Annotated in this window: 53 protein-coding genes (1 of these 53 cut by a window edge); 23 read left to right on the forward strand and 30 right to left on the reverse strand. The window is 64.5% G+C overall.

The features are described from left to right. Positions 1-434: 434 nt before the first annotated feature. From BMI89_RS11950 to BMI89_RS11960, 3 genes are all read right to left on the reverse strand, one after another. Positions 435-965, reverse strand: coding sequence for a flavin reductase family protein (locus BMI89_RS11950; protein WP_078571094.1), 531 nt, complete (start codon positions 963-965; stop codon positions 435-437). 2 nt (positions 966-967) lie between these two features. Beyond that, the gene (gene fdxA / locus BMI89_RS11955; protein WP_078523452.1) at positions 968-1,306 is read right to left on the reverse strand and encodes a ferredoxin FdxA; all 339 of its coding nucleotides are present in this window, start codon (positions 1,304-1,306) and stop codon (positions 968-970) included. 62 nt (positions 1,307-1,368) lie between these two features. Beyond that, the gene (locus tag BMI89_RS11960) at positions 1,369-1,971 is read right to left on the reverse strand and encodes a superoxide dismutase (protein ID WP_078571095.1); all 603 of its coding nucleotides are present in this window, start codon (positions 1,969-1,971) and stop codon (positions 1,369-1,371) included. Between the two features lie 87 nt (positions 1,972-2,058). Between BMI89_RS11960 and BMI89_RS11965 the strand changes: the two genes are divergently transcribed. Continuing rightward, a complete protein-coding gene (locus tag BMI89_RS11965) occupies positions 2,059-2,739 on the forward strand; it encodes a metalloregulator ArsR/SmtB family transcription factor (RefSeq protein WP_246832025.1) in 681 nt (226 codons plus the stop codon). After that, positions 2,736-3,800 carry a UDP-N-acetylmuramate dehydrogenase gene (gene murB, locus BMI89_RS11970; protein ID WP_078571097.1) on the forward strand — a complete coding sequence of 355 codons (1,065 nt, stop codon included), beginning with the start codon at positions 2,736-2,738 and terminating at the stop codon, positions 3,798-3,800. Before BMI89_RS11965 ends, murB begins: the two co-directional genes overlap by 4 nt. A gap of 73 nt (positions 3,801-3,873) precedes the next feature. Here the strand turns inward: murB and BMI89_RS11975 are convergent, their stop codons facing one another. Further along, on the reverse strand, positions 3,874-4,896 hold the full coding sequence (locus BMI89_RS11975; protein ID WP_078549663.1) for a LacI family DNA-binding transcriptional regulator: 1,023 nt from the start codon (positions 4,894-4,896) through the stop codon (positions 3,874-3,876). A gap of 172 nt (positions 4,897-5,068) precedes the next feature. Here BMI89_RS11975 and iolG point away from each other — a divergent pair, with 172 nt between their 5' ends. The 11 genes from iolG to BMI89_RS12030 all read left to right on the forward strand — a co-directional run bounded on the left by iolG (position 5,069) and on the right by BMI89_RS12030 (position 18,520). After that, on the forward strand, positions 5,069-6,064 hold the full coding sequence (gene iolG, locus BMI89_RS11980) for an inositol 2-dehydrogenase (RefSeq protein ID WP_078571098.1): 996 nt from the start codon (positions 5,069-5,071) through the stop codon (positions 6,062-6,064). A gap of 144 nt (positions 6,065-6,208) precedes the next feature. Continuing rightward, complete coding sequence (locus tag BMI89_RS11985; RefSeq protein WP_078571099.1) at positions 6,209-7,135, forward strand: sugar ABC transporter substrate-binding protein; 927 nt, start codon at positions 6,209-6,211, stop codon at positions 7,133-7,135. Positions 7,136-7,264: 129 nt separating this feature from the next. Continuing rightward, the gene (locus BMI89_RS11990) at positions 7,265-8,368 is read left to right on the forward strand and encodes an ABC transporter permease (RefSeq protein ID WP_078571309.1); all 1,104 of its coding nucleotides are present in this window, start codon (positions 7,265-7,267) and stop codon (positions 8,366-8,368) included. A 1-nt stretch (position 8,369) separates the two neighbouring features. Further along, a complete protein-coding gene (locus BMI89_RS11995) occupies positions 8,370-9,191 on the forward strand; it encodes an ATP-binding cassette domain-containing protein (protein ID WP_078571100.1) in 822 nt (273 codons plus the stop codon). A 64-nt stretch (positions 9,192-9,255) separates the two neighbouring features. Next, a complete protein-coding gene (locus BMI89_RS12000; RefSeq protein WP_078571101.1) occupies positions 9,256-10,380 on the forward strand; it encodes a Gfo/Idh/MocA family oxidoreductase in 1,125 nt (374 codons plus the stop codon). After that, positions 10,377-12,296: a 5-dehydro-2-deoxygluconokinase gene (gene iolC, locus BMI89_RS12005; RefSeq protein ID WP_078571102.1), complete on the forward strand. Its 1,920-nt coding sequence runs from the start codon at positions 10,377-10,379 to the stop codon at positions 12,294-12,296. The genes BMI89_RS12000 and iolC overlap by 4 nt, the downstream gene beginning before the upstream one ends. A 96-nt stretch (positions 12,297-12,392) precedes the next feature. Further along, the gene (iolD, locus tag BMI89_RS12010; RefSeq protein WP_078571103.1) at positions 12,393-14,249 is read left to right on the forward strand and encodes a 3D-(3,5/4)-trihydroxycyclohexane-1,2-dione acylhydrolase (decyclizing); all 1,857 of its coding nucleotides are present in this window, start codon (positions 12,393-12,395) and stop codon (positions 14,247-14,249) included. Between the two features lie 11 nt (positions 14,250-14,260). Continuing rightward, on the forward strand, positions 14,261-15,166 hold the full coding sequence (gene iolE / locus BMI89_RS12015; protein ID WP_078571104.1) for a myo-inosose-2 dehydratase: 906 nt from the start codon (positions 14,261-14,263) through the stop codon (positions 15,164-15,166). A gap of 77 nt (positions 15,167-15,243) precedes the next feature. Continuing rightward, positions 15,244-16,050 carry a 5-deoxy-glucuronate isomerase gene (gene iolB / locus BMI89_RS12020; protein WP_078571105.1) on the forward strand — a complete coding sequence of 269 codons (807 nt, stop codon included), beginning with the start codon at positions 15,244-15,246 and terminating at the stop codon, positions 16,048-16,050. Positions 16,051-16,072: 22 nt separating this feature from the next. Further along, a complete protein-coding gene (locus BMI89_RS12025; protein WP_078571311.1) occupies positions 16,073-16,852 on the forward strand; it encodes a TIM barrel protein in 780 nt (259 codons plus the stop codon). Between the two features lie 312 nt (positions 16,853-17,164). Beyond that, positions 17,165-18,520 (forward strand): MFS transporter, encoded by a 1,356-nt coding sequence (locus BMI89_RS12030; protein WP_078571106.1) that lies wholly within the window; start codon positions 17,165-17,167, stop codon positions 18,518-18,520. A 92-nt stretch (positions 18,521-18,612) separates the two neighbouring features. Here BMI89_RS12030 and BMI89_RS12035 read toward each other — a convergent pair whose 3' ends face one another. From BMI89_RS12035 to BMI89_RS12075, 8 genes are all read right to left on the reverse strand, one after another. Next, entirely contained in the window at positions 18,613-19,266 is a 654-nt protein-coding gene (locus BMI89_RS12035) for a hypothetical protein (protein WP_078571107.1), read from the reverse strand. A 1,173-nt stretch (positions 19,267-20,439) separates the two neighbouring features. Further along, positions 20,440-21,273: an ABC transporter permease subunit gene (locus BMI89_RS12045; protein ID WP_078571109.1), complete on the reverse strand. Its 834-nt coding sequence runs from the start codon at positions 21,271-21,273 to the stop codon at positions 20,440-20,442. 22 nt (positions 21,274-21,295) lie between these two features. Further along, positions 21,296-22,198, reverse strand: coding sequence for an ABC transporter permease (locus tag BMI89_RS12050; RefSeq protein ID WP_158522149.1), 903 nt, complete (start codon positions 22,196-22,198; stop codon positions 21,296-21,298). 103 nt (positions 22,199-22,301) lie between these two features. Further along, a complete protein-coding gene (locus BMI89_RS12055) occupies positions 22,302-23,510 on the reverse strand; it encodes a hypothetical protein (protein WP_078571110.1) in 1,209 nt (402 codons plus the stop codon). Between the two features lie 82 nt (positions 23,511-23,592). Next, a complete protein-coding gene (locus tag BMI89_RS12060; RefSeq protein WP_078542421.1) occupies positions 23,593-24,678 on the reverse strand; it encodes an ABC transporter ATP-binding protein in 1,086 nt (361 codons plus the stop codon). A gap of 22 nt (positions 24,679-24,700) precedes the next feature. Then, positions 24,701-26,176 carry a TCP-1/cpn60 chaperonin family protein gene (locus tag BMI89_RS12065; RefSeq protein WP_078571111.1) on the reverse strand — a complete coding sequence of 492 codons (1,476 nt, stop codon included), beginning with the start codon at positions 26,174-26,176 and terminating at the stop codon, positions 24,701-24,703. Next, positions 26,173-26,907 (reverse strand): 5-oxoprolinase subunit PxpA, encoded by a 735-nt coding sequence (pxpA, locus tag BMI89_RS12070; protein ID WP_078571112.1) that lies wholly within the window; start codon positions 26,905-26,907, stop codon positions 26,173-26,175. The genes BMI89_RS12065 and pxpA overlap by 4 nt, the downstream gene beginning before the upstream one ends. A gap of 327 nt (positions 26,908-27,234) precedes the next feature. Beyond that, on the reverse strand, positions 27,235-27,897 hold the full coding sequence (locus BMI89_RS12075) for a GntR family transcriptional regulator (RefSeq protein WP_143593903.1): 663 nt from the start codon (positions 27,895-27,897) through the stop codon (positions 27,235-27,237). 170 nt (positions 27,898-28,067) lie between these two features. Here BMI89_RS12075 and BMI89_RS12080 point away from each other — a divergent pair, with 170 nt between their 5' ends. Genes BMI89_RS12080 through BMI89_RS12105 form a run of 6 tightly spaced genes read left to right on the forward strand, consistent with a single transcriptional unit; the run spans position 28,068 to position 33,968 of the window. Further along, positions 28,068-28,934: an allophanate hydrolase subunit 1 gene (locus BMI89_RS12080; protein WP_158522147.1), complete on the forward strand. Its 867-nt coding sequence runs from the start codon at positions 28,068-28,070 to the stop codon at positions 28,932-28,934. Then, a complete protein-coding gene (locus BMI89_RS12085; protein WP_078571115.1) occupies positions 28,931-29,905 on the forward strand; it encodes a biotin-dependent carboxyltransferase family protein in 975 nt (324 codons plus the stop codon). The genes BMI89_RS12080 and BMI89_RS12085 overlap by 4 nt, the downstream gene beginning before the upstream one ends. Next, complete coding sequence (locus BMI89_RS12090; RefSeq protein ID WP_168176805.1) at positions 29,898-30,980, forward strand: phosphotransferase; 1,083 nt, start codon at positions 29,898-29,900, stop codon at positions 30,978-30,980. The genes BMI89_RS12085 and BMI89_RS12090 overlap by 8 nt, the downstream gene beginning before the upstream one ends. A gap of 4 nt (positions 30,981-30,984) precedes the next feature. Further along, positions 30,985-32,310: an aminotransferase class III-fold pyridoxal phosphate-dependent enzyme gene (locus BMI89_RS12095; RefSeq protein WP_078571117.1), complete on the forward strand. Its 1,326-nt coding sequence runs from the start codon at positions 30,985-30,987 to the stop codon at positions 32,308-32,310. A gap of 24 nt (positions 32,311-32,334) precedes the next feature. Beyond that, the gene (locus BMI89_RS12100; RefSeq protein WP_246831758.1) at positions 32,335-32,583 is read left to right on the forward strand and encodes a biotin/lipoyl-containing protein; all 249 of its coding nucleotides are present in this window, start codon (positions 32,335-32,337) and stop codon (positions 32,581-32,583) included. Further along, positions 32,580-33,968 (forward strand): acetyl-CoA carboxylase biotin carboxylase subunit, encoded by a 1,389-nt coding sequence (locus tag BMI89_RS12105; RefSeq protein WP_078571118.1) that lies wholly within the window; start codon positions 32,580-32,582, stop codon positions 33,966-33,968. Before BMI89_RS12100 ends, BMI89_RS12105 begins: the two co-directional genes overlap by 4 nt. 499 nt (positions 33,969-34,467) lie before the next feature. On the opposite strand, the gene BMI89_RS12110 is transcribed toward BMI89_RS12105, so the two are convergent. From BMI89_RS12110 to BMI89_RS12160, 11 genes are all read right to left on the reverse strand, one after another. Next, positions 34,468-35,256 (reverse strand): outer membrane beta-barrel protein, encoded by a 789-nt coding sequence (locus tag BMI89_RS12110; RefSeq protein ID WP_078571119.1) that lies wholly within the window; start codon positions 35,254-35,256, stop codon positions 34,468-34,470. A 148-nt stretch (positions 35,257-35,404) separates the two neighbouring features. After that, the gene (locus BMI89_RS12115; protein WP_078571120.1) at positions 35,405-36,232 is read right to left on the reverse strand and encodes a hypothetical protein; all 828 of its coding nucleotides are present in this window, start codon (positions 36,230-36,232) and stop codon (positions 35,405-35,407) included. Positions 36,233-36,318: 86 nt separating this feature from the next. After that, complete coding sequence (locus BMI89_RS12120) at positions 36,319-37,074, reverse strand: hypothetical protein (RefSeq protein ID WP_143593904.1); 756 nt, start codon at positions 37,072-37,074, stop codon at positions 36,319-36,321. Between the two features lie 391 nt (positions 37,075-37,465). Beyond that, positions 37,466-38,128 carry an NnrU family protein gene (locus tag BMI89_RS12125; RefSeq protein ID WP_078571122.1) on the reverse strand — a complete coding sequence of 221 codons (663 nt, stop codon included), beginning with the start codon at positions 38,126-38,128 and terminating at the stop codon, positions 37,466-37,468. After that, positions 38,125-39,324 carry an NnrS family protein gene (locus tag BMI89_RS12130; RefSeq protein ID WP_078571123.1) on the reverse strand — a complete coding sequence of 400 codons (1,200 nt, stop codon included), beginning with the start codon at positions 39,322-39,324 and terminating at the stop codon, positions 38,125-38,127. The genes BMI89_RS12125 and BMI89_RS12130 overlap by 4 nt, the downstream gene beginning before the upstream one ends. Before the next feature lie 12 nt (positions 39,325-39,336). After that, positions 39,337-39,561, reverse strand: coding sequence for an NnrT protein (locus tag BMI89_RS12135; RefSeq protein WP_078571124.1), 225 nt, complete (start codon positions 39,559-39,561; stop codon positions 39,337-39,339). Beyond that, entirely contained in the window at positions 39,558-39,731 is a 174-nt protein-coding gene (locus BMI89_RS12140) for a protein NnrT (protein ID WP_078571125.1), read from the reverse strand. The genes BMI89_RS12135 and BMI89_RS12140 overlap by 4 nt, the downstream gene beginning before the upstream one ends. A 1-nt stretch (position 39,732) precedes the next feature. Then, complete coding sequence (locus tag BMI89_RS12145) at positions 39,733-41,634, reverse strand: VWA domain-containing protein (protein ID WP_078571126.1); 1,902 nt, start codon at positions 41,632-41,634, stop codon at positions 39,733-39,735. A 10-nt stretch (positions 41,635-41,644) separates the two neighbouring features. Continuing rightward, positions 41,645-42,442 carry a CbbQ/NirQ/NorQ/GpvN family protein gene (locus BMI89_RS12150; RefSeq protein ID WP_078571127.1) on the reverse strand — a complete coding sequence of 266 codons (798 nt, stop codon included), beginning with the start codon at positions 42,440-42,442 and terminating at the stop codon, positions 41,645-41,647. Between the two features lie 2 nt (positions 42,443-42,444). Then, the gene (locus tag BMI89_RS12155; protein ID WP_078549583.1) at positions 42,445-43,794 is read right to left on the reverse strand and encodes a cbb3-type cytochrome c oxidase subunit I; all 1,350 of its coding nucleotides are present in this window, start codon (positions 43,792-43,794) and stop codon (positions 42,445-42,447) included. Positions 43,795-43,806: 12 nt separating this feature from the next. After that, complete coding sequence (locus tag BMI89_RS12160) at positions 43,807-44,259, reverse strand: cytochrome c (protein ID WP_078571128.1); 453 nt, start codon at positions 44,257-44,259, stop codon at positions 43,807-43,809. A gap of 125 nt (positions 44,260-44,384) precedes the next feature. Between BMI89_RS12160 and BMI89_RS12165 the strand changes: the two genes are divergently transcribed. After that, positions 44,385-44,627, forward strand: a complete 243-nt coding sequence (locus BMI89_RS12165) for a DUF1858 domain-containing protein (protein WP_078571129.1) — start codon at positions 44,385-44,387, stop codon at positions 44,625-44,627. Here the strand turns inward: BMI89_RS12165 and BMI89_RS12170 are convergent. Next, positions 44,593-45,300 (reverse strand): Crp/Fnr family transcriptional regulator, encoded by a 708-nt coding sequence (locus tag BMI89_RS12170; RefSeq protein WP_078571313.1) that lies wholly within the window; start codon positions 45,298-45,300, stop codon positions 44,593-44,595. The two genes, BMI89_RS12165 and BMI89_RS12170, sit on opposite strands and share 35 nt — an antisense overlap. Before the next feature lie 210 nt (positions 45,301-45,510). Between BMI89_RS12170 and BMI89_RS12175 the strand changes: the two genes are divergently transcribed. From BMI89_RS12175 to BMI89_RS12185, 3 genes are read left to right on the forward strand one after another with little or no spacing between them, the layout of a single operon-like run. Further along, positions 45,511-45,939, forward strand: a complete 429-nt coding sequence (locus BMI89_RS12175) for a pseudoazurin (RefSeq protein ID WP_078571130.1) — start codon at positions 45,511-45,513, stop codon at positions 45,937-45,939. A 59-nt stretch (positions 45,940-45,998) separates the two neighbouring features. Next, complete coding sequence (gene nirK / locus BMI89_RS12180; protein WP_078571131.1) at positions 45,999-47,222, forward strand: copper-containing nitrite reductase; 1,224 nt, start codon at positions 45,999-46,001, stop codon at positions 47,220-47,222. Positions 47,223-47,238: 16 nt separating this feature from the next. Next, positions 47,239-47,988, forward strand: a complete 750-nt coding sequence (locus tag BMI89_RS12185; protein WP_078571132.1) for an SUMF1/EgtB/PvdO family nonheme iron enzyme — start codon at positions 47,239-47,241, stop codon at positions 47,986-47,988. A 390-nt stretch (positions 47,989-48,378) separates the two neighbouring features. On the opposite strand, the gene gyrB is transcribed toward BMI89_RS12185, so the two are convergent. The 6 genes from gyrB to dnaA all read right to left on the reverse strand — a co-directional run. After that, the gene (gene gyrB / locus BMI89_RS12190) at positions 48,379-50,829 is read right to left on the reverse strand and encodes a DNA topoisomerase (ATP-hydrolyzing) subunit B (protein WP_078571133.1); all 2,451 of its coding nucleotides are present in this window, start codon (positions 50,827-50,829) and stop codon (positions 48,379-48,381) included. Between the two features lie 81 nt (positions 50,830-50,910). Next, on the reverse strand, positions 50,911-51,531 hold the full coding sequence (locus BMI89_RS12195; protein ID WP_078571134.1) for a LysE family translocator: 621 nt from the start codon (positions 51,529-51,531) through the stop codon (positions 50,911-50,913). Next, positions 51,528-51,956 carry a VOC family protein gene (locus BMI89_RS12200; RefSeq protein ID WP_078571135.1) on the reverse strand — a complete coding sequence of 143 codons (429 nt, stop codon included), beginning with the start codon at positions 51,954-51,956 and terminating at the stop codon, positions 51,528-51,530. Before BMI89_RS12200 ends, BMI89_RS12195 begins: the two co-directional genes overlap by 4 nt. Next, complete coding sequence (recF, locus tag BMI89_RS12205; protein WP_078571136.1) at positions 51,953-53,011, reverse strand: DNA replication/repair protein RecF; 1,059 nt, start codon at positions 53,009-53,011, stop codon at positions 51,953-51,955. Before recF ends, BMI89_RS12200 begins: the two co-directional genes overlap by 4 nt. 52 nt (positions 53,012-53,063) lie before the next feature. Then, positions 53,064-54,182 carry a DNA polymerase III subunit beta gene (gene dnaN / locus BMI89_RS12210; protein WP_078521612.1) on the reverse strand — a complete coding sequence of 373 codons (1,119 nt, stop codon included), beginning with the start codon at positions 54,180-54,182 and terminating at the stop codon, positions 53,064-53,066. A 114-nt stretch (positions 54,183-54,296) separates the two neighbouring features. Further along, positions 54,297-55,378, reverse strand: partial view of a chromosomal replication initiator protein DnaA gene (dnaA, locus tag BMI89_RS12215; protein ID WP_078571315.1) — the 3' portion only. 310 nt of this gene lie beyond the right edge of the window; 1,082 of the gene's 1,392 nt are visible here — the last part of the coding sequence; its start codon lies off the right edge, out of view; it ends in the stop codon at positions 54,297-54,299.

A 55,378-nucleotide genomic window follows, 5' to 3' on the forward strand; every position in this document is an offset into this window, starting at 1 on the left:
CGGGATGGAGCAGCCCGGTAGCTCGTCAGGCTCATAACCTGAAGGTCGTAGGTTCAAATCCTACTCCCGCAACCAAATCTTCTAAACCAGACCAAACGCTTAGCCTCGCTCCCCGCGAGGCTTTTTGCGTTGCGACAAACACCGTGGAAGCAATGTCGAAGCTGATCTTGATCTTGTCCCGTTCCTTCAAGCGGAACACGACGAAGCCCCCTCAGAAAGGGTCGAGATCAAAATTCCCCGAAACGGAGTTAACAAGCCCATCGATCCCTGTTCGGATGTCGACTGGTTGCGTTGCTAGGTAGATCTTGAACCGGCGAGCGTATTGGAAGGCTTGTGCGCCGCGAACCATTCCGGCACGCCGGTGATGTAGCGGAACGAGGCACGATAGCCCCGGCGCACGTTAATCCGCTCTGACCTCGGGGCTGTCGAAGCCGTCACAGCGGGGTGACGGTATTGAACTGACGGTCGTGCCAGACCAGTGGCTTGGCGTTTGCGGAGAGGTCGATCTTCCGCGGGCGCCCGACGAACAGAACGTGATCGGTCGTCTCGATCTCTCCGACGAGGGCGCAGTCCATCGTGGCCACGGCACCGTGCAGGCGCGGGTGGCCGGAGGGCCAGGTGTCCCATGCGCCGTGCTCGAACCGCTTCTCCGGCGCGACCTTGCCGGCAAAGGCATTGGCGACGGCCTGTTGGTCCGCCTGTAACATGGCGAAGGAAAACCCACCCTGCGCGCGGATCAGCGATGTCAGGCGGGCGCCGGAGTCGATGGAGACCAGCAGCGACGGCGGATCGACCGCCAGCGAGAGCGCTGCGGTGACGGTGCGCCCCACGCGGTCGCCGTCCTGCGCGGCGCTCACAACGCAAACGGTTGCGGCCAGCGCAGACATCGCCTCGCGGAACGCAGCTTGCGTGTCCAGCCCGGCGTCGATCATCGCATAGGAAGCCTGTGAGAGTTCAGTGCTCATGACTATCCTTTTTGCCCCGGCTCGGGCGAGAAATGCGTTTGCAGCTTGTTCGGCACGCCATCCATCTCGTCGGCATTCGCGGGCGGGGTGCCCATCGCGACGATGACAGGCCAGACCTCTGCATATTTACGGTTGAAGTCGACCCAGCCTTCGCCGTCAGGATCGGTGTCGGGGCGGATCGCGTCGGCGGGGCACTCGGGTTCGCAGACGCCGCAGTCGATGCATTCATCGGGATGGATCACGAGAGCATTTTCGCCCTCATAGAAGCAATCGACCGGACAGACCTCGACGCAATCCATGTATTTGCAGGCGATGCAGTTTTCGGTGACGACGTATGTCATGGGGAGGGGCTCATGAGCTTGGAAGAGGCCGTGCGCAGGTGGTGCGCACGGCGCTCGGTGCATCAGGCGAGGTTCGACGCCGCGAACTCGTAATTTGCGAGATTGTCGAGGAAGTTCGTCACGTAGTCCGGCCGACGGTTGCGGAAGTCGACGTAGTAGCTGTGTTCCCAGACATCGAGGCCCAGCAGCGCCGTGCCCTCGCCGGTGGCGAGCGGGTTCACCCCGTTGGGCGTCTTGGTCACGCCGAGGCTTCCGTCCGGCTTCTGGATCAACCAGGCCCAGCCCGAACCGAATTGCCCGGTTGCTGCGGCCTTGAACGCCGCTTTGAAATCGTCGACAGAACCGAAATCGGCGATCAGTCGCGACTCGAGTGCGCCGGGGATGCCGCCACCCTGCGGCGAAAGGGCGTTCCAGAAATGGATGTGGTTCCAGTGCTGTCCCGCCTGGTTGAAGATGCCGTCGCGTGCGGGATCGCCGTAAGTGGCGACGACGATCTCCTCCAGAGTCTTGCCCTGAAGGTCGGCGGTCTTCTCGACGAAGCCGTTGAGCGCCGTCACATAGGCCTGATGGTGCTTGTCGTGGTGTAGTCCGAGCGTTTCCTGGCTCATGCCGCGGTCAGCAAGCGCGGAATGGGAAAAGTTCAGTGCGGGAAGTTCGAAAGCCATGTCAGGTCTCCTGCGGGGGGTGGTTGCGCCGCAGCCTGCGGCGGGTTAATTAATCAAGTAAGTGCTTTGAAAAAGATTGAGGCGAATATGTCAAGCGATAGCTTGGAAAAAGACGCGATGGAAGATTCAGGCTGGTCGCCGCGCTCCGCCTCTGAGCGCATCCTGATGGCGTTGAAGATGCACGGGGCGCTGACCTCGGCGCAGGTCGGGGCCCGCCTCGGCACCACCGGGGAGGCCGCGCGGCAGCAACTGCTGAAACTCGCCGAGGACGGGCTGGTCGCAGATGAACGTCGCGCCTCCGGGCGTGGGCGACCTGCGGTTTTTTGGCATCTGAGCGAAAAGGGGCAGGCTCGGTTTCCGGACACGCATGCTGCGCTGACCGTGGAAATTCTGCGCAGCATTTCCGGTGTTCTGGGGGAGGAGGCGCTCGAGCGCATCATCGAGGCCCGAGAGGCGACGACGCAGGCGCTCTACGAGGCGGAAATGACGGGCTGTGGCGATCTGGCTGCACGGGTCGAGAAGCTGGCCGAGCTGCGCAACGCCGAAGGCTACATGGCATCTGCCGAGCGTGATGGGGACGGCACCCTTCTCCTTGTCGAGAACCATTGTCCGATCTGCGCCGCGGCGACTTTCTGTCAGGGCTTCTGTCGGGCCGAACAGGCGGTGTTCAAGGCTGTGCTGGGCGAGGATGTCTCGGTCGAGCGGGTTGAACATATCGTCGAGGGCGGTCGCCGCTGCACCTATGTCATCCGCGACGCCGTGACATGAGCGCAGGTCGGCCGACCGGCGTTCCGCGCGCTGACCGGGCCCCTGCGTGGAGGTCTTCCACCGCGCAGTCGCCGACACCGCTGAAGGCAGCGTTCGACCTGAGTCGCCGCAACACGCTGGGCTTGCGGTCGTGTGCCCGGTTCGGCGGGGTGCTGCGCACAGAAGCCGAGATCATCGCCGCCGCGCAATATGCCGGGCACCTCGGTCTGCCGTTTTACCTGCTGGGCGGCGGGAGCAACTGCGTGCTGGCCGAAGAGATCGACGGCGTGGTTGGGATCAACGGATTGCTTGGTCGCAGCGTGACGCGTGCTTCCGATGGTGTGCGCGTCACGGCAAAGGCGGGTGAGAACTGGGATGCCCTGGTGCGCTGGACGGTGGAGCAGGGTATCGGCGGCCTCGAGAACCTTGCCGGAATACCGGGCACCGTCGGCGCGGCCCCAGTCCAGAACATCGGCGCCTATGGAGTGGAGCTGAAGGATCTGGTCGAGAGCGTCGACATTATCGACACGGAGACATGGACCGCTCGACGCCTTTCGGCGCGCGACTGCGGCTTCGCCTATCGGCACAGCCGTTTCAAGGAGAGGCCGGGCGTTGAGCTCGTCACCGGGGTCACGCTTCGGCTGCCCACGGATTGGCAGCCGAACCTTGGCTATGCCGGTCTGGCCGACCTGCCCGGCCCGCTCAGCCCGGACGGGATCATGAAAGCCGTTCTGGCCCAACGTGCGGCGAAGATCCCGGACTGGAGGGACATCGGCAATGTCGGGTCTTTCTTTCACAACCCGATCGTCTCGGTCGCGACCGCGCGACGCTTGGCGGACGTCCTGGGGCATCCGGTGCCGGGCGGCGTAAAACTCTCGGCGGCGAGGCTTCTCGATCTCTGCGGCCTGAAGGGGGTCCGCAGGGGCGGTGCCGGATTCTCTGAAGCGCACGCGCTGATCCTCGTGAACCTCGGCGGCGCGACGGTCGAGCACGTCATCGCGCTTGCCGATCACGCCCGAGAGACGGTCCGCGCGCGCTTCGGTGTCTCTCTCGTACAGGAACCGGCACTGATCGGGCGCTGAGCCGACATGCGTGCGTCGCACCGCGAATGATCAGCCCTCTATCCCCGTCGACCGATGCGCTTGCCCTCTGGCGTCAGGCGCTTGCGCGGGGGACGAGCTTGCCCTTGAACGCGCGGTCGAAGTCACGGTCTTCACTGCTTTCGAGCACTTCGACCAGATATTCGGCCATCTCCGTCAGCGGCTGGCGATAGGTGGTCAATGCGTAATTCGGGCTCTGGCATTGCGGCACGTCGTCGAAGCCCGTCACCGCGATATCCTCGGGAATGCGCAGGCCGAGCTTGTGCCGGATCACGTCGATCGCGCCGATGGCGAGCGCGTCGTTCTCGCAGACGAGGATGTCCGGCATCTCATCGCGCGGGCGATCCGTGAGAATCCGGGTCACGACCTGCTCGGCGAGGATCGGGTCATAGGCGGGCACTTCGGCGAATTCGGGGATGGTCCCGAAACGCCGCTCCCAGCAGCCTAGGAAGGTTTCCTTGCGCAGCAGATGCGCGGAATAGGTGCGCGGACCCGCGAGGAAGAGCGGGCGGCGATAGCCCTGTTCCGCAACATAGGCGGCGATCTCCTGCATCGCGGCAGCGTCGTCCACCGCGATCGAGATCGTGTCGGGATGGCGCGAGGTGCGCGCGAAGATAATCAGCTTGTGGAAACGTCGGGCGTGCAGAGCGGTCTCGAGAACCTCATCGTCGAACTGAATCCCGATCAGGATCGCGGCATCGACGCGGCGCTGGCTGGCGTTGAGGATCGCATGGCCCGCATCGTCGCGGTCGAGCGTGTTCACCAGAAGCGTATCCCAGCCATGCTTGCGCAGGATGCGCGTCAGCCGCTCCATCATCACCAGCTTATGCGGGTTGGCGAAGTCATCGACCAGCAGCGCGACGAGGTTCGAGCGATCCGAGGCCAATGCGGCTGCGCGCAGATCGGGCACGTAGCCGAGCTTGCTCGCCGCTTCCATCACCTTGGTCCGGGTCTTGGGCGAAATCGACGCGTCCTTCTTGAAGGCCCGGTTGACCGTCCAGCGCGAGACACCGGCAGCTTCGGCGACATCATCGGCGGTGATGTTGTTTTCGAAATTCGGTCTGCGCACGTCGCTCATCGGGTTCTCCTCAAAAGCTGACCTATCAGCTTTCTTGCCAGCATACACACAGAAAAGAGCGGCAGCGGAGTCCCATTTGCACGCGCGTGCAAAAAATTCTTGCACGCGCGTGCAAAACGGATGATGTTAGCGCCAGTCATCGGTCGAATCGGATCGGTTCTGGGAGGAATGCATGTTGAAAGTCGGGTTGCTGGGCGCCGGCCGTATCGGTCAGGTGCATGCGGTAAATATTGCCGGACATCCGGGCAGCACGCTCGTCGCGGTCTCGGATGTGAACGCGGAGGCGGCGCAGGCGCTCGCCGCGAAATACAACGCGAAAGCGGCAAGTTCCGAGGAGATCATCGCCAATCCCGACATCGACGCGGTGCTGATCGCCACCTCGACAGACACCCATTCGGATCTGATCGAGAAGGCGACGGCAGCAGGCAAGGCCGTGCTGTGCGAAAAGCCGGTCGATCTATCGCTTGAACGGGCGAAAGCCTGCCTCGCGGCGGTTTCGAAAACCGGCCAGCCTGTGATGATCGGCTTCAACCGTCGGTTCGACCCGAATTTCGGCGCGCTGCGCTCTGCCGCCCACGCCGGAGAGATCGGCAAAGCCGAGCTGCTTTCGGTCACGTCTTTCGATCCTGCGCCGCCGCCGGTTTCCTACATCAAGGTCTCGGGCGGGCTGTTCCGCGATATGATGATCCATGATTTCGACATGGCGAATTTCATCATGGACAGTGCGCCGGTCAGCGTTCGCGCGGTTGGCTCCTCCATCGTTGATCCGGCGATCGGGGAGGCGGGCGACGTGGATACGGCCGTGGTCACGCTGACCTATGCCGACGGGCGCATTGCGGTCATCAAGAACTCGCGCCGGGCTGTCTACGGCTACGATCAGCGCGTCGAATTGCTGGGCTCGGAGGGGCTGCTGACCGCGGCCAACATGCTGGAGAACACGGTCTCCAAGTCGACCGTGGCCGGCGTCTCTTCGGCCAAGCCGACCTATTTCTTCCTCGAACGTTACATGCCCGCCTACGCGGCGGAATGGGACGCCTTCGTCACCGCTCTGGCAGAGGGGCACCCAATGCCTGTGACGCTCGAGGATGGCGTGGCCGCGCTCGCGATGGCCGAGGCCGCAACGAAATCCGCCAAGATGGGGGAAGCCGTCGACCTGGCGACGCTCTGAGGCGCTGCCTCGGAGTGGACAGAAATCGCAGGCGCGAGGAGGTGCCTGTGGTTCAAAGGCCGAAGGGATCGGCCGGGCCGCATCAGACGCGACATGGAGGAGCGCGGTGCGGTAACAAACAGAAAGTGAATCTGGGAGGATCACATGAAACAGTTTCTGCGTGCTGCAGTTGCGGCCACCGCTGTGGCTTTCGCTGCACCGGCATTCGCGACGGATATCGTCGTGGTCTCGCACGGGCAGGCCAATGACCCGTTCTGGTCGGTGGTGAAGAACGGCGTCGAGCAGGCGGCGAAGGATACCGGCGTGAACGTCGAATACCGCTCGCCCGAGACCTTCGACATGGTCGCGATGAGCCAGCTGATCGACGCCGCCGTGAACCAGGAGCCTGACGGGCTCGTCGTCTCGATCCCCGATGCGGACGCGCTCGGCCCGTCCATCAAGCGCGCGGTCGAAGCGGGCATTCCGGTGATCTCGATGAACTCGGGTTCGGACGTGTCGAAGTCGCTCGGCGCTCTGCTGCATGTCGGTCAGGACGAGGAAGACGCGGGCAAGCGCGCGGGTGAGAAGCTCAAGGAAATGGGCGGCACAAAGGCGATCTGCGTCAACCAGGAAGTCGGTAACGTCTCGCTCGACCTGCGCTGCAAAGGCTTCGCGGAAGGCTTCGGCGAGTCGACCGTTCTGCCGACCACCAACGACCCGACCGATATCGAGGCCAAGGTGCGTGCGGCGCTGGATTCCGATCCCGATGTCGACACGGTGATGGCGCTCGGTGCGGCGACTGCGGGTGAACCCTCGGTGGCGGCTGTGAAAGCGCTCGGCAAGGGCGGCGGCCAGATCAAGGTGGCGAGCTTCGACATGTCGCCTGGTTTCCTGAAGGCGGTGGAAGATGGTGACGCGGCCTTCGCGATCGACCAGCAGCAGTATCTCCAAGGCTATCTGCCGGTCTCGTTCCTCGCACTCAATGCGAAATACGGCCTGATCCCCGCCTCGAACGTCTCTTCGGGTCCGAACCTGATCACCAAGGACAAGGCCGCCCAGGTGGTCGACCTGTCGGCCAAGGGCATCCGCTGATCCACATCGGATGACATGAACCAGGCGATGCGCGCGCCGACCCTGCAAACGCGCGCGCATCCCACTGGCGCCTGCACGGGCCGTGCTCGGTTCGCCGCGCCATCGACCAGCATTTTCAGGGAGGGCAAAATGCCAGCCGACACCACGGTTACCGACGAGCGCGTCCGCGAGGAGACAGTTCTCGCGCGCTTGATGAAGCGGCCCGAACTGGGCGCGATCGCCGGGCTCATTCTCGTGACGATCTTCTTTCTCTTCACCGCCAATGCGTCGATGTTCACCCTTTCGGGGATCATGAACTTCCTGACGCCCGCGGCCCAGCTCGGCATTCTCGCCATCGGCGCGTCGCTTCTGATGATCGGGGGAGAGTTCGACCTTTCGATCGGCTCGATGGTGGCCTTCGCGGGGATGATCTTCGGCGCGCTCGTCGTCAATCTCGGCCTGCCGCTGATCGTGGCCATTCCCGGCACGCTGATCTTCGCTGGCATGATGGGCGTGGTGAACGGGCAGCTGGTGATCCGCACGGGCCTGCCCTCCTTCATCGTCACGCTGGCTTTCCTGTTCATTCTGCGTGGCCTGTCGCTCGTCGGGCTGAAATATCTGACCGGCGGCTCGACCCAGCTGCGCGGCGTGCGCGATGCGGTGGGCGATGACTGGCTGGCGCCGTTCTTCTCGGGCGATGCGTTCACGGGGCTCTTCGCGAAGCTCGCCGAATGGGGCTGGATCGACACGTTCAAGTCGGGCGCGCCGAAAGTGCCGGGCGTGCCGGTCGAGATCCTGTGGTTCATCGGTATCGCGCTGTTTGCCACCTGGATCCTGCTGCGCACCCCTGCCGGCAACTGGATCTTCGCTGCGGGCGGCGACAAGAACGCGGCCTCCAATTCGGGCGTGCCGGTCAACCGGGTGAAGACGACGCTCTTCATCGTGACCGCCTGTTGCGCCGCGCTTGTTGCCATAATGACCGTGATCGACGCGGGCTCCACCGATGCGCGTCGCGGCTTCCAGAAAGAATTCGAGGCGATCATCGCCGCGGTGATCGGGGGCTCGCTGCTGACCGGCGGTTACGGCTCGGCGATCGGCGCCTTCTTCGGTTCGATCATCTTCGGCATGGTCGTGATCGGCCTGACCTACACCTCGAACGATCAGGACTGGTTCCAGGTCTTCCTGGGCGGGATGCTGCTGCTCGCCGTGATCTTCAACAACGTGATCCGCAAGCGCGTGACGGGGGAACGCTGATATGGAAATTGAGACCGCATTCCACCACGGCGCCGTCGCTGATGACGCCAAACCCCTCCTCGAGATGCGCGGCATCAAGAAGCACTTCGGCAACGTGATCGCGCTGGCCGGTGTCAGCTTCGATATCCGCCCCGGCGAGTGTCACTGCCTTCTCGGCGATAACGGCGCGGGCAAATCGACCTTCATCAAGACGATGTCGGGCGTGCACAAGCCGACCGAGGGCGAGATCTTGTTCGAGGACAAGCCGATGAACTTCTCGAGCCCGCGCGATGCGATGGAGGCCGGGATTGCCACGGTGTTTCAGGACCTCGCGATGATCCCCCTGATGAGCGTGACGCGCAATTTCTTCATGGGGCGCGAACCCACGAAGGGATCGGGCCCGTTCAAGCGTTTCGACGTTAAGCAAGCCAATGAGGTCTGCGTCGAAGAAATGCGCAATATGGGCATCAACCTGCGCGGCCCCGATCAGGCGGTGGGCACGCTTTCGGGCGGCGAACGGCAGACCGTTGCCATCGCCCGCGCGGTCTATTTCGGCGCGAAGGTTCTGATCCTCGACGAGCCGACCTCGGCGCTTGGCGTGCGCCAGACCTCGAACGTGCTCGCCACGATCGACAAGGTGCGCAAGCAGGGCGTGGGTGTCGTGTTCATCAGCCATAACGTGCGCCATGCGATGGCGGTGGGCGACCGCTTCACCGTGCTCAATCGCGGCAAGACGCTGGGCACCGCAACCCGGGGCGAGATCACGCCGAACGAGTTGCAGGACCTGATGGCCGGTGGCCAGGAGATGGCACAGCTCGAAGGCTCGCTCGGCGGCACGATCTGACAAGCGGCAGGGGCGTCGCGCGTCCCTGTTACGGACAAGAATGACTTCAGCAACCGAGGGTGACATGGCGCTTCCGATGCCCGAAACTCCGCTTGGCGTGGCCCTGATCGGGACCGGCTTCATGGGCAAATGTCACGCCATGGCGTGGCGCAACCTCGCGACCGTCTTCGGCGGCGCGCATCCCCGGTTGGAGATCCTCTGCGATACACCGGCGGACAAGGCCCGCGCCTTTGCCACGCAGTTCGGCTTCGCACGCGCCAGCGATGACTGGCAGGCGACTTGCGCCGATCCGGCGGTCAATGTGGTCTCGATCACTGCGCCCAACGGGTTGCACCGCCCGATGGCCGAGACCGCCCTGCGTGCGGGCAAGCATGTCTGGCTGGAAAAGCCGATGGCGCTGACGCTGGAAGATGCGCGGGTGATGGCCGGGCTCGCAGCGGAGCATCCCGGGCAGGTCACGATCCTCGGTTACAACTACCTTCGGTCGCCCGCTTTCCAGATGGCGCGCAAGCTGATCTCGGACGGTGCGATCGGCACGCCCCGCGCCTTCCGGGGCGTCTATGACGAAGACTATTCCGCCGACCCGCGCCTCCCGTGGTCATGGCGGATGACGCGCGAGGCTGGCGGTCTGGGCGCTTTGGGCGATCTGGGCTGCCACCTCGTCTCGCAGATGGTGGCGCTGATGGGGCCGGTGGAGGAACTGACCGCGATGACGCAGATCGCGATCCCCGAGCGCACCTCCTCCGAAGGCCCCAAGCCGGTCGAGAACGAGGATAGCGCGTTGGCTCTGATCCGGTTCGCGAGCGGCGCGCAGGGCTCCTTTGCCACGTCGCGGGTGGCGCGCGGACGTAAGTGTCGCCTGCAATGGGAAATCCATGGCTCGGACGGCACCTTGGTCTTCGATCAGGAGAACATGAACGAGCTGTGGCTGCATCGCGCCGGAGAGGCGGGGTTCACCCGTCACCTGACCGGTCCGGAGCAGCCCGATTTCGCCGCCTTCTGCCCCGCGCCGGGGCATAATTTCGGCTTCAACGAACAGAAAGTGATCGAGGCGCGTGACCTCTGCGCAGTCATCGCGGGCGAACCCAATCGGGGCCCCGATTTCGCCGCGGGTCTGGAGATTGAGACGGTGATCCACGCGATGGCACGCTCCAACGGTGCCCCGATCCGGATCGGAGACATGACATGAAAAACCTCGACGTGATCACGATTGGCCGGGCGGGCGTGGATTTGTATGGGGCGCAGATTGGCGGGCGTCTGGAGGATATGGGTTCGTTCGAGAAGTATATCGGCGGCTCTCCGACGAACATCGCCTGCGGCACGGCGCGGCTGGGGCTGAAGTCGGGCCTCATCACGCGGGTCGGCGACGAGCATATGGGCCGCTTCATCCGCGAGCAGCTTCTGCGCGAAGGTGTCGATGTGACCGGCGTTGCGACCGATCCGGAGCGGCTGACCGCGTTGGTGATCCTCGGCATTCGCGACGAGGAGCAATTCCCGCTGATCTTCTACCGCGAGAACTGCGCGGATATGGCGCTGAGCGAGGAGGATATCGACGAGGCGCTGATCGCGCGGACGCGGAGCGTGCTCGCGACCGGCACGCATCTGTCGCATCCGCGCACGCGGGCGGCGGTTCTGAAGGCGTTGGAACTGGCCCGCAAGCACGGGGCCAAGACCGCGCTCGACATCGACTACCGCCCGAACCTCTGGGGCGTCGCGGGCCATGGCGAGGGCGAGAGCCGCTTCGTCGAGAGCGCCGAGGTCACGTCGAGCCTGATGGCCACGCTGCACCATTTCGACCTGATCGTGGGCACGGAAGAGGAATTCCACATCGCGGGCGGCAGCACCTCCACGATCGAAGCGTTGCGTGCGGTGCGCAAGGTCTCCGATGCCACGCTGGTCTGCAAACGCGGGGCCGCCGGCGCGGTGGCTTTCGAGGGCGATATTCCGGACAGCCTCGATAACGGCCAGACCGGCCCGGGCTTCCCGATCGAGGTGTTCAACGTGCTGGGCGCGGGGGACGGGTTCTTCTCGGGTCTGATGAAGGGCTGGCTCGATGGCGAGAGCTGGCCGAAGGCGCTGGAATACGCCAATGCCTGCGGGGCCTTCGCGGTCTCGCGCCATGGCTGCACGCCGGCGTATCCCTCGCTGACCGAGCTGGAATTCTTCCTCAAGCGCGGCGTCAAACAACCCGATCTGCGCAACGATCCCGAGCTGGAGCAGATCCACTGGTCGACTAACCGCCATACGCGCTCGTTGCCCGATTGGCCGGATTACCGGGTCTTCGCCTTCGATCACCGGATGCAGCTCGAAGAGATGCCGGGCTACACGCTCAAGAAGGGTGGGGCCTTCAAGGAGCTGTGCCTGTCGGCGGCAACCCAGGTGCAGGACGGGCGGCCGGGCTATGGCATTCTGTGCGATGACCGGATCGGGCGCGCGGCGCTGCATGCGGCCTCCGGCTCGGGCCTCTGGATCGGGCGGCCCTGCGAATGGCCGGGCTCGCGCCCGCTGGAGCTGGAGCCGGAACTGGGCCCCGATTGCGGCGGTCTGACCCAATGGGCGCGCGAGGAGGTGGTGAAGGTCCTGTGCTTCTGCCACCCCGACGACGATGCCGAGACGCGGGCCAATCAGGAGGCTACCGTCAAGCGCCTCTTTGCCGCGGCGCGCAGGAACGGGCTGGAATTCCTGCTCGAGATCATTCCGTCCAAGGTGGGACCGGTCGATCCCGACACCACCGCGACCCTGATCCGGCAATTCTACGAGATCGGCGTCTACCCGGATTGGTGGAAGCTGGAACCGATGGCGGACGCGGCCGGATGGGCCAAGGCCGTGGCCGCCATCGAGGAATTCGACAAGCACACCCGCGGTATCGTGGTGCTGGGCTTGGATGCGCCCGAGGCGGAACTGGCGGCGAGCTTCGAGGTCGCGGCCAGTTTCGATCTGGTCAAGGGCTTCGCCGTGGGCCGGACGATCTTCGGCGACGTGGCGCGGGCCTGGATGGCCGATGAGTTGGCCGATGCCGAGGCCGTGGCCGAGATGGCGCGGCGCTACACGAGACTTTGCGGGGTCTGGGACGGGGCGCGGGCGAAGGCGGCCAAGGCCGCTTGAGATGTAAGCGGGGAGGGGGCGCTGCCCCCGCTCCCTGACGGGAGCCCCCCGGGATATTTGGGCCAAGAGGAAGTGGCCCCAGAGAGGAAGAGAGAGATGAGCGAGACGATCCGGCTGACCGCCGCGCAGGCGATGGTGAAGTGGCTCTCGGTGCAGATGACCGAGGATGGCGAGCGGTTCATCGAAGGGATGTGGGCGATCTTCGGGCATGGCAACGTGGCCGGGATCGGCGAGGCGTTGCATGCCTACAAGGACGTCTTCCCGACCTGGCGCGGGCAGAACGAGCAGACGATGGGTCATGCGGCGATCGCCTATGCCAAGGGCAAGAAGCGCACGCGCGCCCATGCGGTGACCAGCTCGATCGGGCCGGGCTCGACGAACCTCGTAACGGCCGCCGCGCTGGCGCATGTGAACCGGCTGCCGGTGCTGATCGTGGCAGGCGACGTGTTCGCCACGCGCCGTCCCGATCCGGTGCTGCAGCAGGTCGAGGATTTCGACGACGGCACCGTCAGTGCCAATGACTGCTTCCGGCCGGTCTCGCGCTATTACGACCGGATTTCGCGGCCTGAGCATATCCTGAGCGCGCTGCCGCGGGCGCTGCGGGTGATGACCGATCCGGCCAATTGCGGCCCCGCCGTTCTGGCCTTCTGTCAGGACACGCAGGCCGAGGCCTATGATTACCCGGTGGAGTTCTTCGAGCCCCGCGTGTGGCGCATTCGCCGTCCGGCGCCGGATGCGGGGGAATTGGCGCGTGTGGCTGAGATGGTGAAGGGGGCCAAGCGCCCGGTGATCATCGCAGGCGGCGGTGTGGTCTATAGCCAGGCCGAGGACGCGCTGGCCGAGTTCGCGTCGAAGCATCAGATTCCGGTGGCGGAGACGCAGGCGGGCAAGTCGAGCCTCGCGCAGAGCCATCCGATGAGCTTCGGGGCCTCGGGCGTCGATGGATCGGCGGCGGCCAACACCGCCTCGCAGAACGCCGATCTGGTGATCGGGGTGGGCACGCGGTTCCAGGATTTCACCACCGGCTCGCGGACGCTGTTCGGGGCCGGGGCGCAGCTCGTCTCGATCAATATCCACGGCTATGACGCGGCCAAGCACGGGGCGGAATGCCTCGTGGCCGATGCCAAGGTCGCGCTGGAGCAGCTGAGCGCGGCGCTTGGCGATTATCGGGCCGAGGCGCCCGATGCCGATGCCCGAGAGGACTGGCTGCGCGCGGTCGACGCCTATTGCGCGCGTCCCGAGGATCAGGCGGCGCTGCCGACCGACGGACAGGTGATCGGCGCGGTGCAACGCGCCACCGCTGAGGACGCGGTCGCGATGTGCGCGGCTGGCACGATGCCCGGCGCGCTGAAGCTTTTGTGGAAGCCCTCTCAGGGGGGCTATCACATGGAATACGGCTATTCCTGCATGGGCTACGAGGTGGCGGGGGCGATGGGCCTCAAGCTCGCGCGGCCCGAGCGCGATGTGCTCTGCTTCGTGGGTGACGGCTCCTACATGATGGCGAATTCGGAGCTCGCGACGGCGGTGATGCGCCGCGTGCCCTTCACGGTGATCCTGACCGACAACCGCGGCTATGGCTGTATCAACCGGTTGCAGACGATGGGCTGCGGCGGCGAGCCCTTCAACAACATGTATGTCGATTGCAATGTCGCAGCGCAGCCGGAGATCGACTACGTCGCGCATGCCGCGGCGATGGGCGCGCATGCGGTGAAGGCGGCCAATACCGACCAGCTGGAAGCGGAAGTGAAAGCCGCGCGCGAGCGCGACATCCCGACGGTGATCGTAATCGACACGGTGGCCAAGGACTTCCCCGGAACCGGGCTGAAGACCAGCGCTGGCGAACACGGTTTCTTCTGGGACGTCGCGGTGCCCGAAGTCTCGGACCGCCAAAAGCAGCGCGACCGCTTCGAGGAATACCTGACCCAGATTGCAAACGCGCGGCTGGTGAATTGAGGAGGAGAGAGATGATCCGTTTCGGCACGAACCCGATTGCCTGGGCCAATGACGACGACCATTCCCTGGGCGCGCATATCCCGACCGAGCAGATCCTGCGCGAGGCCGCCGAGATTGGCTTCGACGGGATCGAGAATGGCCATCGCTGGCCGCAGGATGATCCCGAAGCGCTCAAGCAGCTGCTGGGCGGCTACGGGTTGGCTTTCGTCTCCGGGTGGTATTCGCTGAACCTTCTGACGCAATCGGTTGAAGATGAGAAAGTGGCGATCCAGCAGCATCTCGACAAGCTCAAGCATAATGGCTGCACCGTCTGTATTGCCTGTGAGACGTCGAACTCGGTGCAGGGGCAGGACGTGCCGCTGTCGGAGAAGCCGGTGTTGAGAGAGGCCGAGATGGCCGCGTTCGGGGCGAAGATCGAGGAGCTGGCGGCGTTCACGGCCGGGCAGGGCATCGATCTCGTCTATCACCACCACATGGGCACCGTCGTCGAGACGCCTGTCGAGATCGACGCGTTCATGGCGGCGACGGGGCCTGCGACGAAGCTGCTGTTCGATGCTGGGCATTGCTATTTCGGCGGCGACGGGGTCGATCCCGCGCCGATGCTGCGCAAATACGTCGACCGCGTGCGCCATTTCCACGCCAAGAACGTTCGCCCCGAGGTGATGCGGCAGGTGCGCGACACCGGCATGAGTTTTATGGACGGGGTGCGCGCAGGTGTCTTCACCGTGCCGGGTGATCCCGAGGGCGGCGTGGAGTTCGGACCGCTCCTGCGGATTCTGAAAGAGGCGGGCTATGACGGCTGGATCGTGATCGAGGCCGAGCAGGATCCCGACCAGCGCAACCCGTTTGAGTATCAGTCCTTGGGGCTGAAGACGTTGAAAGGCGCGGCTGCCGAGGTGGGGTTGATCGCGGGTTGAGACCGGGAGGGGGCTCTGCCCCCGCTCCCTGACGGGAGCCCCCCCGGGATATTTTGAGCAGTTGGAAGGAGAAAGACATGGCGGATCTGTTGCGCAAACCCTTTGGGGCCCACGGCAAGGTGCACGAGATTACCCCGCAATCGGCGGGCTGGCGCTATGTCGGGTTCTCGCTCTACCGGCTGCGCGCGGGCGAGAGCGCGGCGGAGGCCACCGGTCCGAACGAGGCGATCCTCGTGATGGTCGAGGGCAAGGCCACGATCAGGGCCGCCGGGCAGGACTGGGGTGTCTTGGGCGAGCGGATGGATGTCTTCGAAAAGACGCCTCCGCATTGCCTCTATGTGCCCAACGATCAGGACTGGGAGGCCGTGGCCGAGACCGATTGCACGATCGCGGTCTGTCTCGCGCCCGGCAGGGGCGGCCACAAGGCGCGCCGTATCGGGCCCGACGGGATCAGCCTGACCGAGCGCGGCACGGGCACCAACACGCGCTACATCAACAATATCGCGATGGAGGTGGAGGATTACTGCGACAGCCTTCTGGTGACCGAGGTCTTCACGCCTGCGGGGCATTGGTCGTCCTATCCGAGCCACCGTCACGACGAGGATGACTTTCCGCGCATCACCTATCTCGAAGAGACCTATTACCACCGCCTGAACCCGGCGCAGGGCTTCGGCATCCAACGGGTTTATACCGAAGACGGGACGCTCGATGAGACGATGGCGTTGAGTGATGGCGACGTGGTGCTGGTGCCGCGCGGGCATCATCCCTGCGGCGCGCCTTACGGGTTCGAGATGTATTACCTCAACGTCATGGCCGGGCCGCGTCGGAACTGGCGGTTCCAGGCGGATCCGGCGGTGCAGTGGATCATGGAGCGCGATGCCTGAGGGCATCCGGGTGGAGAAGATGATGGAACAACCGTTTCAACTGGCGGCCTGCGCCGAGATGCTCTGGCGCGACCGGCCGATCGAATGGCGCGCAGCGCGGCTGACCGAGATGGGCTTCGGCGTGGGGTTGTGGAACTGGCCGGATCACGACCTCGATAAGCTCGAGGCGGTGGGGGCGAATTACACGATCATGAACGGCTATCTGGAGGGGCGGCTGAGTGACCCAGCGGGGGCGGAAATGCTGCTGCGCTCGGCGCGTGAGACCGCGGCGGTCGGTAAGCGGCTGGGCGTGGATCGGCTCAACCTGCACGGCACAGGTCTTGGGGACGGCGGCCTGCCGATCCCGCAGCATGGCAGCTTCGCGCCGGGCAGCTTCCAGCGGGCCTGCGATACGCTGAACCGGATTTGCGATCTGGCCGAGGAAGAGGGGGTGGTCTTCACGCTCGAGAACCTCAATCCTATCGACCATCCGGGCTGCCCCTTCGGCTCTACCGCGGATGTGCTGGCGCTGGTCTCGACCGTCGATCGCCCGCAGCTGCGGATCAATCTCGACCTCTATCATACGCAGATCGGCGAAGGGGATCTGATCCGCTGGTGCAAGGCGAGCCTGCCCTGGATCGGTGAGGTCCAGGTGGCCGACAATCCGGGGCGCTTCGAGCCGGGCACAGGTGAGATCAACTATGCCGGTGTGGCGAAAGCGCTGCAGCAGATGGGCTATCGCGGTCCGGTCGCCATGGAGGCCTTCGCGCAGGGCGATGAGGAGGCGGCACTCGAGGCGTTCCGCGCCGCCTTCACACTCTGAGACCCGTCGATATGCAAAGCGGAGTGCTGGTCGCGCTTCCGATCCGCATACTGTTCCGTTCCGCCACTGAAGTGGACCGTCGCGCCAGTGGCACGACGACACCAAAGACCACACGGTGCTTTGGGTTAACGTCCACCGGCCCCGGAATCCCTTGTCCCGATGGACCAGGGCCAGTCATGCCCTAACTGTCAAACCCGACCACTCAGGTGGGGCTGATCACCGGCCCGACCAAGTCGCTGGAACTGGGTCAGACCGAGACGCTGGAGAGCGGTCTCGTCTGGCTTCGGCATCGCGTGACCAAGGAAAGCTGAAATGCCCGTTACCCCCAAAGCCCCGCTCGCCATCGTGGCGCTTGCGACACTCCTGTCCCTCGTCGTCTTCACCCTGCCGCTGACCACGCTCGAGGCGATGACCGCCGCGCTCGGGCTTGGCCCGGCGCAGCAGGCGTGGATCATGTCGGGGATGCCGCTGGGAGCCGCCTGCGGGCTTCTGATCGCCGGGGCCTTCGGGGATACGCTGGGGCGGAGGCGGACCTTCGTGGGCGGGCTTTGGCTTACCGCGCTCGCTTCTGTTGCTGCCGCGCTCGCGCCGACCGGTCTGTTTCTGATCGTCGCGCGTGTCGTGCAGGGCCTCGGCAGCGCCGGGATCATGGCCTGCGGCCTCGGGCTTCTGGGCCAGATCTACGAGGGCGAGCCACGCCGCCGTGCCGCCGCGATCTGGGCCGCGGGCCTTGGCGCGGGCGTGGCGCTCGGGCCGATCCTTGCCGCGGCGCTGCTGCCGATTGGGGGATGGCCCGCAGGGCATTGGGCGATCGCGCTCGCTGCGACCATCCTTGCGCTGAGCGCCTCGGCCCGCCTGCCCGAGAGCCCGCGCAGCCCGCATAGGGTCGACCTCACGGGCGGCCTGCTTCTGATGCTCGGCCTCGGCTGCCTGCTCTCGGCGCTCACCGAGTTGCGGTTGGGAGCTTTCGGCGTGGTGGGCTTGCTCGCATTGGGCGCGCTGGCCTTTCTGGCTCTCTTTTTGCGCACCGAACGCCGGGCTCCGAACCCGATCCTGCGGCTCGATCTCTTTGCCCATGCGCCCTTCACCGGCGCGACACTCGCGGCTTTCGCCTCGGGCGCGGGCGTGCTTGCGCTGATGTCTCTGGTGCCAACCGTGCTGGTGCGCGGCATGGGGCAGACGCCACTTACGGCCGCTTTCGTTCTCCTCGCATGGTCGGCGTTGACCGCGATCGCCGCGCTCAACGCGCATCGCTTGCCCGCGCGCTGGACCTCGCGCCAGCGCGTGATCGGCGGGATCGTCGGCTGCGGGGTCGGGCAGGCCCTGATGCTGCTTGCGACGCCTGCGGCGAGTTGGGCGATCCTCGTGCCGGGGCTGCTGATTGCCGGGGTCTCGAACGGTATCCTGAACGCCGCACTAGGGCATGAGGCGGTGCAATCCGTGCCGCCCGAGCGCGCGGCGATGGGGTCGGCTGCCAACAATACCGCGCGCTACCTCGGCTCCGCCCTCGGGATCGCCTTGATCTCGATCCTGATTGCCGGACGCGATGGCGAGCGCTTCTTCGCGGGCTGGCACGAGGCCGTGGTGATGAGCACCTTGTTCAGCGGACTGGCAGTGTTTGCGATGCTCGGTCTCGCCCGCGAGCGCGGTTCCCTCGGTGCGCGATGAGCGCAGTCCCGTGTCAGGCGTCGCCGCCGCATCGTCGGACCGCTCGCTGAGGATCCAGGTGGCCGCACCCTGAACGTGCTCGGGGCGTGCGGCTACTGCCGGGTCAGCCTCACCGTGAACCCACCGCCACTCATGCTGAATGTAGCAAGCCTGCGTGCGTCATAGGCGGCATGCACATCGAACGACTTGAAGTAAAACGGCCAGACATATCCGGGCCCCAAGACAACGCGATAGGATAGGTCGCAGATCACGGTGTCGTCGTTTTGCTTCTTGGCTGTCGTTGCCATCTGCACCACGCGTCGACCATCATACATGGCCATTGGCGAAGGACAGGTTTCACCATTTGCCAGCTTTGCGAAGAATTCCGTCGGGGAGATCACACCGGCGGGGACTTTTCCGGCGTCCGTCATCTCGGTCATCTCCGAGCGCGGTGTAATCTTAACGGCCGTCACGGTGTCCGCGTCTCGGACGATCGCGATATCGCGCGTTTCGCTGCCCCGGCTCGTCCCGAGGTAATCGACCTCATGACCTTTGGCCTGCGTCACCGCCTCGAAGGTTCCGTCGTCCAAGCCGAACGGCGTGTTGTCGAGCGAGAGCAGCAGTTTCGCATTACTGCCTTGCCCCTCGAATTGCAGCATGCCCAGGGATCGGTGGCCCAGCGTGACCTTGTAGATTTGCTTTTCGGCCGCTGCCGGTCCCGCCAGCAGCCCGAAAAAAGTCGCAACGAGAAGAAGAATGCGTGTCATGAAATATCCGTAGGCTAATGCTTTTTTTGTCACGCCTACTTCCTCCCATATAGCTGTGCGATATCCAACTCCGTGAAGGAGGGCCGACAACCGGACAAAATCGCAAAGATCTTTCCGGAAACAGTGTATCTGCGCGGTTCGACTTCTGCGTGGCCACAGGGCCCTGTAGGATTGCGCGCAATGTTGCGGGCTGTACGCTGAATTCGTTAGTAGTTTCTGGCGAGCTTCAAGCAAAGCTTTGCGGGTCTTTTGCGCATAGATTTGCGCAAATTTCGCGTAACTTTGCGTTTTAAGTCAGTATCCTACGAAGCGAAATCTTTCCGAGCCGACCTTAGCATTTCCAGTTTTGATGGAAAGAAAAACGAGCCCATATTCTTAGCATTTTTTGGAACTGGGAAACTCGGTGGCTCCGATTCCGAGATTATTTTTCGCGCCAACTCCGAGAACGCCCGAAATCAAGATCTTGGTCAGCATTGCCGCGGAGGCACCGCTCACTGGAGATACTGTCGGCCTCAAACCGGCCATTTCGCCCTGTCGCAGCTACCTACTGCTTGGGCTACGTTTCTGAAGGAGGCTCCTGCTGCCTTCCCTCCGAAGCATTGTAGGTGCCTTCACTTGTGTTCTCAGTCATGAAACGCTGGCTCACGGGTCGTTGGTTAGTTAAAGAGGCCAAATCCGGTTCGCGAATTTGCCATTACGGACAAGGAGCAGATTTGCCTGTAACTCTGTCGGGCACACTTCTGGCTCATCGTCGTCAAGGTCTGCCTTCGGAGGATTCCCCACGGGGTGGGTGCGGGCATAGGTAGCAGCGCCCTCGAATGCTTCTCTTGGAATCGAGGGATGCTCTTCACAGAGATCATCCAAGGTATCGCCGTCGCCAAGCCTGACAAGCACAGATCTGCAAGTGATCCGCGTGCCTTTAATCACCGGGTTTGGGCGATACTGCGCCGCAGACATGGCTCTCAGATGGGCAGTCTGCACCCCTCCGCTTAGCAGGTCGCTGAGGTCTTCCAGAGGCCGAAAGGGAATGATGGCCAACACTCTATCTTGGCGCACAGCAACCTAAGAGACTCCCGGCGCGCGAAACAGGTGTGTCAGGGAGAGCGGATGCAATACTTGCGAACCGCGTCCACCGCCGCCTCAGTTGGGAGATAATCGCGGGCGACTGGAAGTTCAGGTCCGGTTCAACCGCACGAACAGCAGCCAGAACATCGCGCTGAGAAGTGGCAGCGTCACCAACAGAACGAGCGAGGACAGGGCGAAGATGATCGGCACCTGGCTTTGCTGGGCTGCCGCCTGCACCCAGTTCCACACCGGCATGGTCTCTGATGTGCCGCGCAGAAAGATCGTCCGCATGACCTCGTTGAAGGACATCAGGAAGCCGAAGAGGCCCGCACTGACGATGCCCGGCATGAGGATCGGAAATTCGATATCCTTGAAGACGCGCCAGTCGCTCGCCCCGAGGTCGCGTCCCGCCTCGATCAGGGTATGGTCGAAGCGCAGTGTCACGACGAGCACGATCAGGAGTGCGAAGGGCAGGGCCCAGACATAGTGCCCCACGGCGATCGACCAGAAGCCCAGATCGAGACCGAGCACGGACTGGCTGAAGATGAAGAGGGCAGCGCCCATCGACATGCCGGGCACGAAGAGCGGCAGGACGAAGACGAGGAGCATCGGGCCGGGGCTGGCCATGCGCGGTACTTCGCGCCCGATCACTGTGGCGGTGACTGCGCTAACCAATCCGACGATCAGGCCAATCACGATGCTGGACACGAAGGGCATGTGCCAGTCGCTGCTCGCGAACAGTGCCTGATAGTGGCGCAGCGAGAAGGCGCCGGGGATGCCGGAGAGCGGGTCGCTCGAGATCGACAGCAAGACGAGCCAAAGCAGCGGGAAGTAGATCAGCGCGAGCATCGCGATGCCCATCCATTTGCCGAGCCGCTTCCAATTCGGGTTGTAGCTGGTTTCGAGCGAAACGGGGCCTGTCGTGGCGGTCATGTCGGTCATTGGTCTTTCCTTTTGCCCGTGGTCATCGGCGCAGCGCGAGTCTCGCGCCGCCGAGGTGGCGCAGGATGAGGGCCATCACCGCGAGGATCAGCAGCAGGAGGCCGATCACGAAAGCGGAGAGGGCGGCGACGACGGGATAGCGCAGGGCGGTGTAGGCGCTCTCGATCGAGCTCGACAACAGGTTCACGAAGCCGCCGCCCAGCATTCCCGGCTCGACCCAAGCAGCCAGTGCCGGTCCGAGCGTGAAGACGAAGCCCGCCATCACGCCGGGCAGGGAGAGGGGCACGATCACCTTCCACAGGGTCTGTGCCGGGGTCGCCCCGAGGTCGTTGGAGGCCTCGATCAGGGTATCGTCGATGAGGATGATGGCCATGTAGATCGGCAGGACCATCGGGGGGAACAGGGCCGGGATCATCCCGAAATGCACCGAGAATTCCGAATAAAGCAGCCAGTCGAGCGGCGCATCGGTGATCCCGGTCGACATGAGGACGGTGTTGATCAGGCCGTTCTGACCGAGGATCGCGCGCCAGACGATCGTGCGCGACGACAGGTCGAGGAAGAACGGAATGGTCAGCAGCGCGAGGAACACGGCACGGGCCATCTGGCTGCGCGCTCCCTTGGCGAGCCAGAGCGCGAAGGGAAAACCGATGGCGAGCTCGATCAGCGTCACGGTCAGCGCGATGCGCAGCGTGCGTAGCGTGACCTCCCAGCGCCCCGAGGCGAAGAGGCCCTTCCACGTCTCGAGGCTCGGCTCGTAGATCGTCTGGAAATACTCGGTCGAAAAGAAGCTGTAGACGAACAGGATGAGGAGCGGAACGATGACCAGCACGGTCCAGGCCGCGCAGATCACCCATAGCGCCACGGTTGCGACGGGGATTCTCATGGCGGGCTTGCGGCCTTTGTCCTTCGGTCTGGTCTGCGTCATGGGCGCATCCAATTCGGCGTTCATGGTCATCTATCTTCCTGTGGTGTTCGGCCTTTGGCGAGGCCGGGTAGCGTCCCCCGCAGGCGCGGAGGACGCGAAGGGATCAGGCGTTGAGGAACCGCTGCCACTGCTCCTCGATGTCGGACGCGTTCTGCGGCGTCGTGGTCGAGGTGAAGGGTTTCTCGAACTTGCGGTTCACCTTGGCTTCGGTGGCGCGCAGGGCTTCGATTTCCGCGTCGCTCCAGCCGTTCTCTTCGGCATAGGCCACGCCGAGGTCCATGTTCGGGCCGGCATAGCCACGATCGCGGGCCTGAAGCGCACGGTATTCGCCGCCGAGGAAGTAGTTCAGCATCTTGTAGATGTTGTCGACGTTGTCGCGTTCCATCGCGGGGGCGGCGACATAGGCGCCGTGGCCCCATTTGAAGTAGCCCTCGACTGTGTAGGCGTAACGAGTCGCGTTCTCGCCCAGCACGTTGTTGGCTTCACGCACTGCCGGTTCCCAGCAGTTGATCACGTCGACTTCCTTGTTGGTCAGAAGCTGGATCTGCTCCTCGAAGGCACCGTAGAGCGTGCGGAACTGACCCGCTTTCTTGCGCTCGATGAGGAAGTCCGCGACCACCGCCGCTTCTTCGGCGGTCATGTCCGAGACATTCTTAATGTCGGCCTTGCCGGTTTCCTTCAGGTAGAGCGCGGCGGAGGGCATCGAGTAGCTCCAGCCCTGCCCGTAGGCGACGCGGCCACGAGTGGCTTCGTCTTCGAACATCAGCGACCACGAGAGTTCTTCCTCGCTTGCGGGATCGACGCCGATGGCCTCGGGCACATAGCCGAAGCTGTCGGCGTTGCCGATGACCGGAACGCCCCACTGGTTGCCCTCTTCGTCGGTGACGACAGGCGAGCGTTTCCAGGCATCCGACGTGCGCTCCCACAGGGTGAGTTCGGGGTGGTCCGTCTCGATCTTGGCATACATGCCGCGCGGGCCGAGAATGTCTTCGGTGCCGCTCTCGAAGATGTAGATGTCGGTGCTGTCACCGAGGTTCGACGCCATGATGTCGCGCATGAAGACGCCGACATCGTTCGAGGTGCCGTTGAGTTCGCACTTGATGCCGAGGCTGGCTTCGAGCGGCGACCAATCCTTGAGCGCGGCGGTCGGAACGCCGTAAGCCCGCACGACGGGCATATCCTGCGCCATCGCACCACGGGGGGCGAGACCGGTAGCCGCGAGGGCTGCCGTCCCGGCAACCGCGCCCATGCCGCGAAGCATGTTGCGCCGGGTCAGTTCGATCTGGTCGAACGTAGAGTGCTTGTCTTTCATATTTCCTTCTCCTGTTGGGGCTTCGCGCCGTCTCGAGCGGCTGCGTAAGCCAGTTTTCCCGAAGGTGGACCGATCGACGCGATCAGCCCTTGTGTTCGGGGAAAATCACGGCATCCGAGAGCTTCCAGCCAACCCGCGAGATGGCGCCCTTCTCGTTGGGCGCACCGTGCCAGGACCGAAGACGCAGCGTGCCCGCTTTCGTCTCGACCATCATGTCGGTGTATTTCCCGCGATAGACGCGGTTGGACAGGGTGGCATCGAGCCCGTCCTCGTCGGCTGCGACCGGTCCGATCCGTTCGGCCCGGATGGCAAGGTTGATGGCGCCGCCCGGCTGAATGTCAGAGGTGGCGAGAGTGCCGCGCACGACTGCGCCGCCGACCAGTTCCACCTCGCCGATCTCGCCGTCCTTGCGCAGAAGCTTGCCGTCGAGAATGTTCTCATAGCCCATGAAATCCGCAGCGAAGCGCGTCACCGGGCGGTCAAACAGGTCGAGCGGCGCGCCGCTTTGCTCGATCCGGCCGTGTTTCATCAGAACGACGCGGTCGCTCATGGTCAGCGCTTCTTCCTGGGAGTGCGTTATGTAGATGAAGGTCATGCCAAGCTTGCGCTGAAGCTCCATGAGCTCCAGCTGCATGTCCTGACGCAGGCGTTCGTCGAGAGCGCCGAGCGGTTCGTCGAGAAGCAGGATTGCGGGACGGGTGACGACCGCGCGCGCAAGTGCCACACGCTGGCGTTCCCCGCCCGAGAGCTGCCCGATGGAGCGGTCGGCCTTGGCCCCGAGCTGGACCATCTCCAGCGCACGCTTCGCTTCGGCGGTCGAATCCTGGGCCGTACGGCCGCGGATGCGCAGGCCGTAGGCCACGTTCTCGATCACGTTCATATGCGGGAACAGCGCGTAGTTCTGGAACACCGTGGTGCAGTTGCGCTTGGCCGCGGGCAGCCCAACGACATCTTCGCCCCCGATGCGCAGGCGGTCGACCGAATAGGGAGTTTCCAGCCCGGAGATCACGCGCAGCATCGTCGTCTTGCCCGAGCCGCTGGAGCCGAGGATCGTCAGGAATTCGCCCTTCGCTGCGGAGAGCGACACATCGGACAGCGCGGTGACCCTGCCGTACTTGTGGACGACATTGCTGACCTCGAGCATGGGTTCGCTGTGCATATCCTTCATTTCATGTCCTCAAGTCAGTCGTTCAGTGAGAGTGATGGGGCGTGCGCAGCACGGCCGTCTCAAGTGTCAGAATGCGCAATGCGAGCGACAGCGCGAGGTCGAGCACGTCGCGCGAAAGCCGAGCCGGGTCCCGCACAGCGTCGGCGGGAAGGACGCCGTCGAGGGGCTCAAGCCCGGCATTGCGTCGCAAAGCGCGTCCGGTCGCGCGCAGAGCCTCGCCAACAAGGGCCCGGGCGGCGCGATCGGTAGGGTCGGACGGACGTTCGGCCTCGAGGCGCGCGGCGATTTCGGTAAGGCCGACGCCTCCACCTGTCAGGGTGCCGCCAGTTCGCGCCGAGCGCACCGAAGCAAGCGCACGTGCCATCCGTGCGCGCAAATCGGGTTCGGTCCTGTGCGGACCGATGAAAAGCTCGACCCAGCGTCCCGAGAGGCGGGCGTGGCGCCGTTGAGCATGTTCGCGGTCGAGAGCGAGGTAGCGGTTGCGCTCGATTTCGTGGGCGATGTCTTGAAGCCGCCGCGCGATGGCCGCGGCGTCGCCGGCGGGGGCGGAGAAGGTCACGTGATCGCCGCTGCGCCGGAACGCCTCTGCCGCACCGAGATGCTCAGGCGTGAGCGTGTCGAGTGTCTGGCCGGTCTCGTCATCCACGAGGGTCGCGCCGGTCGCGACCGCGAGGTCCCGCAGGATTTCGGCGGCGCGCGGGCCCTTGTCGCGGGGCGTGATCGCGGCTACGCGCAGTACGCCAGCCTGCCGGTTGCGCTCCAGAAGCTGCTTGGCGGCGCCCTCGAGCCCCCGCGCCGCGATCAGCAGCGACTTGCCGCTCTGGGCGAAACCTTCGATCACGGGGGCGAGGCGTTTGAAATCGGTCAGGATGTCGTTGACCACCAGAACGTGAACTGCATCCATATGCGTCAGCACCCCCGACAGGAGCGGCTCCACATCGGCGGAAAAACCTTCGACATGATCGAGGCGCAAGCCGGGCTCCGGCTGGTCGCTCAGTTCGACATGACCCTCGGCCCCTGCAAGTTCGAGCGCGCGGTCCAGGGCATCGGTCGCGTCGGGGGGGAGGGCTGCAGCGGCGAGGATACCTTCGATGTTGCTCGTGTCCTGCGTGACGGCAGCGAAATGGCGCGTGATCTCGGGGCGCAGCCCATCGACCGAGCGGATAAGATGCGAAGGATGCACACCCGCGGCGACGGACCGGCGTCCGGCAGCCAAGGCTGCGCCGGTCATCACGGCCATGCGCGAGGTGCCGTCGCCCAGATCGCGGTCCGCCGACACCAGCGCTTCCCGCAGAAGCACCTCGCTCGTCCCGTCCGCGCAGAAATGACGGGCGATTTCCGTGCCGGTGGTGGCGCGTCGCACGCGCGTGCCAAGGGTATAGAGCGCCGCGCGCCCGTCGGGGCCGAGCTTGGCCGCAATCGCGCGCAGAACCGGCGCGAGATCGTCCGTCAGCTCCGCCTGAAGCGCGTTGCCCGATATGATGCGTACGACGGTCATTCGGTGGTCAGCCTCGCCTCGTCCGTGAGAACCTGATGAACCGCCTTCGCGACCGCGATCGCGTTCGGCGTGTCGGAATGGACGCAGATGCTTTCGGCGACGACCGACACGTCCTTGCCGCTCACGGCGGTGGTCATGCCTTCGAGCACGGCGCGACGGACTTTCTCGGCGACGGCCTCAGGCGCAACGCTCTCATGCTCGCGCGAAATGATCTGGCGTCCGTCGTCATCATAGTCGAGATCGGCATAGAACTCGCAGTTGAAAGGGATTCCGCGTCGGGTGAACACCTCCGACATGCAGCAGTCGGAATAGGCGATCACCGGCAGGCCGAGTGCTTCGGCCGCATCGGCGACGCCTTCCGCGACATGCATCTCGTTCTGCGCCATTCCGAAGAGCGCGCCGTGCGGCTTGATGTGCGAGAGCGAAAGGTCTTCGGCCGCGGCCAGCGCCTGCAGTGCGCCGGTCTGATACATGATGAGCGCGTAGATCTCGTCGCGCCGCATCTGCATCCGCCGCCGCCCGAAGCCCTCACGGTCGGGCAGGCCGGGGTGGGAGCCGACATTGATGCCGGCGGCCTTCGCCTTGCGCAGGGTGTCGCGCATGACCACGGGATCGGAGGCGTGAAAGCCGCAGGCGATGTTGGCATGGGTGACGAAGGGCATGCAGGCCGCGTCGTCGCCGAACGCGTAAATCCCGAAGGACTCGCCCATATCGCAATTGATCGTCACCATCTTTGCCTCCAAATGATATATCATGTATCCTATAACGACGATATCACCACCTTGTGTCAAGTTAATCTTTCCCAAGGGGAAGCAGGTCGGGGCCGAAAACGTATGGCGCCTCTTTGCGTCGCAAACGAAAATCGCGTGACGAGAGCGAATCTGGGCGGGTGGCTGTTTTTTTGGGCAGGGCAGGGATGTCGGCAGCGAGGCGGGTGGGGCGCGGTTTGGTCGCCGGATGCTGCCGGGGCATTTTGCGCAGGGCCTGCTGCGCAAAAAAGAAGGGCGGCAAGATGCCGCCCCGTTGGGTGTCTACTTGGGTTCTGGCCGGGGTCGCGCTCAGGCCCCCTCGGTCAGCGGCATCAGCGGAAGCAATGCTTTCGCGGCAATGTCGATGTCCTGCCGCATGAACCGACCCGCTGCTTCCGCGTCGCGCCGCTCGATCGCTGCGAGGATATTGCGGTGTTCGTCATTGGCGTGGTGTTTGAAGTGCTCATCGTCGAAAAGGCCGGTAAAAACTGGGCCAACCTTTAGCCATAAATCATTGATAAGCTGCAGAAGTTCCGGATTGTTCGCGCGGCGGTAGACGGTGAAGTGGAATTCGCGGTTGAGGGTCAGATAGCCCGCGGAATCATGGCGTTTCGCGACCTCTTCCACTCGCGCGGTCAGCTCCGAGAGCTGTGCGATTTCCTCCTCGGTAAACTTGTCGACGGCCAGTTCCGCCGCCATTCCTTCAAGCGCTGCTCGGATTGGCATGAGCTCGCGAAATCGTCTCTGGGTCATGCGGGGCACCACGATCGACCGATTCGGCAGCACCGTCAGAAGGCGCTCGGCGACGAGCCGTTGAAGCGCTTCGCGGATCGGGGTGGCGGAGATTCCGTAGTTCGCCGCGAGCGTGCGGATGACCAGCGGCTCCATCGGGATAAAAAGGCCCTCCTGCATCCCGTCCCGGATCGCGTGATACGCCTGGTCGCTCAATGACTGGTGCTCAATCTTCTTCACTCGAATGCCTTTCGCTGCGCGTGGTCCGCTTCCCAACTTGGTATCTTACTTTGTGTCGACGGGTAAAGGCCGTTGACGCTAATTGATATATCATATACTCCAACTGAGGAAGATCCAGCGGCAAAGTCGCGCGGATGCGTCGAAAAATAGCCGAGAGGAGAACAGGTCGAATGCTTCACGAAGCTCTGCGATTCTATCCCGGAGGAGATCGCGCGATCGAGGTCGAGCTGGGTGACGGGATGGATTTCACCATCAACTTCATCGTTCACCGACTTGTCGCTGCCGTACGAGAGGCGCGGATCGCGGGCCTTGTCGATCTGATCCCCGAGCTGGCCTCGTTCCAGGTGAACTACGATCCCGACCGTATCTCCTACGAAGACCTGTGCCACGAGATCGAAGCGCTTTATGCGGAGATGGGGCGCGGGGTGACGGGAACGCTCGCAAGTCGGCTGATCACCATTCCTGTGCTCTATTTCGATGAGAAGACGGAAGCCTGCGTCGAAGACTACCGCAAGGACTATCCCGAGAAGACGCCCGATCCCGAGTTGATCTGCGAGTTGAACGGGTTGCCGGATCGTGCCGCGCTGCGCCGCCGTCACGCCTCGACCGAATACTGGGTTGCGGCGCTCGGCTTCTGGCCCGGTCTGTGCTCGTTGCTCGCCCTCAATCCCACTGCGCGGATCATCGCGCCGAAATACAATCCGCCGCGCACCCATACCCCGAAAGGGGCGGTCGGTCTTGGTGGTGCGTTAACCTGTATCTATCCGGACGCGACGCCGGGCGGCTATCAGCTTATCGGCCATACGCCGGCGCCGACCTATGACGGGGCGCAGCGGCTTCCCGACTTCAGGGACAGTCTCGCGCTGTTCCGGGCTGGCGACCGGGTTCGGTTCAAGCCCGTCGAACGCGATGAATACAGCGAGATCGAAGCGCGCGTCGCCGAGGGGACGTTCCGTCACGACATCGTCGATTACCAGGTCTTCTCGGTCGACCGCTATCTCGACTGGGCCAAGGCGCAAGAGGAGGCCTCCAAATGAGCCGCACCATCACCACGGTGAAACCGGGTCTTCAGACCTGCGTGCAGGAGCTTCCGGGGCGCGAGGGCTTTCTGGAGCAGGGGTTCCCGCTCTCGGGGCCCTTCGACGCCTGGTCGTTCCGCCAGGCCAATATCCTTGTCGGTAATGACCGCGACACTGCTGCGCTGGAGTGCCAGTTCATGGGGCCGACCCTGACCTTCGATGCCGACATGCTGATCGCCGTCACCGGCGCGGACATGTCGCCCGCGCTCGATGGCGCGCCGATCCCGATGTACGCGACCGTCGCGGTCACGGCGGGCCAGACGCTGACCATGGGCTTCGCCAAGACCGGCGCGCGGGCCTATCTCGCGGTGTCCGGCGGGATCGCGACCGAGCCGGTTCTGGGTTCGCGCGCCGTGTTCCATCAGGCGGGCGTCGGCGGTCATGCCCTCATCGCGGGTCAGACGCTGCCGGTCGGCGTCTCGGAGACGAGCGCCCTCTACGTTCTGCCCGAATCCGCGCGCCCGGTGATCGGCACCGACCGCGTTTGGGAGGTCGAGGCGCTGTGCGGGCCGAATGACGACTGGCTCGACGAGGCGACGATCGAGATGTTCTTTTCGACCGACTGGCAGATTCAGACAAAGAGCAGTCGCACCGGCATTCGCCTGACCGGCCCGGATTTCGGGTTTTCCGACAAGGCTTTGAACAAATCCCCGGATCACGGGCAGGACCCGTCGAACATCATCGACCACGGCTATCCGATGGGGGCTGTGAACCTTGCCGGTCAGACGCCGATCATCCTCGTTAATGACGCGCCGAGCACCGGCGGCTTCATCAACCCCTTCACCATCGCGAGCGCCGCATTCTGGAAGTTGGCGCAGGCCAAGCCGAACGAGACCCTGCGTTTTCGCCGCGTGGACCGCGACGGCGCAGCGGCGCTGCGGGCCGAAATCGATGCAAAAACCAAACCCGAGATTCTGCAAAATGCCTGAAGCGATGATGACAGACGGCTCTGCGGTCGACCAAGACTCCCTTCTGGCTGGGCTGTTGGCCAGCGCACCGCCGCGGCTGACGCCGGATCAGGCCCAGACGCTTTTGCATGATCACTGGGGGATCGACGGTTCCGCACATGAAATCGCCTGCGAGCGGGACCAGAATTTCCGCATCGTGACCGGGACCGGGCAGGACTATATCCTGAAGATCTCGAACGCGGTCGAGGACCCGCTCAATACCGAGTTCCAGACCGCGGCGCTGCGCTGGGTTGCCCGGGTCGATCCCGAGCTTCCGCTGCCGCGCGCGGTCGCCGCGCTCGACGGTGCGTTCACGCAGCGGCTAGAGCTGCCGTCGGGGCGCACCAGCGTGGTGCGGGTTCTGTCCTGGCTTGACGGCACTCCGCTGCATCACGTGCCGATGACGGCGCGGATGCAGTCCGGGATCGGCGCGATGACGGCGCGGCTGGGCCGGGCGCTCGAAGGGTTCGACCATCCGGGTGCGCGCCATGAACTGCTGTGGGACATCCAGCATCTCCCGCGCCTGCGCCCACTGACCGAGAGCCTCGGCGAGGATGCGGTGGCGGATGCGGTGCGGCGCGAGCTCGATCATTTCGAGGCGCAGGTTGCCCCTGCGCTCGGCGGTCTGCGCCGTCAGGTGATCCATAACGACATGAACCACCACAACATCCTCGTGGATGCGAGCGAGCAGGACCGGATCACCGGCATTCTCGATTTCGGCGACATGGTGAACACTTATCTCGCCATCGATGTGGCCGTCGCCGCCTCCTATCTGGCGAGCGAAGACGATCCGCTGGGCGCCATCGCGCGTCTCGTGGCCTCCTATCACGCCGTCCTGCCGCTCGAGCGCGAGGAGGTGGAGCTGCTACGCGATCTGACAGTGGCGCGCCTCGTAGCCTCGATCACGATCACCAACTGGCGTGCAGCGCGCTACCCCGAAAACGCTGCCTACATCCTGCGCAACAACGGACCTGCCCGCACGGCGATGGCCCGTTTCGCGACCCTTCCCACACAGGACGTGACCCGGGCTTTGCTCAGCGCGTGCGATATGGAGTGAACGCATGAATATTGACACCGGCATGGTGAACGCCTTCCAAGAAGGCGCCACGGATCTCGACCCTGAAACGCGCGAGATGATCGAGCGGCGCAAGGCGCTGCTTGGTCCGGCGTATCGTCTCTTCTACGACAAGCCGTTGCATCTCGTGCGCGGCGAGGGGGCCTGGCTCTTCGATCAAGAAGATAACGCTTATCTCGATGCCTATAACAACGTGACCTCCATCGGCCATTGTCATCCCAAGGTGGTCGAGGCGATCGCGACGCAGGCCGGCATCCTCGCGACCAACACCCGCTATATCCACGGCAGCATCCTCGATTATGCGGAGCGGCTTCTCAACACGATGCCGGACGAGATCGGGCACATGATGTTCACCTGCACCGGGTCCGATGCCAACGACCTCGCCGTGCGCATCGCGCAGGCCTATACCGGGGGGCTCGGGATCGTCGTGACGGAGACGGCCTATCATGGCATCACCCAGTCGGTTTCCGAGTTTTCCCCCTCGCTCGGCGCGAATGTCGACCTTGGTCCGCATGTGCGCACCGTGCCCGCGCCGGATGCCTATCGTCAGGGCGAAGACATGGCGGCGAATTTCGCCACCGCCGTCGCGGCCGCCTTCGCCGATCTCAAGCGGCACGGAATCAAGCCCGCACTCTTCATCTGCGACGGTATCTTCGCCAGCGATGGGGTCTTCGACGGGCCGCGCGGTTTCCTCAAGGGGGCGGTCGACGCGGCACACGCGGCTGGTGCTGTCTACATCGCCGACGAAGTGCAGTCGGGCTTCGGGCGGACCGGAGACGCGCTCTGGGGCTTCCAGCGTCATGACGTGGTCCCCGACCTTGTCACCATGGGCAAGCCGATGGGCAATGGCTACCCGGTCGCGGGCGTTGCCGTGCGCCCGGAGCTGGTCGAGGAGTTCGGGCGCAAGGCGCGGTATTTCAACACTTTCGGGGGCAACGCGGTCGCGATCGCCGCCGCGACCGCCGTGCTCGACGTGATCGAAGGCGAGGGGCTGACCGAGAACGCGCGCGAGATCGGTGCCTATCTTCAGGACGGGATCCGCGCTCGGGCGGAGGCCCATCCTTGCATCGGCGACGTCCGGGGCGCGGGGCTGTTCCTCGGGGTCGAGATCGTGTCTGACCGCGCCGCCAAGACGCCGGATGCGGCCGCGACGTCGGTCATCGTCAACGGTCTGCGGGAGGAACGTGTGCTGATCTCGGCCTGCTCGAAGACGCATAACGTTCTCAAAATACGCCCGCCGCTCGTCTTCACCCGAGAGAACGCAGACCAGTTCCTGGCCGCCTTCGACCGGGTTCTCGCCCGCATCAAGTAACACGAGACCAACAGGAGGCCCGATATGGCCATCACGCAAATCGAAGCTGCACTTCCGGGGCTCGTCTTTCACCGCCCGTCGCCTGAAGCCGAGCCGTTCAAGGCGCCCGGCGATGCCGTGGCTGTGGGGGATACTCTCGCGCTCGTGGAGGTCATGAAGTCCTACATTCCGATCGAGGCCGAGGTGGCGGGAACCTTCAAGGGTTACGCAGCGCCCGATGGCGAAAGCATCGAGCCGGGCGATGCGCTGTGCGAGATCGAGGTGTCCGAATGACGTCGCAGGGTTCCGGCATTAAGAAGCTTCTGATCGCGAACCGCGGCGAGATCGCCGTGCGCATCATCCGAGCAGCGCGAGATCTGGGTATTCGCACCGTACAGGTCGTTTCTGAAGCCGACCGCGATATGCTGGCCGCGCGGATGGCCGATGAGGTGGTCGTGATCGGGCCGGCGCCGGCGACGAAATCCTATCTCGACATAGACGCCGTCCTGAAGGCCGTGACCGAGAGCGGCGCGGACGCGGTGCATCCAGGCTACGGCTTCTTGTCCGAGAGCGCAGAGTTCGCCCGCCGGGTCAGCGAGATGGGCGTGACCTTCTGCGGCCCGGACGCGGCGACCATCGAGCGGATGGGTGACAAGGTAAACGCGCGCAGCGCCGCGATCGAGGCGGGCGTTCCGGTCGTGCCCGGCAGCGACGGGCGTGTCGCCGATCTCGACGCGGCGGTCGACGTGGCCAAGGGTATCGGCTACCCGGTGATGATCAAGGCCGCCGCTGGCGGAGGCGGGCGCGGTATTCGTATCGCCGAGACCCGCGAGGAGCTGATCGCCGCGCTCCCGACGGCGATGAACGAGGCGCGGGCCGGGTTTGGCGATGACGGCGTCTATCTCGAGGCCTTCATCCGCAATGCGCGTCATATCGAAGTGCAGATCCTCGGCGATGGAACCCGTGCGGTCCACCTGTTCGAGCGGGAGTGCTCCTTGCAGCGCCGCCGCCAGAAGGTCTGGGAAGAAGCGCCAGCCGTGGCGCTGCCCGAGGCCGTGCGTGCCGATCTGTGCGCCGCCGCAGTGCGCCTGGCCGAGGGCGTTTCCTATCGCGGGGCAGGGACGCTGGAATATCTCTACGACATGGACCGAGAGGCGTTCTATTTCATCGAGATGAACACGCGCATCCAGGTCGAGCACCCGATCACCGAGATGATCACCGGCGTCGATCTCCTGCGCGAGATGCTTCTGATCATGGGCGGCGAGCCGCTGTCGCTCAAGCAAGAGGATATCACCGCGCGGGGGCATGCGATTGAAGTTCGCATCAACGCCGAGAATCCTGACAAGAATTTCTTCCCCGCCCCCGGTGTTCTCGAAACCTTGAAGGTTCCGGGCGGACCGGGCGTGCGCTTCGACACCGGCGTCTGCGAGGGTGACACGATCCCTCCTTATTACGATTCACTCCTTGGAAAGCTCATCGTCTGGGACCGTACTCGCGACGGCGCCTTGGCGAAGCTGGCAGGCGCGCTCGGAGAACTTCAGATCGGTCCGAAACCGACCACAGCGAGTCTTCATGCCGCCTTGTTGATGGCGCCGGACGTCATCTCCGGCTCGGTGTCGACGCTTTGGCTCGAAGACTGGCTGGCGATGCGGGCTGAGGACATTCGCAGATCCGCCTGACGACCGGGTGGATCGCGGTCCCCGAGGAAGGAGCTCTCCGATCGCTCGCGGTGATCGGGGCGCTCTCTTGAGGGTCATTCGCCCGCGCATCCGGCGACCCGAAAGCCATCGCGACAAGCCGTATCTTCGGCTTTGAAGATGAGGCGATAATCGGCGCTGCTGAAGCTGCGGGCGCGCGTATCAATTTGCCTCACGCTTCGGAAGTGTCGGACATGGCGCGCACGCCAAGCACTTCAAGGCGTTTTGGGAGCAGGTCTCTGAGCTCACCCAGAGGTGATACACAAAACCGCAAATCGACGCGCTATGCCATTTCCGGCGCGTTTGATCTGAACGGACAGCTTCGCATAGCAGGAATTGGGACCGAGCGAAGCGAATGCCCGCTCATCGCCCAGACCTACGGACCCGTCGCGAACGGCCCAGAGCCGACGAACGCTGACGGCAGCGAATGTCAGCGTTCGTCTATCGGGCCGTCAGCGATTTTGTAACGTCCAACTCCGCCTCAGAGCCGCTGCAGCGGGATGCGCAGACTGATCGAGAGCACATGTGCGTCGTTTTCGAAGCTCAGCGGAGCAACCGGCTCATCGCCACCGGTCACCGGCGTGCTGCCACCCTTCGCGGTCCCGAAGCTGTAATAGCGATAGGACATCTCAAGGATCGCCGGGTGCTTGCCGGGAGGCGTCAGCTGGTAGGCCATGCCGATGCCGAGCGAGTAGGCGAAATCGCCATGGGTGTCGCCCGAGAAGGTCCGGTCTACGGAGGCCTTTGCGGTGTTCGTCCGCGTCCAGTCGCTGACCTTGTTGTTCGCGTAACCAAGCCCCGCCACGACGAAGGGATGAAGGCGGGAATTGACGCCCATCTGCTCGAACGGGGAATAGTAGAGGTTCCCCATCACCGCAGTGGTCGAAACCGACGCCGCGGTGATGTCGGCATGGTCGCCGCTGGTCGTGTGCGGACCGGTGGTATGGGCGGCGCCAGTCGTGAGGAAGCTGACATCGCCGCGGAAGCCGTTCATCCAGTCATAGCCGAAGGCGATCTCGCCGAAGCCAGTAGTGTCGTTGCTCAGGTTGAAATCGATTCGCGGATCGGACGGGTAGCCGGGCGGCAGCCAGTGCTCGTCGGACGGTCGGGTGTTTGCTGCCCCGAGCCCGAAGCGCACGTAAGGTCCATAAGTGACACTCGCCGTGCCGACCTTGAAGAAACTGGCCGAGTCCTGCGCCGCGGCTACCGCCGGAACTGCAAGACTGAAGACAAGGGCGCAGGCCGCGGCCCGCTTGATTGAAAAAACCATTTCGATGACTCTCCGTCCGCCTCATCCATCCGCCTGACCGGATGGTCCTGTTCCGCGACATAATGGAACTCTGGCTGCGCGCGTTGAAGAAGAAACTTCTGCCCCCGCTTCACGCAAGGGCAGAGTGTTGCTTCGGTTCCATAGGGTCTCAGCCGTCGTGACCTGCGAGAACCGCGATACGCACTGCTTCGGCTTGCGCGGCGAGGCTGGTCGCCGCCGCGCCCGTCACCGGCTGGCCAAGAATGGTCGTCACCGCCGTCACCGTGGCCGCCGTGATCGGCACCGTCTTGTCCGAGGCCGTACCGAGGAAGATCGCCTCCAGCGTTGCGGTGTTGTTCGTCACTCCGAGACTGGAAAGCGCCGAGCTGCCATCCAGCGCGTCCTTGAGAAGGGCGAGGTTCTGCAGCGGCGAGTCGATGAAGGAGACGTTGTCCCAATTCAGCGAGAGCTGGTCGATCGCCTGATCGAGCGGCAGGTTGTAGAACGAGACCATGGTCGGCGAAATCGTTGCCAGCGCTTCCTCATAGGCGCGCTGCAGCACGTGATCGGGCGAACGGGCCACGTTCAACCGCCCAAGCTCGACCTCCGGGATACCCTCTTTGGACCAGACCGGCTTGGTGCCGCGGGTGCCGGACGGGGTGCCGGCTTGCGGGCCCTTGCCCTCGGAATCTGCGCCCGGGCCGCCCTGACCCTGACCGGAAGAACCGCTGGCGCCGCCATGGCTGCCACCTTCCTCATGCGAGCCGTCGTCCTCATGGCCGCCGCTGCCATGCCCGGCCTCTCCGGTCTTGCCTTTCTTTTGGCCACCATCCGTATGATCCCCATCGGTATGCGAACCGCTATCCTGCGCAAAGGCGCGCGGCACGGACAGATGGAACGTCCCGGATGTCGGGCCGGGCTGCACGGTGAGACCCAGCCCAGCGATCAGCGCAATTCCTGCCACGGCAGTTGCGCTCTTTGCAGTCTTGCGTGTCATGACTGCCTCCTTGTTATGAGATGTTGGTCGTCTTGACCCGGACCCTGCGGCAGAGGCGGGTCCGGGTCGATGTTCGTCAGATGCGATCAGCCATGTCCGGCGAGGATCGCGATGCGCACTGCCTCGGCATCGGCGGCAAGAGACGCGGCCGCAGCCCCCGTGACCGGCACCCCGAGGATCTGCGTCACCGCAATCACCGTATCGGTCGTGATCGGAACGGTCTTGTCCGAAGCCGCGCCGAGGAAGATCGCCGCGAGCGTGTCGGCATCATTCGAGACGCCAAGGCTAGACAGCGGGGTCGACCCCTCAAGCGTCGCCTGCAGAAGGCCGAGGTTCTGCAACGGGGAGTCTATGAAGCTCACGTTGTCCCAGTTCAGGGAGAGCTCCTCGATCGCCTGGTCGAGCGAAAGGTTGTAGAACGAAACCATCTCGGGCGAAATCGATGCGAGCGCTTCTTCATAGGCCTGATCGAGCACATGTTCCGGCGAGCGCGCGACGTTCAGGCGCCCCAGTTCGACTTCAGGAATCCCTTCCTGCGACCAAGTCGGCTTGCCGCCGCCGGAGGAGGAGGGCGCGCCTGCTTGCGGCCCCTTGCCGTCGGAATCTTCGCCCGGCCCGCCTTGGCCCTGACCCTGAGATTGTCCGGTCTGGGCGCCTTTGCTGCCCTGACCCTGACCGCCTTGATTTCCCTTGCCGGTCCCTTGGCCGCCGGACTCCTGTGCATTGGCCGCGAAGCTGAACGGACCGGCGACCGGTGCTTGCCATGCGATCGCAAGTCCCAATGCCGCAGCAAGAGCGACGAGCGATACGCGAGACTTGTTCGTGAACATTGAATTACGCATTTCCATATCCTCCTCCGTGTTGACGCCTTCGCGTCGAAGCAAGAAGAACATAGGAGGAGGGATTCCTCTTTGATCGTAGTCAATGAGATGTATGTTTCCGGATGCCTCTCACACCACCTGAGAAGTCGCGTCATCACCATCGTGACGCATTGGCAGAGGGCACGGGACCGGTGATCCGGGCGCGCGCCGCGACCGGCAGCGAGCCTGCGTCGCTGCCGGTCGTGTCTGGCGAAGCGGACGTCCGTTTCCTGCCGATTTCCATCAGAGCGTCGCGGTCGGCCCTGAGCGGACATTTGTCCAATCAACAGAGAATGTCGGCTTCCCGTCATGGAAACTGATGGGACGTGTCAGCCTTCACGGTCATCCTCGAGGATTTCGAAACGCGCGCACTCTAAACCAAAGCGACGCCTGCGAAATATTCATGCAGATGCAGCAGCGCCAAGTAGGCCACGAGGCCAAGCGCCGCACGCCCGAGATCGGCCAGCGTGAGCCCTGCAAAGGCGGGAGCCGCTTTCGTCCAGCGCAGCGTCTGGGTCCAGACCTCCGGACCCATCTCCCGGCGGCGCTTGCGGTCGATCAGTCGCATCCCGAGCAGCGCGAAACCTCCAAGCGCCCCGAACAGCAGCACATGCGCCAGGTCGCCGTTCGGCAGAAGGTGTAACCCGGCCCAGCCCGCGAGGCCCAGCAGCATCGGGTGGCGATGCAGCCGAACGATGCCGGGGCGGTCGAGGTCGAACTCCTTGCGGCGACTGCCGCCGAAGGAGAACGGGTTCGGGTGGCCGAGCGCGACGGCAAACCAGATGCAAACCAGCGCCATCCCGGCCCGGGTCGCCTCCATCGCCCAAAGGGTGGTGGGCCACAGGTAGATCGGGTCCGGCCATGCGGCGGCGCGGATCAGGATCAGCAGCATCGCCGTGGACAGAAGCGAATAGCCAAGCCCGAAGCCTGCGGGTCCGAAGGCCGCTATCAGCCGCGCCTTCACCGACGGGCGCGTCGGGATCGAATGGCTCGCGAGAAAGGCCGCGAACACCCCGCCATATGCCAGCCACATCATTGCGCCCTCCGTCTGGGTTGCCACAGCACCGGAGCATAGAGGATCGCGAAGCCGAGGAAAGCAGCGCACCACGCCGCGCCGGAGACCGAGTAGAGAGCGCTCAGGCCAAGCCATCCCGCGAGGAGCCGCACGATCGTCGCGACGAAAAGGGCGGCATAGACCGCGACGGTTCCGGGGCTGGCCTCCAGCGGGCGGCCTGTATGGCCAAGCGAGGCACGGCTCATCACCGCGAGCGTCATGCCGCCAAGCGTGCCCGCCGTCCATAGATGCAGCGCGGTGGCCGGAGTGAGGGCGCCGGGGAACAGGATCGCGACCCCAAGCGTCAGCGCCCCGAGCGGCAGGCAGATATAGGCCAGATGCAGCACGAACAGGATCGGCGCGCGCAGCGTCAGCCCGCCTTTCCAGCGCCAGAGCCGCGCGAGATGCAGCACACCGGTCGCGAGTAGCAGCGTCGCGGTCAGCCCCGCCTCGGGCAGGGCGACCCAAGCCAGCAGCGCCGCACCCGCAGCGACCATGGCGATCTTGTCGAAGCTTTGCATCGGCGGGGCAGGGCGCGCCGGATGGTTCTCCTTGACCAGCCAGTTGCGCGTGAAGGAGGGGGTGATCCGCCCCCCGATCAGCGCCACCATCATCAGCACGGCGGCAAGACCCAGCCGCATTCCGATGCCCGCTGCCGCATAGCCGCCCTGCGCGGCTTCTATCAGGAACAGAAGGTCCGCGAGGGTGAAGACGCTCAGCAATCCCAGCACCGGCAGGTTGCGCCAGTTCTTCCCCGCCACGATCTCACGCAGCACGACGCCGCCAAGCGCGAGCGGGAAGGCGAGATCGAAGCTCGCGACCAGTGCGAAAGGCAGATGCGCCGAGGCCAGCAACCCCAGCCGCCCGAGTGCCCAGAGCGTGACCAGCCCAAGCAGCGGCCAGCCCACGACCGGCAGTCGTCCGGTCCAGTTCGGCACCGCCGTTAGCAGAAAACCCGCAATCGCCGCGCCGAGATAGCCGAAGAGGAAGGCATGGGCGTGCCAGCTGACCGGGTCGAGCCGCGTCGGCAGCTCGATCAGCCCGGCAAGCGCGGGCACCCAAAGCGCCATCGCCAGCGCGGCCCAGACGGCACCGAAAAAGAAGAACGGACGAAAGCCGCCCGACAGCAGCGCCGGGCCCTGCCAGCGGCGTATCTGCTCTGCGGAAGATAGGGCCATGATCGGCTCCTTTCAGCTTTCGGCGGCGTCCATCAGCCGCCGGATGTGACATGCGAAGGCGTAGGTCGCGGGCACGGCGACCACCGCGCCCAGACCCAGCGAGACGACCGGCGTCGCGACCGGCAGCCCGAGCCACGATCCGATGAGCGAGGCGAAGAACACGTTGACCGCGAAGGCGCCCCAGCCGAACGGGTAGAGCAGCAGCGCGATCCGGGCGGGGGACCAGCGCGCGTTCATCGCCGGGCGACCACCCGCGCCACCACCGCCAGCGCCGCGATAAGCGCCAGCGTGGCCAATGCGAACCAGAACTCGGCTGTGGCCGATTGCGCCTGCGGGATCGGGCGATCGAAGCTTGCCGCCTGTGCAGCGGCCGGGGCGAGGGCAAGAAGAAGGGGCAGTTTGCGCATGTCAGGTCTCCTGTGTGAGCGAGCGGTAGATGTCGGGCAGGGCGCGCAGTAGCCGTTCGGGCCGAGGCAGCAGGGTGAAGCCGCCGCGCCCGAAAATGCGCGCGAACCAGTCCTGCCCGTCCTCGTCGATGATGACGCCGTGCAGGCTCTGGCCCGCGCGCCGGGCCTCGCGCACGGCCATGTGGCTGTCCTCAATGCCGTGCTGGCCTTCGTAATGGTCCAGATCGTTGGGCTTGCCGTCGGTCAGCACGATCAGCAGTTTGCGGCTGGCGCTCTCCCGCGCGAGCTGCGCCGAGACGTGGCGGATCGCGGTCCCGAGGCGCGTGTAATGGCCCGGGCGCAGCGCCGCGATATTGGCATGGATCGGCGGCGCCATCGGGGCCTCGAAGCCTTTCACCCGCGTCAGGAACACCCGGTCGCGGCGGAGCGACGAGAAGCCCCAGATCGCGAAACGATCGCCCGCCGCATCAAGTCCCTCGGCCAGCGCGGACATCGCCTCGCGCGCGATGTCGATCACGCAGCTGTCGCCGATCGCGGCCTCGGTGGAGCGCGAGGTGTCGATCAGGAAGGCGACGGCGAGGTCGCGTTCCACCTTGCGCAGGCTTTGCCATATCCGGTCGCTGCCCCGCCCGGTCGCGGCGAGATCGGCGCGGCTGGCGATGACGGCGTCGAGATCCAGCTCGGTCCCGTCGATCTGGCGCGGGCGCAGGATGCGGCGCGGTTGCAGCGCCTCGAACTGGCGGCGCACGGCGCGGATATAGCGCGGATCGGCGCGGAAGGTTTGCGTGGCCTCGGGTCGCGCGGGCGCGTCGAGCACCCGGCAATGGCCCTCCATATAGGCGCGGCTGCGGTGGTTCCATTCGGGATAGACATGCGCGCCCGCCAGCGCCTCGTGCTCTGCCTCGGCGGGCGAGAGGTCGAGATGCAGCCGCAGCCGCGTCGCGGCCTTGCGGTCGTGGCGGGTCAGGGTGATCTGATCCTGATCCTCGGCGGCCTTGGCGGCGTTGTCCTCGTCATCGTCGTCGACCGAGCGATTGACGTTGAGCGCCTCGACCCAGGACAGGATCGACTCGAAACGGTGGATGATGAAGCTGTCGCGGCGGCGCGCCTGATCGAGATCGCGGCGCTCGCCATGCTTGCGCTGCGTGCTGGCCATCGCGGTCGGGGCGGAGGCGGGGGCATCGGCCTCTTCCGAGGCGGCACTGCGGCCCGCGGTGTTGGGGGCAAAGCGCAGCCAGATCGGCACCGGGGCCAGCGGCATGTAACCGCGTGCGCCCTCCGCCGTCTCGGGCAGCGGGGCGCGGGTGCCGTCGGCGGAGAGCTGGTCGCAAAGCGCCGCTTCCAGCGCGGCCTCCGCCGCCGGGCGCGACAATCGGCGTCGACCTGCGAGGGTGAGCGCCGCCATCTCGCGGTAGGGCGCGCGCAGCCCGATGCAGCGGCGATAGGCAAGATCGCAGACCCGCGCATTGGCGCGGATCTGCGCGCAATCCATCGCCGGGCCGTCGGTTTCGGGCAGTTCGGGCATCGCGTCGCGGCTGAGCGCCGCCAGCGCGGTCAGCCAGAAATAGGCGGCACGGTTGAGACCAGACCGGGGGAAGACATCCATCACCGGCGGCAGGCGCAGCCGCGCGCCGTCGAAGCGTGCGACGCGCTCGGTCTCGCGCCCGGCGCCAAGGCGACGCCGGACGGGTTGGCGGTGACAGACCGGAGTGACCGGGGCCTCGACGATCTCGACATCCGCGCCGCCGCCAAGCGCGCGCAGCAGCAGCGCGAGCGAGGGGCGCAGCGCAGCCAGCTCGACCGCGGCGTCGGGATGGCGATTGTCCTGACCTATATCCTTGGCCAGATCGTGCCAGATCTCGCCTACGGTTTCCTCGGGCTCCATCAGGTCCATCAGTTTCATGACGTACTCCTCAGCCGTAGATCGTGGCGATCAGGTCGCGCAGAGCCTGCTGCACGTCCGGCTCGTCGCTGAGCGCCTGGACCACGGCGGTCTCCAGCGCCTCCTCGATCGCGATGCCCGCGCCGATCAGCCGCGCGGCATAGACCAGAAGCCGGGTCGAGACGCCTTCCTCCAGATCCATGCCCGAGAGCTTGCGGATATGCCCGGCGAGGCGCACCAGCGGCACAACCTGCGCCACCGGCAGGCCCGTCTCGGCGGTGATCACGCGGGTCTCCGCCTCGGGTTCGGGGAAGTCGAAGGCGATCGACAGGAACCGCTGCCGGGTCGAGGGTTTCAGCCGCTTGAGCACGCTCTGATAGCCCGGGTTGTAGGAGGCCACGAGCATGAAGCCTTCGGGGGCCACCAGCTCCTCGCCGGTGCGGTCGATGATCAGGCGGCGCCGCGAGTCGGTGAGCGGGTGCAGCACCACGGTCACGTCCTTGCGCGCCTCCACCACCTCGTCGAGATAGCAGATCGCCCCTTCGCGCACTGCGCGGGTGAGCGGTCCGTCGACCCATTCGGTCTCGCCGCCCTTCAGCAGGTAGCGCCCGATCAGGTCCGCCGCCGACAGGTCGTCATGGCAGGCGACGGTGTAGACCGGCTTGTTCAGCCGCGCCGCCATATGCTCGACGAAGCGGGTTTTGCCGCAGCCGGTCGGCCCCTTCAGAAGAAGGGGCAAACCGTTGTCATGGGCGCGCTCGAACAGGGCGCATTCGCGACCGGTGGGGTGGTAGTAGGGGAGCTGTGCATTCGTCATGTCGAGGGACATCGTCATTCTCCTGCCACGGGGGTTGCGGGGCCGGGGGCGATGACTTCACGCCGACGCACCACGACGAGCGAGTAGATGAACAGAAGCGCCCCGAGCACGACCGCCGCCCCCGCGCCGAAGCGCATCAGGTAGAAGATCGACAGGCTGTCCTGCACATCCATGTAGTAGTCGCCCACGACCCGCTGCATGTGGGTCTGGATCGTGCCCGCGAAGGTCAGCACGAAGGTCATGAAGGCCATGCCCCCGGTCATCAGCCAGAACGCCCCCATATTGAGCACCTGGTTGTAAGGATCGCGCCCACGCAGCATCGGCATCGCATAGGTGAAGACCGCGAGGTTGAGCGCCACATAGGCCCCGTAGAAGGCGAGGTGGCCGTGCGCGGCGGTGATCTGCGTGCCGTGGCTGTAGAAGTTCACCCCATGCAGCGTGTGCAGGAAGCCCCAGACGCCCGCGCCGAAGAAGGCCACGGTCGATGAGCCCAGCGACCACAGGAGTGCTGCCTTGTTGGGGTGGTTCTTGCGGCCCTTCCAGACCATCACGAAGGCGAAGGACATCATCAGGAAGAACGGGATCACCTCGAAGGTCGAGAAGATCGAGCCCACCCATTGCCAGTAGCCCGGCGTGCCGATCCAGTAGAAGTGGTGCCCGGTGCCGAGGATGCCGGAGAACAGCGCGGTGGCGACGATGACATAGAGCCATTTCTCGACCACCTCGCGGTCCACGCCGGTCAGCTTGAGCATCAGGAAGCCGAGGATCGCGGCCATCACCAGCTCCCAGGTCGCCTCTACCCAAAGGTGGACAACCATCCACCAATACATCTTGTCGAGCGACAGGTTGTCGGGGTTGATGAAGGCGAAGATCCACAGCAGGCACAGCAGCCAAAGACCCATCAGCAGCACATTGGTGATCGCGGTCTTGCGACCCGCCAGCACCGTTAGAGAGATGTTGATCAGGAAGATCACGGCGGCGACGAGAATGCCGAACTTCACCCATAGGGGCTGTTCGAGAAACTCGCGCCCGCCATGGATGCCGACGAGGTAGGAGCCGACCGCGCCCAGCGTCCCGATCATCAGGATCGCGAGTTGCAGATAGGCGAGCTTGACCGAGAAAATCTCGCGCTCGCTTTCCTCGGGCACGAGGAAATAGGCCGCGCCGAAGAAGCCCAGCAGCAGCCAGACGATCAGCGCATTGGTGTGAATCATCCGGATCACGTTGAAGGGCAGGATCTCGGAGAGCGTGTTGGGCGAGACATAGATCCAGCCGGCCAGAAGGCCGCCCAGAACCTGCACGCCGAACAGCAGCATCGCACAGTAGAAATAGGCTTTCGCCACGGATTGGGATTGGTATTTCATCGGTTTCTCTCCTCAGCCCGCATCATTGGGCGGCCAGCCCTGCGTGTCGGTTTGATCGGCCCAGCGGAGGAATTCCGCGAGCGCGCGCATGTCCTCTTCGTTGATGTCGAAATGCGGCATCTGGCGGCGGCCCTCGATGCCGGAGGGTTGCGCCGCGATCCAGGCGTCGAGCGTCTCGTAAGCGCCCTGCGGGTCGTCGGCGACACCCCAGCGGGTCATCACGTTGCCGACCTCGGGCGCGAAATAGGCGCCTTCGCCATGCAGCGTGTGGCAGTTGATGCAGGAATTGCGTTCCCACACGCCCTTGCCGCGTGCGATCTGTTCGGTCAGCGGCGCGGAGGCGGTGGAGTTGTTCACGATATAGAAGTGGCTCTGCGCGGTCAGTGCGATGAACACCAGCACGAAGAAAATGGATCCTCCGTAAAAGATGTTTCGCGCCCGCGACTTGGTCAAGATTTCAGCCATTGGGGCCTCCCTTGGGGGTCAGTCGATGGCCCGAGGGATAGCGGCGTTCGCAGTTGGGAAGTTTGCGCCAGCACAACGTTTGATTGGATTGCCGGGATTAGCTTGGTCAGCAGAGAGGTCCCACCATGTCAAAAGCCAGCTGGAAGAACCCCGATGCCACGCTCGACGCGCTGATGCGCGATTGGCCTGCCACGATCGAGGTATTCATGCGTCACAAGATGCTCTGTGTGGGCTGCCTCGTGAACCCGTTCCACACGATCGACGATGCCTGCACCGAGTATCGGCTGAATCTCGACGATTTCATCGCCGAGCTGGACGCGGCTATCGTGGCACCTATCGAGACGGCGAAGCCTCGCCCCGGCAAATGAGCACCAGACGGTGCGCATCGGTGACGGTGATCCGCTTGCGGCGGCTCGCGACCACTCCCTGCTTCTCCCACGCGCTCAACAAGCGCGAGACCATGTGCAGCGTCGTCGCGGTCATTTCCGAGAGATCCTGCCGGGTGATCGGGAAGTCGATCTCGATCCCGGTCTCCACCTTGCGCCCGGTCTGATTGATCAGGCGCAGGAGCGAATTGGCCACCCGCTGCTCGACCTGCTGGGTCGCCATTTCGACGATGCGGTTGTTCATCTCGCCGATGCGCTGGCCGACGGTCTTGTAGGTCTCAGAGGCGAAGCCGTCATATTGCGCCACGAACTGATCCCAGAGCCGCATCGGCCAGCCGAGCACGATCGCCTCCGAGGCGGTGACGGACGTCGCAGGATAGGTCGTGCGCCCAAGCGCCTGCGCGATCCCGAAGAGCTGCCCCGACGGGATATGCAGTGCGATCACCTGCTCGCCGGTCGGCGTGATCCGCATCACCCGGATATAGCCGTCGAGCAGCATGTAGAACCGCTCGGCCGGAGCGCCTTCCTCGAAGACCGCCACGCCCTCGTCGAAGCGGCGCACGCTGGCGAGGTCGAGAATCTCGCGGATCTGCCGCTTCTCCAGTCGGGAGAAAGGCGGCATCGGCGTCAGCAGGCTCTCGTCGAGCCTGGGCATCGTCTTGCGGGGGGTAGGCGCGCTCATGTCCTCTCTAAACACAGGCCTCCCGACGCGTTCAATATCAAACATCACGCGGTCGCGAGCGCGCCGTCAAAAATTCTCGCGGCGTTGTGAGAAAGCGCCAAGAAGTTTGCGCCAGAACAAAAAGCCGCGGGCCGAACCTCGTTAGACAGGGGGCAATTCAAGGATCCACGAAAGGACGAAAAGATGATCCGCACCCTGATTTCCGCTCTCGCGATGACCGCTCTTCTGAGCGGGGCGGCGAGCGCCGAGACCCACGAGGTTCACATGCTCAACAAAGGCGAAAAGGGCATGATGGTCTTTGAGCCCGCCCTCGTGAAAGCCGCTCCCGGCGACACGATCCGCTTCATCCCGACCGACAAGGGGCACAACGCCGAAAGCATCGACGGGATGATCCCGGACGGGGCCGAGGGCTTCGCCGGCAAGGTCAACAAAGAGGTCGAGGTGACGCTCGACACCGAAGGGCTCTACGCCGTGCGCTGCAAACCGCATTACGCGATGGGCATGGTGATGGTGATCGCGGTGGGCGACGCAACCACCCCCGACAATTTCTTCGAAGGCCGCGTGCCGAAGAAAGCCAAGGAACGCTTTGAAGAGGAATTGGGCGCGCTGTGAGCGCCCGCGGCAGGAAACGCGCGACAACTTCCTGCTACGTTTAACCAGTGGAGGCTAAAATGCCGAAATATGTCAATCCAGCTCTCGTGAAAACCAACCGCCGCAACGTGCTGCGCGGCTCTCTTCTCGCAGGCGCCGCGGCGATGACCGCGGGGGCCGGGATGGCCGGAACCGCGTCGAAACGCATGGCGCCCCATGTCGCGCCGCGCCCGGCCGCGCCGAAATTCATCCTTGCCGAGGCCGAGGCGCAGGTGGCCGCGCCCAAGGTGGACCTTTCGGGCTATACCCGCGTCCGGCAGGAGCTGGTCGCTCCGCCCTTCGCGCCCAAGCACGAGCAGGTCGCGACCGGCGGTCCGAAAATCGTCGAGATCCGGATGGAGACCCGCGAGGTCCTTCTGACGGTGGACGAGGATACCGGCGCGAGCATCTGGGCGCTGACCTATAACGGCTCGGTTCCCGGCCCGCTGATCATCGTGCATCAGGATGACTATGTCGAACTGACCCTGAGCAACCCCGCCGCGTCGCAGATGGAGCACAATATCGACTTCCACGCCTCCTCGGGCGCTCTGGGCGGCGGTGGCCTGACCCACGTCTATCCCGGCGAGGAAACGGTGCTGCGCTTCAAGGCGACGCGCCCGGGCGTGTTCACCTATCACTGCGCGCCGGGCGGGGCGATGATCCCCTACCACGTCACCCACGGCATGAACGGCACGCTGATGGTGCTGCCGCGTGACGGGCTCAAGGATGCCGAGGGCAACCCGCTGCGCTACGACACGATCGCCTATATCGGCGAGCAGGACTTCTACCTGCCGATGGACGAGAACGGCGATTACAAGACTTACGAGGTCGCCGGCGAGGACTTCGCCGACAGCGTCGAGGCGATGCGCACGCTCACGCCGACCCACTCCGTCTTCAACGGCTCGGTCGGGGCTCTGACGGGCGAGAACGCCTTCAAGGCCAAGGTCGGCGACACGGTTCTGATGGTCCACAATCAGGCCAACCGCGACAGCCGTCCGCACCTGATCGGCGGTCATGGCGACCATGTCTGGGAGAACGGCAAGTTCGCCAATCCCCCGCAGAAGGATCAGGAGACCTGGTTCATCCGCGGCGGCAGTGCGGGGGCCGCGATGTATACCTTCCTGCAGCCGGGCGTCTACGCCTATGTCAACCACAACCTGATCGAGGCGGCCCTGCTGGGTGCCACGGCCCACTTCGTGGTGGATGGTGCCTGGAACAACGCCCTGATGGAGCAGGTGACGCCGCCCCATGTGGTTGAAACCTGAGTCAGGCAGACCGGAGATGATCGCCAAACTCGCCTCGCTCGTGCCCCGTCTTTCCCTTCGGAAGGTGCTTGCGGCGGGGGCGGCGATCATCGCCCTCGGGGCCGCGTGGGGTTTCCTGCGCGGCCCCGATCTCGATTACGTGCCGCAAATGGCCGAGCGAGCGGTTAGCTTGCCTGACGGTCACGCAATCTACGTTCAGAAATACGAAGTGACGGTCGCGGAGTGGAATCGTTGCCACGCGGACGGTGCCTGCGAGCTTGCCTTACGCGCTCCGCCCGGCAGCGAGGCGACGACGACGCCAGCCACCGGGCTGAGCCATGTCGATGTCGAGCAATATCTCGGCTGGATCAATCGCAAGGCGCGCCACGACTTCCGGCTGCCGACGATTGCCGAATGGCAGTTCATGGCCAAGGACGTGCTGCCCGAGAAGGAGGATCCGATCTTCACCGATCCCGATCTGACATGGGCGTCGACCTACCTCACGAGCGGCCTCGCGCCGCGCAAGCTCTCGCCGCGGGGCAGCTTCTCGACCAGCGCCGAGGGGATCGTCGATCTCGACGGCTCGGTCTGGGAATGGACGCAGGACTGTTATGGCGGGGAGGGCGGCGGCCCCGTCGATCCGAAGAAATGCGCGGCCTTCTTCGCAGGCGGCGAGCATGTCGCAGCGATCCCGTTTCTGGTGCGAGATCCCGCGCGCGGCGGCTGCGCGGTCGGAAGCCCGCCCGCGCATCTCGGCCTGCGTCTGGTCAGTGAAACCCGGATATGATGAGAACGGACGGTCGTTCTGCGGAGCCAGGCCGAATGGCTGTTCTCAGTTGGCCAAAGTCGACACACTCTCTCCAGTCAACCTCGCATGCCTGGACCCTGGGCTCTCGCGCAGCGAACGACCGCTCCCCGCCCTTTGTCGGGCCGAGATCAATAACTGCCGATCGAATCTCTTACAGAGTAAGCGCCAAACAGAGTGTCCTCCCAGGGTGAAGCCAACCTGTTGCTCAGGAACCGAATCTGGGCCTGAAACCCTTCAAAAGAGACTGATCAGAAGCCGAGAATCTCTCGTGCCCGCCTTGTAGGCCGAAACGCCAGAAACGAAGTCTTATGGGCGTTTCGCGAAAACTTATGGGCAGCGCGAAGCATTATGCGCTGCCCTAAAAGAGCCTCAGAAGTCGAGGTTTTCCACCGTGAGGGCGTTTTGCTGGATGAACTCGCGGCGCGGTTCGACGACGTCGCCCATCAGCTTCGAGAAGATATCCTCGGCCTCGGCCACGTCTTCGATGCGGACCTGCAGGAGCGTGCGCGCAGACGGGTCGAGCGTGGTTTCCCAAAGCTGCTCGGGGTTCATCTCGCCCAGACCCTTGTAGCGCTGCAGGCTCAGGCCCTTTTCGCCCTCCTTGAGGATCGCGTCGAGCAGCTCGAGCGGGCCGTGGATGAGGATTTCGCGCTCTTTACGCACCAGCTTCGCCGGGCGGTCATAGACCTCCTTGAGCTGGTCGGTCTGGCTGCCCAGACGCCGCGCTTCGCCGGAACGCAGCACTGCGCCGTCGAGCGTGCGGACCTCTTCTACGCCGCGCAGAACGCGGGCGAGGCGGATGCCGTGATCCTGCGTCGGACGGCCCTGCCAGCCGCGCTCGTATTCCAACGCGACGAGGTCGAGACGCTCGGCCACCGAGTTCGCGACGCCCTGCGCATCGCCGTCGATCTTGCCCGGCACCATCGCGCCCGCGATCGCCGCCTGCTCGAGGATGTGATGCGGGTAATGGGTCGGGAAAGTCGCGAGGATGCGCTTGATCAGGCGCGCCTCTTCGACGACGCGCTTGAGATCCTGACCGCTTATCTCTTCACCGGTGTTGAGCCGCAGAATGGCGCCCTCGACGCCCATGTCGATCAGGTAATCCTCCAGCGCGGTCTGGTCTTTCAGATAGACCTCGGACTTGCCGCGCGCGACTTTGTAGAGCGGCGGCTGCGCGATGTAGAGATAGCCGTGCTCGATGATCTCGGGCATCTGGCGGAAGAAGAAGGTCAGCAGAAGCGTCCGGATATGCGCACCGTCGACGTCTGCATCGGTCATGATGACGATCTTGTGGTAGCGCAGCTTGTCGATGTTGAACTCGTCGCGGCCGATGCCGGTGCCGAGCGCGGTGATCAGCGTGCCGATCTGATCCGAGCTGAGCATCCGGTCGAAGCGCGCGCGCTCGACATTGAGGATCTTACCGCGCAGCGGCAGCACCGCCTGGTTCTTACGTTCGCGGCCCTGCTTGGCCGAACCGCCTGCGGAGTCACCCTCGACGAGGAAGACTTCCGACAGCGACGGATCTTTCTCCTGACAGTCGGCGAGCTTGCCGGGCAGGGAGGCCACATCCATCACCGTCTTGCGCCGCGTCAGTTCGCGCGCTTTACGGGCCGCCTCACGCGCCAGTGCGGCCTCGATGATCTTGCCGACGATCTGCTTGGCCTCGTTCGGGTTTTCCTCGAACCATTCGGCGAGCTTCTCGTTCACGAGGTTCTCCACCGCCGGGCGGACCTCGGAGGAGACCAGCTTGTCCTTGGTCTGGCTGGAGAATTTCGGATCGGGCACTTTCACCGAGAGCACGCAGGTCAGACCTTCGCGCGCGTCGTCACCGGTGAAGTCGACCTTCTCGCGCTTCGCGATACCGCTCTCCTGTGCGTATTTGGTGATCGTGCGGGTCAGCGCGCCGCGCAGACCCGCCATGTGGGTGCCGCCGTCGCGCTGCGGGATGTTGTTGGTGAAGGGCAGCACGGTTTCGTGGTAGCTGTCGTTCCACCACATCGCGCATTCGACGCCGATGCCGCGGACCTCGCCGACCATGTAGATCGGGTCCTCCATCACGGCGTTTTTCGAGCGATCCAGATATTTCACAAATTCCCGAACGCCGCCTTCGTAGTGCAGTTCGGTCTTGATCGGCTCGGCGGGACGCTCGTCTTCGATGATGATGCGGACGCCGGAGTTCAGGAAGGCCAGTTCGCGCAGGCGCTTTTCCAGCGTGGCGAAGACGAACTCACGGTTCGAGAAGGTGCCCTCGGGATCGTCTTCCTTGCTCGACGCGAGGAAACGCACTTCGGTGCCGCTCTCGTTCGGGGCGTCGCCCACGACATGGACATGCTCGACGCATTCGCCATGCTCGAACCGCGCCTTGTGGATCTTGCCGTCGCGCCAGACCGTCAGTTCCAGCCAGTCCGACAGCGCGTTCACCACCGAGACGCCCACGCCGTGCAGACCGCCCGACACCTTATAGGCGTTGCCGTCGTCGTCGGTGTTGTTGAACTTCCCGCCCGCGTGCAGCTGGGTCATGATGACCTCGGCTGCGGAGACGCCTTCCTCGGCGTGGATATCGACCGGAATCCCGCGCCCGTTATCGCGCACGGAGACCGAAGAATCCGCGTGAATTTTCACGGCAACGTAGTCCGCGTGACCCGCCAAGGCCTCGTCGATCCCGTTATCCACGACTTCATAGACCATGTGGTGCAGGCCCGAGCCGTCATCGGTATCGCCGATATACATGCCGGGCCGTTTTCTCACGGCTTCCAAGCCTTTGAGAACCTTGATGGAATCGGCGCCGTATGCGTTCTTCTTCGGGGTGTCGTCGGTCATGCCTGCCCGTCCTTTATCTGTTGCCGGTTTTATATCGGCTGGGCAGAGGAATGTCACGTGTCAGACACAAGATTTAGGGGGTCACGTCACGGAGATAAGAAGGCCTACAAGGATCATCAGCCCGCCCGCGATCCGGTTGAGCTTTGCCAGCTTGCCGCGGCTTTGCACGAAGTTGCGGATGCGGTCGACGAAGGCGGCGAGGATCAGGTTGCCGGTCAGCGGCACGATGGCCGAAATCAGGCTGACCGTGGCGATGTCGACCCATGTCATCGTGGCGATCGGGAAGAAGCCCGGCAGGATGCCCATGTAGAACAAGATCGCCTTGGGATTGCCGATGATCACGATGAGCCCGGCGACGAAGCCTGCCCACATGCCGGGGCGCGTCAGGCGGCTGTCGGAGCTGATCTGATGGTCGGCATGGCGGATCAGGAGCGCGCCCATCCCGACGAACATTGCCACCGCGACCCAGCGCAGGGCATCCAGAAACCAGCTGAATTCGCCCACCAGCCAAGATACCCCGAGGATGGCGAGCGCGGGCCAGATCATGTCGCCCACGGTGACCCCGAAGGCGAGCGGCCAGGCGGCGGCAAACCCTCCCGACATGGCGCGGGCGAGAAGGGCGAGCCAGACCGGCCCGGGGGTGAGGAAGAGAACGAACAGCGCGCCGGAATAGAGCGCGATCTGCGAGAGCGTGAGGGTCATGGGAGGGTCAGGCTTCCGTCGTCGGCCAGCGGCCAGAAAGGATTATGGGCGAGTTCCCAGACATGGTGGTCGGGATCGGCGTAATAGCCCGCATAGCCGCCCCAGAAGGTCTTCTCGGGGGCTTTCAGTTCGGATGCGCCCGCTTCGAGCGCGGCGGCGAAGGCGGCATCCACCTCTTCAGGGCTGTCGAAGTTCTGCGCCAGCGTCATCGCTCCGGTGCCCAGCCGCGCGCGGGTGCGTCCCTGATCGGCGGCCAGCGCGGGCAGAGAGAACAGGCTCAGCGCCATCCCGTGGAGCTGGTAGAAGGCGACGTCGTTCTGCTCGGCTTGGGGTTGCCATCCGAGGGCTCCGTAGAAGGCCTTGGACTGGTCGAGATCGGCCACGCCCAGCGTGATCAGCGTCACCCGTTGCTGCGGATAGCTCATGGCGTTGCCTCCCTCACTTCAGAGCCCTGCGGCCCCTCGATCACTTCCAGATATTGACCGCGGGGGCCAAGCGCCTCGAACAGTTCCGCGCCGGTGCCCGTCATCATCACCTGTGCGCCCATTGCGCAGATTTCGTCATAAAGCGCCGCGCGCCGGCCGGAGTCCAGATGGGCCGCGACCTCGTCGAGCAAAAGCACCACATCCTCGCCCGCAAGCGCCCGCGCATTGGCGAGGATCAGCGAGATCAGCAGCGCTTTCTGCTCGCCGGTGGAGCATTGCGCGGCGGGGGCGTCCTTTTCGACGTAAGTGGCCAGCAGATCGGCCCGGTGCGGCCCCTCCAGCGTGCGCCCTGCCGCCATGTCGCGGGGGCGGTTGGCGTCGAGCGCTGCGGCCAAATTCTCGGGGCCTTCATTCTCGAGCACCAGATGCGCAGCGGGAAACGCGGTCGCCGCATCGGCCTGCGCCTGCATGATCCGCGTTAGGGCCTCGGCCCGGTTCGCCCGGATCGCAGCGCCAGCCTCGGCCATCTGCGCCTCCAGCGCGTGATACCAGTTCGGGTCGCGCACCATGTCTTTCAGCAAGCGGTTACGCTCGCGCATCGCCTTTTCATACGCCAGCGTCACCTCGGCATGGGCGGGGGTGAAGCTCATCACCATCCGGTCGAGAAACCGCCTGCGCCCTTCGGCGCCCTCGATCCAGAGCCGGTCCATCGAGGGCACCAGCCACAGCACCCGCAGGATCTGCGCGAGTGCCACCTGCGGTGCCGCCTTGCCGTCGATCTCGACGCGGCGGGATTCACCGGGCAGGGCGGAGGTTTCGATCTCATGCGTATCCGTGACGGCGCGCAGCTTCCAGCCCACGGCCTCGGCGCGGCGCATCAACTCGTCGGCCTGCGCCCGGCGCAGCCCGCGCCCGGGCGAGAGCAGCGAGACCGCCTCGAGGATATTCGTCTTGCCCGCGCCGTTCGGCCCATAGATCGCCACGGGCCGTCCATCGAGCGAAATCTCGGCACGGCGATGCGAGCGGAACTGCAATATCTTCAGCTCACGCAGCATCGCGCCTCTTCATCTGGCCAAAAATACTCCCGCCGGAGGCGTCCTGCAGGCGTCACACGCGCATCGGCATGACCACATAGACCGCCGAGGTGTCGCCACCTTCGCGCATCAAGGTCGGATCGCCCGAGGAGTTGAACAGGAAGACGGCATTCTCGCGATCGACCTGGCTCGCGATTTCGAGCAGGTATTTCGCGTTGAAACCGATCTCCAGCGGCTCGTCGGCATAGGCCACGACCAGCTCTTCTTCCGCGGCACCTGCATCGGGCGCGTTGACCGACAGCACCAGCTTGTCGGCTTCCAGTGCCAGTTTTACCGCGCGCGAACGCTCGGATGAGACGGTCGCCACACGGTCCACGGCTTTCGCGAATTCCGAGGCGTCGACTTCCAGCTGGCGGGTGTTCCCGGTCGGGATGACGCGGGTGTAATCGGGGAAGGTGCCGTCGATGACCTTAGAGGTCAGCGTGATCACCGGGGTCGCGAAACGGACCTTGGTTTCCGAGACGGAGACCGCGATTTCCTGATCGTCATCTTCCAGCAGCTTGCGCAGCTCGTTCACCGTTTTGCGCGGCACGATCACGCCGGGCATGCCCGAGGCGCCTTCCGGCAGGCCGGAATCGATACGCGCCAGACGGTGACCGTCGGTCGCGACGCAGCGCAGAACCTGACCGTCTTCGCCGGTCGCGATATGCATATAGACGCCGTTGAGATAATAGCGGGTCTCTTCGGTCGAGATCGCAAATTTCGACTTGTCGAACAGGCGCTTGAGCACCCCGGCCTTGGCCGTGAAATTCGCGGTGTATTCCGAGGAGGCCATCACCGGGAAGTCTTCCTTCGGCAGCGTGGCGAGGTTGAAGCTCGACCGGCCGGCCTGCACGTTCAGACGCCCGGCGGCCGGATCATCCGAGATCGAGACCAGCGCGCCATCGGGCAGTTTGCGCACGATTTCATGCAGCATAACCGCCGAGACGGTCGTGGCCCCGGCCTGTTCGACCTGTGCGGGCGCCTTGTCGACCACCTCGATATCAAGGTCGGTCGCGCGGAACTGGACGGTGTCGCCTTCGGCTTCGATCAGGACGTTTGCAAGGATCGGGATCGTGTTGCGGCGTTCCACAACGGATTGCGCTTGCGAGACGGCCTTGAGCAGAGCGGCGCGTTCGATGCTGAATTTCATGTCGATCCCTCACGACTTTCCGGGGCTGGCAAGGTAGCACCTCGCGCCGCCGGCACAACGGTTTTCGCAGACCTTCGGCCGCTTTGCCCGGAGCGTCAAGCCCGGCGGGCCAGATCAGCTTTCAAGGAGGCGGCGGAGCAACTCGATATCCTCGGCGAGCTGCGAATCCGTGCCGCGCAGCTCTTCGATCTTGCGGATGCCATGCATGATCGTGGTGTGATCGCGGCCCCCGAAGCGGCGCCCGATATCGGGCAGCGAACGGGTGGTCAGCGATTTCGCGAGGAACATCGCCACCTGACGCGGCCGTGCGATGGCACGCAGGCGTTTGGGGCCCACGAGATCCGAGAGGCGGACGTTGTAATGTTCCGCGACCTTGCGCTGGATTTCCTCGACGGTGACCTTGCGCTCGGATTGGCGGAGCTGGTCCTTGAGGCATTCCTGCGCCAGATCCATCGTGATTTCGCGCCCGATCAGCGAGCCATAGGCAAACAGACGGGTCAGCGCGCCTTCGAGGATACGCACGTTCGACGTGATCCGGTGCGCCACGAACTCCAGAACGCCGGGGGCGATCTTCAGATCGGGATACTCGCTCTTATAGGCTTCGGTCTTGGTCTGCAGAATGCCAAGGCGCAGTTCGTAATCGGTCGGGTGCAGGTCGACGACGAGGCCGCAGGACAGGCGCGACTTGATGCGCTCTTCGAGGTCCTTGATCTCACCGGGCGCACGATCCGCCGAAATGACGATCTGTTTGCCCTGATCGACCAGCGCGTTGAACGTGTGGAAGAACTCTTCCTGCGTGGAATCCTTGCCGGCGATGAACTGCACGTCATCGACCATGAGAACGTCGATCGAGCGGAACATCTCTTTGAAGTCCATGATCTGCTTTTCGCGTAGCGCCTGCACGAAGCGATACATGAACTGCTCGGCCGAGAGGTAGAGCACGCGCAGATCGGGGCGCTGATGCTGCAGGTCATGCGCGATGGCGTGCATGAGGTGCGTCTTACCAAGGCCGACGCCACCATAGAGGAACAGCGGGTTGAAGGTGACGGGGCCGCCTTCGGCGACGCGCTTGGCGGCGGCATGGGCCAGCTCGTTCGGTTTGCCGACGACGAAGCTGTCGAAGGTGAAACGCGAATCCAGCGGCGCGCCGGGAAGCGGCTCGTCGGGGCGCGGGGTCTTGCGCGGCTTGACGGCAG

This window comes from Thioclava sp. F36-7 (genome assembly GCF_002020075.1).
GTDB lineage: Bacteria > Pseudomonadota > Alphaproteobacteria > Rhodobacterales > Rhodobacteraceae > Thioclava > Thioclava sediminum.

What these genes read in the sequence shown, in the direction of transcription:
- fdxA (WP_078523452.1), bottom strand. Translation starts at nt 1,306, where the DNA reads ATGACATACGTCGTCACCGAAAACTGCATCGCCTGCAAATACATGGAT.
- BMI89_RS12130 (WP_078571123.1), bottom strand. Translation starts at nt 39,324, where the DNA reads ATGGCCCTATCTTCCGCAGAGCAGATACGCCGCTGGCAGGGCCCGGCG.
- BMI89_RS12110 (WP_078571119.1), bottom strand. Translation starts at nt 35,256, where the DNA reads ATGGTTTTTTCAATCAAGCGGGCCGCGGCCTGCGCCCTTGTCTTCAGT.
- BMI89_RS12185 (WP_078571132.1), top strand. Translation starts at nt 47,239, where the DNA reads ATGATCGCCAAACTCGCCTCGCTCGTGCCCCGTCTTTCCCTTCGGAAG.
- BMI89_RS11965 (WP_246832025.1), top strand. Translation starts at nt 2,059, where the DNA reads ATGTCAAGCGATAGCTTGGAAAAAGACGCGATGGAAGATTCAGGCTGG.
- BMI89_RS11995 (WP_078571100.1), top strand. Translation starts at nt 8,370, where the DNA reads ATGGAAATTGAGACCGCATTCCACCACGGCGCCGTCGCTGATGACGCC.
- BMI89_RS12000 (WP_078571101.1), top strand. Translation starts at nt 9,256, where the DNA reads ATGGCGCTTCCGATGCCCGAAACTCCGCTTGGCGTGGCCCTGATCGGG.
- BMI89_RS11975 (WP_078549663.1), bottom strand. Translation starts at nt 4,896, where the DNA reads ATGAGCGACGTGCGCAGACCGAATTTCGAAAACAACATCACCGCCGAT.
- dnaN (WP_078521612.1), bottom strand. Translation starts at nt 54,182, where the DNA reads ATGAAATTCAGCATCGAACGCGCCGCTCTGCTCAAGGCCGTCTCGCAA.
- BMI89_RS12175 (WP_078571130.1), top strand. Translation starts at nt 45,511, where the DNA reads ATGATCCGCACCCTGATTTCCGCTCTCGCGATGACCGCTCTTCTGAGC.
- BMI89_RS12025 (WP_078571311.1), top strand. Translation starts at nt 16,073, where the DNA reads ATGGAACAACCGTTTCAACTGGCGGCCTGCGCCGAGATGCTCTGGCGC.
- BMI89_RS12145 (WP_078571126.1), bottom strand. Translation starts at nt 41,634, where the DNA reads ATGAAACTGATGGACCTGATGGAGCCCGAGGAAACCGTAGGCGAGATC.
- BMI89_RS12140 (WP_078571125.1), bottom strand. Translation starts at nt 39,731, where the DNA reads ATGCGCAAACTGCCCCTTCTTCTTGCCCTCGCCCCGGCCGCTGCACAG.
- BMI89_RS12135 (WP_078571124.1), bottom strand. Translation starts at nt 39,561, where the DNA reads ATGAACGCGCGCTGGTCCCCCGCCCGGATCGCGCTGCTGCTCTACCCG.
- iolB (WP_078571105.1), top strand. Translation starts at nt 15,244, where the DNA reads ATGGCGGATCTGTTGCGCAAACCCTTTGGGGCCCACGGCAAGGTGCAC.
- murB (WP_078571097.1), top strand. Translation starts at nt 2,736, where the DNA reads ATGAGCGCAGGTCGGCCGACCGGCGTTCCGCGCGCTGACCGGGCCCCT.
- BMI89_RS12170 (WP_078571313.1), bottom strand. Translation starts at nt 45,300, where the DNA reads ATGCCCAGGCTCGACGAGAGCCTGCTGACGCCGATGCCGCCTTTCTCC.
- iolG (WP_078571098.1), top strand. Translation starts at nt 5,069, where the DNA reads ATGTTGAAAGTCGGGTTGCTGGGCGCCGGCCGTATCGGTCAGGTGCAT.
- BMI89_RS12120 (WP_143593904.1), bottom strand. Translation starts at nt 37,074, where the DNA reads ATGCGTAATTCAATGTTCACGAACAAGTCTCGCGTATCGCTCGTCGCT.
- BMI89_RS11990 (WP_078571309.1), top strand. Translation starts at nt 7,265, where the DNA reads ATGCCAGCCGACACCACGGTTACCGACGAGCGCGTCCGCGAGGAGACA.
- iolD (WP_078571103.1), top strand. Translation starts at nt 12,393, where the DNA reads ATGAGCGAGACGATCCGGCTGACCGCCGCGCAGGCGATGGTGAAGTGG.
- BMI89_RS12150 (WP_078571127.1), bottom strand. Translation starts at nt 42,442, where the DNA reads ATGTCCCTCGACATGACGAATGCACAGCTCCCCTACTACCACCCCACC.
- BMI89_RS12125 (WP_078571122.1), bottom strand. Translation starts at nt 38,128, where the DNA reads ATGATGTGGCTGGCATATGGCGGGGTGTTCGCGGCCTTTCTCGCGAGC.
- BMI89_RS12045 (WP_078571109.1), bottom strand. Translation starts at nt 21,273, where the DNA reads ATGACCGACATGACCGCCACGACAGGCCCCGTTTCGCTCGAAACCAGC.
- pxpA (WP_078571112.1), bottom strand. Translation starts at nt 26,907, where the DNA reads ATGGTGACGATCAATTGCGATATGGGCGAGTCCTTCGGGATTTACGCG.
- gyrB (WP_078571133.1), bottom strand. Translation starts at nt 50,829, where the DNA reads ATGACCGACGACACCCCGAAGAAGAACGCATACGGCGCCGATTCCATC.
- BMI89_RS12035 (WP_078571107.1), bottom strand. Translation starts at nt 19,266, where the DNA reads ATGACACGCATTCTTCTTCTCGTTGCGACTTTTTTCGGGCTGCTGGCG.
- BMI89_RS12055 (WP_078571110.1), bottom strand. Translation starts at nt 23,510, where the DNA reads ATGAAAGACAAGCACTCTACGTTCGACCAGATCGAACTGACCCGGCGC.
- iolC (WP_078571102.1), top strand. Translation starts at nt 10,377, where the DNA reads ATGAAAAACCTCGACGTGATCACGATTGGCCGGGCGGGCGTGGATTTG.
- BMI89_RS12195 (WP_078571134.1), bottom strand. Translation starts at nt 51,531, where the DNA reads ATGACCCTCACGCTCTCGCAGATCGCGCTCTATTCCGGCGCGCTGTTC.
- BMI89_RS12030 (WP_078571106.1), top strand. Translation starts at nt 17,165, where the DNA reads ATGCCCGTTACCCCCAAAGCCCCGCTCGCCATCGTGGCGCTTGCGACA.
- BMI89_RS12160 (WP_078571128.1), bottom strand. Translation starts at nt 44,259, where the DNA reads ATGGCTGAAATCTTGACCAAGTCGCGGGCGCGAAACATCTTTTACGGA.
- BMI89_RS11950 (WP_078571094.1), bottom strand. Translation starts at nt 965, where the DNA reads ATGAGCACTGAACTCTCACAGGCTTCCTATGCGATGATCGACGCCGGG.
- BMI89_RS11960 (WP_078571095.1), bottom strand. Translation starts at nt 1,971, where the DNA reads ATGGCTTTCGAACTTCCCGCACTGAACTTTTCCCATTCCGCGCTTGCT.
- nirK (WP_078571131.1), top strand. Translation starts at nt 45,999, where the DNA reads ATGCCGAAATATGTCAATCCAGCTCTCGTGAAAACCAACCGCCGCAAC.
- iolE (WP_078571104.1), top strand. Translation starts at nt 14,261, where the DNA reads ATGATCCGTTTCGGCACGAACCCGATTGCCTGGGCCAATGACGACGAC.
- BMI89_RS12090 (WP_168176805.1), top strand. Translation starts at nt 29,898, where the DNA reads ATGCCTGAAGCGATGATGACAGACGGCTCTGCGGTCGACCAAGACTCC.
- BMI89_RS12065 (WP_078571111.1), bottom strand. Translation starts at nt 26,176, where the DNA reads ATGACCGTCGTACGCATCATATCGGGCAACGCGCTTCAGGCGGAGCTG.
- BMI89_RS12085 (WP_078571115.1), top strand. Translation starts at nt 28,931, where the DNA reads ATGAGCCGCACCATCACCACGGTGAAACCGGGTCTTCAGACCTGCGTG.
- BMI89_RS12050 (WP_158522149.1), bottom strand. Translation starts at nt 22,198, where the DNA reads ATGACGCAGACCAGACCGAAGGACAAAGGCCGCAAGCCCGCCATGAGA.
- BMI89_RS12165 (WP_078571129.1), top strand. Translation starts at nt 44,385, where the DNA reads ATGTCAAAAGCCAGCTGGAAGAACCCCGATGCCACGCTCGACGCGCTG.
- BMI89_RS12105 (WP_078571118.1), top strand. Translation starts at nt 32,580, where the DNA reads ATGACGTCGCAGGGTTCCGGCATTAAGAAGCTTCTGATCGCGAACCGC.
- BMI89_RS12100 (WP_246831758.1), top strand. Translation starts at nt 32,335, where the DNA reads ATGGCCATCACGCAAATCGAAGCTGCACTTCCGGGGCTCGTCTTTCAC.
- BMI89_RS12200 (WP_078571135.1), bottom strand. Translation starts at nt 51,956, where the DNA reads ATGAGCTATCCGCAGCAACGGGTGACGCTGATCACGCTGGGCGTGGCC.
- recF (WP_078571136.1), bottom strand. Translation starts at nt 53,011, where the DNA reads ATGCTGCGTGAGCTGAAGATATTGCAGTTCCGCTCGCATCGCCGTGCC.
- BMI89_RS12095 (WP_078571117.1), top strand. Translation starts at nt 30,985, where the DNA reads ATGAATATTGACACCGGCATGGTGAACGCCTTCCAAGAAGGCGCCACG.
- BMI89_RS12115 (WP_078571120.1), bottom strand. Translation starts at nt 36,232, where the DNA reads ATGACACGCAAGACTGCAAAGAGCGCAACTGCCGTGGCAGGAATTGCG.
- BMI89_RS12060 (WP_078542421.1), bottom strand. Translation starts at nt 24,678, where the DNA reads ATGAAGGATATGCACAGCGAACCCATGCTCGAGGTCAGCAATGTCGTC.
- BMI89_RS12080 (WP_158522147.1), top strand. Translation starts at nt 28,068, where the DNA reads ATGCTTCACGAAGCTCTGCGATTCTATCCCGGAGGAGATCGCGCGATC.
- BMI89_RS12155 (WP_078549583.1), bottom strand. Translation starts at nt 43,794, where the DNA reads ATGAAATACCAATCCCAATCCGTGGCGAAAGCCTATTTCTACTGTGCG.
- BMI89_RS11985 (WP_078571099.1), top strand. Translation starts at nt 6,209, where the DNA reads ATGAAACAGTTTCTGCGTGCTGCAGTTGCGGCCACCGCTGTGGCTTTC.